Below are 57,671 nucleotides of genomic sequence, written 5' to 3' on the forward strand. Positions count from 1 at the left end.
GCTGAACTTCCCGACGGCGGGCATCTACGCCGACCCGACCAACCCCATCGCGTTCTGGCAGATCGACCTGACGCTGGTGGATACGCCGACGAGCCCCGTGTTCCTGTCCGCCACGACCGAGACGACCCGCTTCGACGTCTACATCGACATGGGCTCCGCCATGAGCGTGTCGCGGCTGGACGACCTGCAGGAGGCCGACATCCTCGTCGCGCTGCTGCCCTCGCCGGGGACGGCCGCGATGCTGGGCCTCGGCGGGCTGCTCGCCTGCCGGCGGCGACGCTAGCCGCACCAACGAACGAGAAGTGAGGGAGTGGCCCTCGGACGCCCACGTGCGCCCGAGGGCCCTTGTCGGATGCCGGCGGCTAGATCGATCCCTGTCGCTCCGTAGCGGCCTTCGGCCGCACACTCGCTCGCCGAACCCGCGCAGGAGTGAATCCTGCGGGGTTCGGACCGCTCGAACCGGTCCAGAGTTGCTACGAACTTGCTGAGTCTGCTCTAGCAGCCCGCATCGAAGAGGTTCTGGAACGCCAGGAAGTCGAACAGCGTGAGCGCGCCGTCGCCATCGACGTCGGCTCTCGGATCGCCCGCGTCGAAGAGGTTCTGGAAGGCGAGGAAGTCGAACAGCGTCAGCGCACCGTCGCCATCGATGTCGGCCGGGCAGTCCGCGGCTACGACCTCGCCAACGACGCGAACGACGCGGACGGGCTCGTCGGGGTCGTTCGACAGGATCCGCAGCTCGGCATCGAAGGGACCGAGGGCGGCCGAATCGATGGCGATGGCCTGCAGGTCGAGCGTGCCGCCGGCGGGATCGGCGAATTCGCCGGCGGGCGGTTGCAGCGGCGCGTCGGCCTGGAACGAGTAGACCAGGTCCTGGATGCCGGCGGCCGACCAGCGGGCGACGTCGCCCGCGTTGCCGACGGGCAGGTCGACCGAGGCGGCGGCGCCCCGCTCGATCTCGCCGGCGTCGAGGCTCGTGAGCGAGCCGATCTTCGCGGGCACCCGCAGATCGAGGAACACGGGAAGGTGCCCGAGCGAGCCACCCGGCGCCAGGAAGAGGGCGCGGGCGATGGTGCGGCCGACCATGGCGTTATCGCGGGCCATCGGCTCGTCGAGGGTCGTGCCGTCGTTACCCCAGGTGCGGAAGCTGTGGTCGGGGTCGGCGAACGTGGTCCGGCTGATGCGCTTTGTGGCGTCGCCCAGGTAGTCGAGTCCGTCGCCGTCGATGAGATCGTCGTTGACGAGGATCTGGTCGAAGCGGTCGTCCATCGCGTCGACGGGGTCCTGGGTGTGCAGGAAGCGGAACAGCGAGCTATCCCGCCAGGTGCCGGGGCTCACGATGGGATCGAACAGCCGCCCGTTGTTGCTCGCGCGCGACTCGACCAGTTCGCGGTAGGCGAACTCGTCCGAGCCCCGCATGTTGAGGTCCCCCGCGAGCAGGAAGTGCGTGCCGGCGGGCAGCCCGCGGGCGTCGGCGCGGAGGGCGAGCGCCTCGGCAAGCCTTCGGTCACGATCGGTGGACGACGTGCCCGCCTTCATGTGCGTGCCGTAGATCACCAGCCTGGGCTCGTCGTAGCCGAAGACGGCGAGGTCGTACCGCATCAGGTGCCGGGGGTGCGCCGGGGCCGCGCCGCCGGGCGAGACGACGCTCGTATCGCGGAGCGACGCACGGCTCGCGCGGTAGAAGAGCACGGTGTCGGTCGTCGGGCCGTCGATGTAGGGCGCCGCGACCCAATCGCCGCCCCCGCGGGCATCGCTGTTCAAGATGCCGAGAAACCGGTCTGCGGCCGAGGCCGAGCCCATCTCCTGCACGACGAGCACGTCGGGGCGGAACGATCGGCCCTCGAACTCGTCGAAGAGCGCGACGCGGAAGTGCTCGTCGCGGCCGGGCTCGCCGCGGTAGTCGGTCAGGTTCCAGGTGCCCACGCGGAGCTGGCCTATCGATGGTGCGGCCGCCGCCAGAACGATCGCCCCCGCCAGCCGTGCCGCGTGCCGCGCCGATGCCATGCCCCATCCTCCCCGCCGCCGCTCCCTCCGCGGCGCCGCAGATGATACGGAGCCGGCCTACCGCACGGTCAGCTTCTCGAAGTAGCTGCGGCGTTGGGCCTCGGCGGCGGCGAGGTCCCGCTGGGCCTGCTCGATGTCGTCCCGCAGCGTGCCGAGTTGGTCCTCCTGCTCGTTGAGCGTGCCGAGATAGCGGCGGTAGAGGTCGGTGCCGCTATCGATGGCCTGCATGTTGCTGCGGATGCGGGACTGGTCGGCGGTGATGGCCTGCACACGGGCCTGCAGCACGCGGACCCGCTCCTCCAGGTCGGCGACGCGGCGGTTGAGGCGGCCGCCCTCGCGGAGGGCCTCGAGGAGATCCGCGTCGGGCGAGCCGTTCCGCTCGATGCGTTCGATGAGCGAGCCGATGTCGGCATCGACCAGCGCGTAGCGAGTGCGATCGGTGGTGCTCTCGCGGACCTCGAAGCGCAGCTCCTTGCCACGGGCGACGGACCGCTCGAAGCGGAGATTGCCGTCGTCGGTCGTGGCGCCGTCGCCGGGCGTGTCGATGGTCCAGCCGATCGAGGGGTGCTCCACGATGACGGTGCGATCGCGGCCCGACTCGTTCCGCAGGATGTAGATGGTCGTCTGCGTGCGGCCGTAGGTCTGGATGAGCACGCCGTCGACGATGCGGAAGGTTGATCGCTGCGTGGCGCTGCGGCGCTCGGTGCGGGCCTTGAGCTCGAGGTCGACGGCGTAGGCCAGCAGCCGCTGGGCGTCGGCGGGCACGTAGCCGATCTGGGCGTCGCCGGCGTAGGCGCCGCCGTCGTAGACGCTGACGGGCCCGTCGATGAGCGGCGTGCCCGTGCTGTTGGCCATCTCGACGCCGTGCATGGCCTGCTGCTCGAAGGCGGTGTAGATGCTGACCTTGCGGGCGTCGACGCCCTCGGTGAGCATCGGGATCATCGCGCTCTGCCGGCGGTCGAGCGACACCGGATCGGCGATGCGGAGCTGGATGGACTCGCCGACCTGGGCGGCCGCTGCACGGCCGGCCATGCTGCTCATCGCATCCAAGCGTAGCTGTGGCGTCTCGGCCCGCTCCATGTCTCCGCTGTCCGCGAAGGGCGATTGCCCGCGACCGCGCGACCTTCGGTCCATGGCCGGCGACGGCTGTCGCGCCGCTTCCGGCATCAGTCCGCCAACTCCCGAGTCGCCCGTGTACACCTTGGCCCGCGCCAGCGCCCCCACCGGCACCGGCAGCTGCGGCCGCTGGACGAACAGCGGCGTCTGGAGGTCCATCGTGAAGCCCACGGGCTGGCTGGCGACCAGCGCCAGCTCCACGTCCCGCCAGTCCTCCTCGGTGGTGTTCTCGACGATGGCCCAGGCCTGCAGGATGGGCTCGGCGTCGGAGCCCTCGCCCAGCACCAGCCGATAGGCCGTCTTCCACACGGGCATCTCGTGCACGTAGCTGACGATCATCGAGCGCGGCCCGTCGCCATCGCTGGCGACCTCGACGGTGCGGATGGTCTCGTCGCGCTGCTCGTCGAGGACGGCCAACGCCCGCTGCATGTCCTGCTTGAGGCGCTCGTCGAGGAATTCCAGCCCGACGAGATCGCCCAGGTCGATCCGGGTGAGTCCCGCGCCGGTGAAGATCGAGACGCTGGCCTCCCGCCTCGTGCCGTCGTCGCCCGCGATTGTGCGCTGCTCGACGCCAACGATGGTGCCGGTGGTCGCGCTGTCGGCCGTCTGCGCGGTGACCCGCGTGCCGCGGAGCCGCGAGAGCAGCTCGGCCATCGAGGGGTTGTCCGCCAGGTTGACGCCGAAGCTGGCCAGCCGGCGGGCGACGGGCTCCCGAGAGCCGTAGCTGACGGCCTCGACCTGGCCGCCGCCGAGATCGAGCACGACCAGGCTCTTGAGCAGGTCGTTGAGCTGGGCCTCGTCGACGCGGAGGCGGACGCGGGCGTCGTCCTCGATCGTGCCCCGCCGCTCGAAGGAGCCGACGCCCGAGCGGTAGAGCGTGATGGACGTGACCGGCAGGTCCTGGGCATCCTGGGCGAATGCGGCGGGCGTGGCGGCGACGCCGGCGAACAGGGCGATCGCGGCGGTGCGGGCGGCGGTATGGGCGGCGATGCGGGGCGTCGTCGGCATGGGTCGTCTCCTTCGCGGGGCCGGGTGCGATAACTCGGGCGGCTCGCCGCATGGCCTGTACGGCCGGCACCACACCCGGATCGGTCCGGCGGCCCCATCCGTCCCTGGATCGGCCGATTGTGACCCGGGCGTGACACGCCCCATAAGCATCGGCTCGCGCCGGGGTTGGCGGGCCCCCGCAGCGCAGGTCCGGCGTGTGGACTTGCCGGCACTTGCTTGGGACACTCAGGGGATGGTCCCGCCCGCCCTCTCGCTGCCGCAGCTCGCCCCGGGCGGCCGCGGCGCGATCCCGGCGGCGGCCGCCGACAACCTGCGGAGGTTGCTGCGGGGCGAGGTGCGGACCACGCTGCACGACCGCATGCTCTACGCCACCGATGCGTCGAGCTACCAGGTCGAACCCCTGGCCGTCGTCGTGCCGGCGAACGCGCAAGACGTGGTCGCGGCCGTCCGCTTCGCGCACGACCACGGCCTGCCCATCCTGCCCCGGGGCGGGGGCACGAGCCTCGCGGGCCAGTGCACGAATCGCGCGATCGTGCTCGACGTGTCGGCCCACCTGACCGCGATGCGGAACATCGACACGGATCGCCGCCGCTGCACGGCCGAGGCCGGCCTCACGCTCGACGACCTGAACGCGCAGCTCGCCGCCACGGGTCTGTTCTTCGCGCCCGATCCGTCGACTTCGCGTCAGGCGAACGTCGGGGGGTGCATCGGCAACAACGCCGCGGGAGCGCGCTCGGTGCTCTATGGACGCACCAGCGAGAACGTGGCCGCGATCGACGCCTGCCTGGCCGACGGCACGCCGACGCGCTTCGAGGCGGGCGCGACGGATCCGGCCGCGCGGCGGATCGCATCGGGCGTGCTCGACGTCGCCCGCCGGCACCGCCAGCTCATCCGGGAGCGATTTCCCAGAACGCTCCGCCGCAATGCGGGGTATGCGCTCGACCTCGTGCTCGATGACCTGGAGTGCGCCGAGCGCCAGGGCCGCGACCCGCTCGACGCCGTCAACCTCGCGCGGCTGCTGTGCGGCAGCGAGGGCACGCTCGCGGTGACGCTGGCGGCCGACCTCATCCTGCACGAGAAGCCCCGCGCGACGGGGCTGCTGCTGCTGGGCTTCAACGATCTGGACGCCGCGATCGCCGCCGTCGGCTCGCTGCTGGAGACCCAGCCGTCGGCCATCGAGCTCGTGGACGACGTAGTGATCGACCTGGCGATGGCCAACCGCCAGCACCGGCGATCGGCCGAGGCCATGCCGCCGCCGGCGACCGGCTCGCTCCGCGGCGTGCTCTACGTCGAGTACTTCGCGCAGTCGATCGACGAGCTCGAAGCAAAGCTCGCCGAGGGCGAAGGCGTGGCCCGCGCAAGCGACCCGGCGGTGGGCGCGCAGCGTGTCAGCGATCCGGCTGCGGTCGGCCGCGCCTGGGCCCTCCGCAAGGCGGGCGAGCCCCTCCTGCACGGCGTGCCGAGCGACCGCAAGCCCGTGTCCTTCGTCGAGGACAACGCCGTCCCGGTCGAGCGGCTGGGCGAGTGGGTGCGGCGGTTCCGGGCGATCGTCCGGAAACACGGCACCTACGCATCCTTCTATGCGCACGCCTCGGTGGGCGTGCTGCACGTGCGGCCGATGCTCGATCCGAGGGACCCCGGCGACGAGCGGCGGATGACGGACATCGCCGTCGAGGTCGCCGACCTTGCGCAAGAACTCGGCGGCGTGATGTCGGGCGAGCACGGCGACGGCCGCGTGCGCGGGCCGCTGCTCGAGCGCTTCTACGGCCCCGAGCTGATGCGCGCCTTCGCGGAGGTCAAGGCCATCTTCGATCCTGCGGGCCTGCTGAACCCCGGCAACATCGTCGGCGCGCCGGTCGACATCGGCACGATGCTGGAACGCACACGCATCCGGCCGCGGGAGGACGAGGTCGATGTTGCCGGCGTCGAGACCTACTTCGACTACCAGGACCAGCACGGCTTCCGCGGGGCCGTCGAGATGTGCAACGGCGCTGGCGTCTGCCGCAAGCGCAGCGGCGGCGTCATGTGTCCCAGCTACATGGCCACCCTCGACGAGCGGCACAGCACGCGGGGCCGCGGCAACGCCCTGCGGCTGGCGACCACGGGCCAGCTGACCGGCGGCGACGAGAGCCCCTGGAGCGACCCGGGCACCATCGAGACGCTCAACCTGTGCCTGAGCTGCAAGGCCTGCAAGAGCGAGTGCCCCAGCAACGTCGACATCGCGAGGCTCAAGGCCGAGTACACCGCTCAGCGGTTCCGCGAGCGGGGTCGCCCGAGCCTGCAGGCGCTGGCCTTCGGCAACATCCGCCTGCTGAACCGGATGGGCGCACTGGCCCCGGGCCTCGCGAACACCCTGAGCGGATCCCCGCTGATGCGGTGGCTGCTCGGGGCGCTGCTGCGCGTCGATCGCCGGCGGAGCCTGCCGAGGTTCTCGACCTCGCTTGCGCGGCTGTGGAAGCGGGCGCGTCTCGACGCACCGGCCGAGGGCCCGCGGATCGCGGTCTTCGGCGACTGCTTCACGATGTTCAACGAGCCACGGATCGGCCTCGCGGCGGCGCGGGTGCTGGGGGCCTTCGGCTACCGGCCGGTGCTGATCGACGCCGGCTGCTGCGGCCGTCCCCAGATCAGCATGGGCATGCTCGATGCGGCCCAGGCCACGCTGGCGCGCACGTTCGCGGCGCTCGAGGCCGCCGACGCCGAGGCCATCGTCGTGCTCGAGCCCAGCTGCCTGTCGGCCATCCGCGACGACTGGGTGCAGCTCAGGAGCGCCGTCCCCATCGAACGCCGGCGCTCCCTGGCGTCCCGGTGCCACACGCTGGAGGGCTTCCTGGAGGCCGGGTGGGGTGAGCACCCCCGGCGGCCCGAGTTCGCCGAGTCCTCGGCCGAGATCCTGATGCACGGGCACTGCCACGAGCGGTCGCTGTGGGGCAGCGACGCGGGCCGGGCGCTGCTCGGGCGGCTGGGGGCGGTGCGGACGACCGACGCGACCTGCTGCGGCATGGCCGGCTCCTTCGGCTTCACGACCGACCGCTACGAGCTGTCGATGAAGATCGGCGAGCTGGGGGCGCTGCCCGAGGCCCGGGCCGCCGCCGGCCCGGTCGTCGCCGCGGGCACGAGCTGCCGCCACCAGATGCTCGACGGCGCCGGCGTGCACGCGCTGCATCCGGCCGAGGTCCTTGCCGATGCCCTGGATGGGGCCCGGCACGAGGCCGCGAGCCGCGACGCCCGGGCCGCACCCATGTAGCCGGCCGATACCATCGATGCGGCGGGGCAAAACGCCGAGGGATCGACGGCCGTAGACCTCACGCGGCCACGTGGCCCGCCAAGGGGATGAGACGCATGCACCCGAACACGCTCCTGATCACGCTCGCGGTGGCCACCCTGGCCGGGACGGCGATGGCCCAGGTCCGCTTCTCGGACGTCACGACCGACTGCGGCCTCGACTTCGTGCACGCCCAGGGCGATGCGCCCGTGCCGCCGCTGTTCGAGGGGCAGAACGAGCGGTTCGGCGTCGGCGCGGCCGTGGGCGACTACGACAACGACGGCTTCATGGACGTGTACCTGCCCAACAGCTCGGGCACGGCCAACCAGCTCTACCGCAACAACGGCGACGGCACCTTCACCGACGTGACGGACGCCGCGGGCGTGGGGCACATGGGCTTCAGCAAGCAGGCCCTGTGGCTGGACCTGAACAACGACGGCTTCGACGATCTGGTCGTGCTCAACGATTCGAGCGCGGCGACGGCCGACTTTCCTCGGAGCCAGATCTTCCGCAACGACGGCGACGGCACCTTCACCAACGTGACGGCCGCCAGCGGCTTCGCCCCCACCGACGCGACGCTGGGCGGAGCCACCGCGGGCGACTACGACCGCGACGGCGACCTCGACCTGCTCGTCGTCGGCTGGTACGAATACACCCAGTACCTGTACCGCAACGACGGCAACTTCCGCTTCACCGATGTCACCGCAGAGGTTGGTGGCTTTCCGGCCGACGACCGCTTCCACTGGCAGCCCGTGATGCTCGACATGAACGGCGACGGCTGGGTGGACATCTTTGCCGCCGTCGACTTCTTCCCCGATTACAGCCTGCGGAACAACGGCGACGGCACCTTTACGGACGTGAGCACCGAGTGGAACACGGTGCACGTGGCCAACGACATGGGCGTGGCCGTCGCCGACGTGGACGGCGACCTGGACCTGGACATCTACACCACCAACATGTCCTTCAGCCCCAGCAACACCAACGACGAGCCGGGACCCAACATGCTCTACGTCAACGACGGGAGCGGCGTGATGACGCCGGGCGCGATCCCGGCGGGCATCGACAACACCTTCTTCGCGTGGGGCACGTGGTTCTTCGATGCCGACCTGGACGGCGACAAGGACCTGGCGGCCGTCAACGGCTGGCAGCAGCCCGAGTGGCACACTCGGGCGCAGTTCTTCCTGAACCGCGGCGACGGCCGATTCGACGACGCCGGCCTGGGCAGCGGGCTGGACCACCGCGGCAACTCGCGGGGCCTCACGCCCATCGACCTCGAGAACGACGGCGACATCGACTTCATCATCACCGACGTCTACGGGCCCGCCACGGTCTACCGCAACGAGACCGAGCGCAACGGCAACGCCTGGGTCCGCATCGAGGCACAGGGCACCGTAAGCAACCGCAACGGCGTGGGAAGCAAGGTCTACGTCACCGCGGGCGGCCGCACGCAGTTCATCGAGATCATGGCGGGCGGCAGCTTCTACTCGGCCCCGCCGCTGTCGGCCCACTTCGGCCTGGGCCGCGTCGACGTCATCGATCGGATCCGCGTCGTGTTCCCCAGCGGCCGCGAGGCCACGCTCACCGGCGTGGAGGCCAACCGGGTCGTCACGGTCACCGAGCCCTAGTCGGTGTCCTGGCGTCTGGCGATCGTCGCGGCGGCGGTCGCGTGGTACGCGGGCGTCGGCTGCTGGACCGCGGGCGTGTACGCGATCGACAAGCGGCGGGCGGCCACCGGCGGCCGCCGCGTACCCGAGCGCCGGCTGCGGAAGCTGGAGATCCTGGGCGGGGCCTTCGGCGCGGCGATCGCCCAGCCGATGCTCCGCCACAAGACCCGCAAGCCGGGCTTCCGGGGCCTCACGCTGCTGATCGCCGCGGTGCACGCCGCCGCCATCGCGGGGGCGGGCTGGCTCATTACCAGTCACTAACCTGGCGACGTGAACCGCGGGGCCACCCCGCGTACCCTGCGTGTTCCGCTGCCGGGTGCCCGCACGCCCCGGCCGCGTCATCGCGAGGAGGCCGAATGGCGCAGTCGCTGGGCGCTGCCACCACCGAATTCGAGAAGGCGGACCGCTGCGCCGACCTGCACCACCGCCCCCGCGTGCTGCTGGGCAAGATGGGGCTGGACGGGCACGACCGCGGCGTGAAGGTCATCGCCCGGGCGCTGCGAGATTCGGGCGTGCACGTCATCTACTCGGGGCTGTGGCAGACGCCGCGGAGCCTGGCGATCAGCGCCCGCGACGAGGACGTGGACGTCATCGCCGCCAGCATGATGTCCAACAGCCACCTCACGCTGGGCCCCCGCCTCATCGAGGCGCTCAACGAGGTCGGCCGGCCCGACATCCCCGTGCACATGGGGGGCATCCTGCCCCAGGAGGACCTGCCCGCGCTCAGGGAGGCGGGCGTTGCCGAGTGCTTCACCACCGGCACGGGCTTGCTCGACATCGTGGAAGCCGCCAAGCGCACCGTGAAGCCCTACGCCGAGCGGGTGGTCAGCGGGCACGCCACGGCGCAGCTGAGCCGGGATCTCTCGCTGCTGCACCTCGAGCAGGCCATCCGCGGCGACGCGACGCGGCGGCGGCCAAAGCGCGTCATCGGCGTCACCGGCTCGCCCGGCGCGGGCAAGAGCACGCTGGTGGCGCAGCTCGTGGGCGAGCACGCGCGGCGCGCCGGGGCTAATCCCGCCATGGGCCGCTGCGCGGTGGTCGCCTTCGATCCGATGAGCCCTATCACCGGCGGAGCGCTGCTCGGCGACCGCCTCCGCGTGGACTTCAACCGGCTCGAAGAGAACGTCTACTACCGCAGCCTGGCCATCCGCGGCGAGGACTACCACGCGCTCGACGACATCGTGCACCTCATCGGCGGCGCGCACGACGGCGACGACGCCTTCGATACCGTCTTCGTCGAGACCGTCGGCGCGGGCCAGAACGAGACCCGCATCCGCGACCACGTCGACTCGACGATGGTCGTGCTCACGCCGGGCATGGGCGACGCGGTGCAGATGGACAAGGCCGGCATCCTCGAGATCGCCGACCTGTTCGTGTGCAACAAGGCCGACCACCCGGGCGAGAACGAGCTGGTTCGCGACCTGCGGGACATCAGCGGACGGCGACCCGTGCTCGAGACCATCGCCACGCACGGCACGGGCATCGCCGAGCTCTTGGACGCGCTCTCGACCTGACGACCCGCGGGACGCCTACCTTCGGCAGGAGGAGGTGTTCTTATGTCGCCCAAGGTGATCGTCGTCGTGCTCCTGCTCCTGGCCGCCGCGGGCGGCGGCGTGTACTACTACCAGACGCAGGCCGGCGGGGGAGCGGCCCCGCTGCAGCCGGCGCAGCCCATCGATCCGCCGGCGGGCGCCTACGTGCTCGACAACGACGCCACGCCGCGGTTCGTGTACTCCGAACTGCAGCACATGCAGGGTGGGTCGGCCGACTGGTGGATCGGGCCGGCCGGCTGGGACGGCGAGGTGGCCCGCGTGTGGAAGGAGGCCGACGGCATCGGCTTCCAGATCACCATCGAGGATCCGCGGATCGCCGGCCAGCTGGCCGTCCGCGTGCACGTGCCCGGAGCCTTCGACATCAAGGCCGGCGACGTCGCCCGCGTCCGCGGCCGCGTCACGCACGTCGAATCCAGCCGCAACCCGGTGATGGTGCCCCACATGGTGTACGTGCGGGACGCGACGGTGATCTACCACCGATCGGTGTAGCGGGTCGCGCGAAGAGGTGCGCGGCGGCGCCTACCCGCAGCCCGCACGCAGGGCCGCCTCGAAGGCGAGGAAGTCCAGGGCCGTCAGCGCGCCGTCGAGGTCGAGGTCGGCCCGCAGGTCGCCCGCCTCGAAGGCGTTGAAGAAGGCCAGGGCGTCGAAGAAATCGACCGCGAAGTCGGTGTTGAAGTCGGCCGGGCAGGTTGCGCAGGCGAGATCGAAGAAGTAGGCGGCCCCGCCGATGGTCGGCTGCCGGGGCGGCTTCTCGGCTTCGGCCCCCACCAGCGCGTAGCCGTCGTGCAGGGCAAGGGCGAGTCCGAAGCCCGTGGCGAAGAGCGGCGTCTTCGGGTAGAGCCGGCCGCCGAATCGCCACACGCCGTCGGCGTGCCGCCGGAACACCGCGACGAAGTCGCTCTCGTAGGGAGGATTCTGTTCGTAGTTGGCCAGCAGCACGTCGCCTTCGACCTCGACCCGCATTCCGAGGCGATGGATACGACGCGGATTAGGATGGAGGATCTCCTGACGGAGCACCCATTCGTCACCCACGAGCTTGTACGCGAAAACCGCGCCCTGAGCCTGCTCGACGCGGTCGAAGCTGTGCGCCCCGATGGCGAGCGTCTCGCCGTCGAAGTCCATGGCGTAGCCGAATGAGGCGTCGATGCTGCCGGTTGGCGGCACGAGCTTCTGGACGAGTTCCAGCCCGGTCGGCCCGTCGCGGTACACGAAGACCGAGCCGCCCTGGGGCGAGCCCGGCGAGTCGTCGCGGATGGCCCCGATGAAGACCCAATCCTCGTAGATCTCGACGGCGCTGCCGAAGATGGCCCGGTCACTGGTGCCGTCGGGGATGCGCACCCATTGGTCGAAGGCCCACTCCCCGGAGGCCGGGTCGCGGCGGTAGGCCATCACGCCGTCGGCGGCGTCGAGGATGGCCAGGTCGCCGTGCAGGCCGGCCCGCAACGGGAAGACTGACAACGCGGCGGGATCGACCTCGCCCTCGGGCGGCCGCAGCCGGCCGACCTCGACCCACTCCTCGCCGTCGTGCTCGTAGATGAACGCGCCGCCGCGGGTCGAGAGGCCCGGCCAGATCGTAAAGGCCGCAGCTACAAGCATGCGGTTGCCGTCGATCTCGACGCGAACACCGAATCGATCCTGAAACCCGATATCGGCGGGGACGAGAGACTGTCGCAGGACCAACCGGCCGTCGACCATTTCGTAGGAGTGCACCATGCCGGAGGTGCAGCCGTCGGGGCAGGCGGTGCTGGCGGCCGAATCGGCGATGATCCAGTGCGTGCCGTTGGTCGCCACCCGCACGCCGAAGGCCCGCGGTGCTGGTGTTGCCGGCGCGAGCATCCGCTGCCCATCGCAGTGCTGCGGTAGCTGGGCCAGGGCGGGGGCGGCCAGGCAGCCGGTCGCAAGGGCGGCGAGGGTGAACCGGGGCATGCCAGCAGTATGGACCATCATCGTGCGGCACACAAGCGAAACGCGAGATCGCGGACCGACCGCCGGCCCGCTTACCTACCCTCCATCGTGCGTGTCTCCTGGATCCTGCTCCGGCACGTGTCGCTCGAGCTGTGGCGGCATCTGCTGCTGACCACGGTCATCCTCGTGCTGGTCACGGCCTTCGGCGTGACGGTGCAGCACTACGCCCGCGGCAAGCTGAGCGCCTTCGACACGCTCACCTTCATGGGCCTGGCCAGCGTGCCCATGCTCGCCTACGCGCTGCCCTTCGCCGGGTGCTTCGCGGCCACGCTGGCCTACCACCGGCTGGTGCAGGAGCGGGAGCTGATGGCCGCCCACGCCGGGGGCATGAGCCTGCCGGCGCTGCTCGCGCCCGCGGCGGCGACGGGGCTGGCGCTGTCGGTGGCGCTGAGCGGGCTCAACGAGCAGGTGATCCCACGCTTCCTGCACCAGATGGCCGAGGTCATCTCGACGCAGGCGGCGAGCCTCATCTCGCGGGCCATCGGCCAGGGCGAGGCGGTGCAGGCCCAGGGCTTCATGATCTACGCCGACGAGGCCATCCGGCTGCCCAAGGGCGACGGCGGGGCGCAGGCGCGGCTTCGGCTCTTCGGGCCGCACGTGCTGCAGCTCAACGAGGACGGCAGCGTCAAGAACTGGGGCGCCGGCGCCACCGCCGTCGTGTGGATCATGCCCCCCCGCGAGGGCGACCTGCCGGGGCTCCGCGTCAGCGAGGTGATCTACAGCGTCGAGGAGGCCGTGGGGGACGCGGGCCCGGTAGCCGACGGCCGCGTCGGCTCGCTCAGCGGCGCGCTGCAGATGCCCGGCGGCGTGAGCGACGACCCCAAGTTCCTCACCTTCGGCGAGCTGCGGGAGGCCCGCCGCAATCCCGATCCGCTGAGCCTGGTGGATACGCCGCGGCGGGACCTGGCCTTCCATCTGGCGCAGCGCCGCGTGATGGACCGGCTGGTCTCCGAGATCCGCGCGCGGGGGTCGGCCCAGCTCCGCGGGCCCGACGGCGAGCGGCTGATCGTGCGGACCGGCGGCATCGCCTGGAGCGACGAACCGCCCGGCTGGCGGCTGGAGCCCCGGCGCACCGGGCTCGACGCGGGCACCATCGAGATCGAACGCTACCGGCCCGGTGCGAGCGGCACCCGCGCCGTCGAACGCTTCGAGGCCGCCGGCGCCCGCGTCTCCGCGGCGCTCACGGGCGATCCGGGCGACCGCGGGCTGGCGCTCACGATCGTCGCCCGCGAGGTCCGCACCGCGCTGGCCCAGCCCGAGGCCGGCCGCGAACGCCTGGGCGGCATGCGGCAGCAGGCCACATTCGGACCGCTGCAGATCGAGGACGACCCCGTGGCCGAGTGCCTCGCGATGTCCAGCGGCACGCTGCTGGCCGAGATCGAGGCCCGCAACGACAGGCTGGGGTACGAGGACCGCTTCCTCGCGCCGCCGGCCGAGGTGCTGCGGGATCGGCTCTCCGACCTCGACCGCGAGATCCTCAGCAAGCAGCACGAGCGGATGGCGCTGAGCGTCGCGACGCTGGTGATGGTGATCGGCGGCGCGCTCGCCGCGGTCCGCTTCCAGAACACGCCGCCGCTGGTGGTCTTCCTGTGGAGCTTCTTCCCGGCGCTCGGCACGGTGCTGGCGATCTCCGGCGGCCAGCAGATGACCCACGACTTCGGCGTGCCCGGGCTGGCGATGCTGTGGGGCGGCGTCGCCGCGCTCGCGCTCGCCGCCGCCGGAACCTTCGTGCTGGCGGCGCGGCACTGATGGATGCACCCGACCCGCGGACGCCGTCGCTCGCGTCCATGCTGCCCGCGGCGTTGCTGATCCTGGGCGTGACCGCCGCGCGGATCGCCTACCTCATCTGGCTCTGCCCCTATGCGCTCATCGAGGACGAGGCCCACTACTGGGAGTGGTCCCGCCATCTCGACTGGTCGTACTACAGCAAGGGCCCGGGCGTGGCGTGGACGATCTACGCGTCGACGGCGCTCTTCGGCGTGGCCGAGTGGTCGATCCGCCTGCCCGCCGCGCTCGCGATGGGTCTTGCGGCGTGGTGGATCGCGCGGCTGGCGCAGCGGATGTTCGGCGACGCCCGCGCAGGCTTCTTCGCCGCCGCGCTGGTGCTGCTGGTGCCCATCCTGCAGATGCTCGGCCTGTTGATGACCATCGACGGACCCTACCTGGCGTGCTGGGCGCTGGCGTGCCTGGCCGCCCACGCGGCGCTGCGCAACCGGGCCCGATGGGCGTGGGCCACGCTGGGCGTGGCGGTCGGCGTGGGCTTCCTGTTCAAGTACACCATCCTGCTGCTGCTGCCGGGACTGGCGCTCACGGTGCTCGCGCTGCGATGGAGATCCGTGAGCGGCCTGCGGCTGGCACCCCGCTGGCCGGCGTGGGCGGCGATCGGCACCCTCGCCGGCGCAGCCGCAACGACGCCGGTGTGGATCTTCAATGCCCGCGAGGGCTGGCCCACCGTCCGCCACTTGCTGGGTCACGTGAATGCGCCCGGCGGCGATACCACGGCCGCCACCGCGTGGTCGTACGACCCGGGCTGGACGCTCGAGTTCGTCGGCGTGCAGATCGCGCTCGTCGGGCCGGCGCTCTTCCTGATGGCCTACTGCGCGTGGACGCTGTACCGGCGGCCCCGGACGTCCGGCGATCGGGCGGCGGCGGCCTTCGCGGCCGCGGTGGCGCTGCCGGTGCTGGCCTTCTACCTCCTGCTCACGCTCATCACGCGCGTCGAGGGCAACTGGCCCGTGGCGGGCTACGTGTCGCTGCTGGCGCTCGCGGGCGGCGGCGTGCGGCTGGCCTTCGAGGAACGCCGCGTGCAGCGCGCGGAATGGAAGTCCTTCGGCGACGACGGCAGGCCGCCGCTGCGCGCGCGGATCTGGCCCTGGGCCCGAAAGCCCAACCTGCACCGCGTCGAGGCCTTCAAGCTCGCCATCGCATTCGGGCTGCTCGCGGGCCTGCTCGGCCCCAGGCTCGACCTGCTCAAGCCGATCCCCGTGCTGGGCAGCAGCTACACGCTGCCCTGGGACGAGCAGCAGACCGTGCGGCGGCCGATCGTGCCGGTGCAGCGGCTGATGGGCATCCGCGACGTGGCGGCCCGCGTGGACGGCCTGCGGACCGCCCTGCGCGACCGCACGGCCAAGGAGCCGTTCGTGATCGCCCAGCACTACGGCCGCGCGAGCCTGCTTGCGTTCTACCTCGAGGGTCGGCCCACGACCTATTGCTCGAGCGCGCTCATGGGCGGCCGCCGCACCCAGTACGACCACATCCCCGAGACCGATCTGCTGGATCCGGGCACGCATTCGCGCTTGCTCGGGCGGCCGGCGATCGCGCTGGGCGCGACCCACGAGCAATGGATGCACGGCTTCCCGGTCGTCGAGCGGCTGGGCGTCCTCCAGGGCGAGACCAAGCCCGACCGCGAGAGCTTCCGTGCGCTGCGCTACCGTGGCTTCCCCGAGGCGCGGCGGGCGCTGGAGGAGAGCGACACCGCGGGAGGCGAGCCCTGACCTGGCGGTCCCCCTACGAGCGACGCGAACGCACCGTACGAGCCCTGCGCTGGACCGTGGCGGGCGTGCTGGTGTTCACCGTCCTGACATTGCTCGACGGCGTGCTCTTCCGCGCCAGCGGCACCGGTCCGTATGAGTTGGGCGACGACCACATGCTCGCGCGCAGCCTGGGCCATCTGCCCGCGTGGATGCTGCTGGCCGCCGTGCTCACGCTGGTCGAGGTCGCCCGGCTGCGGTGGCTGGCCGCCACGCGGACTCGCTGGCTGGGCTGGCTGCCGCTGGTCGGCGCCGTCGTGCTCGGCGGGATCGCGTGGAAGGCCGAGGGTGGCATGACGGCGATCGCGGTGCTGGGCGTGGGGCTGTCGCTCGTGACGCTGTGGAATGCGCCGCGGCCCTCGGGCTGGACGCCCGCCCGCCGGGCGTGGGCCATGTTCGCCTCCGCCGCCATCTCGGGCATCATCGCCGAGGTCTTCAAGAGGATCGTGGGCCGCGAACGGCCCTTCCTGGATACCGAGGACCGCAGCGACTTCCACCAGACCACGCTGGAGCACGTCGGGGCGTTCTGGGTCCGGCTGGGCGAGGCCCGCGCCGCCGACGCGCCGACCGACCAGGAGTTGCCCGCCGCCGGCACCTACGTGTGGAAGGAGGGGCCCTTCGTCGGCGGCTGGATGGACGACTACAACCTGGGCTTCCCGAGCAGCCACACCGCCGTCGCCGCCGGGGCGCTCTTTCTGCTGGTGCGGTTCTTCCCGACGCTCTGGCCCGTCGCGATCCCGCTGGTGCTGCTGACGGGCTGGCAGCGGATGGACTCGAACGCCCACTTCGCCACCGACGTCTTCGGCGGGCTGGTCATCGGCCTGCTCGTGTCCCGCGTGGTCGCCGGCATGCTGCCCGACCGACCGGCGTCGGCCACGCCGGACTAGCCTTCGCCCGGAGGTCCCGTGCGCCTGCTCGACCGCAGCATCGCTTTGCAGTTCGCGATGAACGTGTTCGTGCTGCTCATCATCCTGGGCAGCTTCGTGGTCGCCGTCGACGCCTCGCTCAACCTGGACAACTACTCGAAGGCCGCCGGTCGGGACGGCGGGTTCATCGGCAGGGCGATCGGCACGCTGGGCGTGGTCTGGTCGCTGTGGTGGCCCCGGCTGCTGCAGCTATTCAACGTCACGCTGGGCTTCGTGCTCGTGGCGGCGCTGGGCTTCACGTGCGCACAGCTGGTCGTGCGGCGGGAGTTCGTCGCGATGCTCTCCAGCGGCATCAGCCTGCGGCGGGCGATGGCGCCCGTGGCCGCGGTGTCGGCGGGGTTCTTCGCGGTCGCCATCGCCAACCAGGAGTTCGTGATCCCCAGGATCGCACCCGCCCTCGTCGCCGACGGGCTCAGCGGCGTGGGGTCCTCGGGCGGCCTGGGTGTGACGCAGGTGCCGACCACGCCCGATGCGCGGGGGCGGCTGTACTACGCGCGGGAGTTCGACCCCGACGAGGGCGTGCTCCGCAACCTGCAGGTCTGGGAGCGGGACGAGCGGGGCGTGCCCGTCGCGATGATCGCCGCCCGCGAGGCGGCCTGGGACGGCACGGCCTGGGTGCTCACCGACGGCCGGATGCAGCCGGTGGGCCGGCCCGGCGCGGCGACGCCCATCGAGCGGCTGGAGACCGAGCTCGACCCCGCGGCGATGGCGGTCCGGCGATTCTCGGGCCTGGGCCAGAACCTGGGCTTCTTCGAGTTGGGCGAGATGCTCGACCAGGAGGGGGCGCTCACGCCCGACCTGCGACGCAGGCTGCAGAGGGACCGCTGGGGCCGGGTGGGCTCGTGGCTGGCGACGGCGCTGTCCCTCGTGCTGGCGGTGCCCTTCCTGGTGACCCGAGAGCCGAGGAACATGGCCATCCAGGCGGCCAAGTGCGCGCCGCTGGTGCTAGCGGCGCTGGTGCTCTCGGTGCTGGGGGTGTACGCGCCAGTCGCCGGGGTGCCCGCGTGGCTGAGCGTCTTCCTGCCGGCGCTGGTGCTGGCCCCCGCCGCGGCGGCCGCCGCCAGCAGCATCCAGACCTGACCCGAACGACGCGGCGGCACCCATCCCGCGGCCGCTCCGGGCGGATATCCTGCCGCACCGGCCGATAGCGCCGAGTCGATTGTCCGCCCATGCCCACTCGTCCAGTGCCCCAACCAATCCGCGTCGCGCATCGATGCCGGGTCCCTCGGCGGGGTCGTGCGTTCTCGCTGGTCGAGGTGCTGGTCAGCATGGCGGTCGTCGCGATCCTGCTGGGCCTGCTGCTGCCGACGCTGCGGTACGTGCGGTACTCGGCCAACAGCGCGATCTGCGGGACGAACCTCCGCCAGATCGGCATCGGCTGGCGGCAGTACGTCGACGAGCACCGGAGGCTGCCGTACCGCGGCGCGGACGCCGACTGGCGGTACGGCGGCGCGGCCTTCGTCGGCTCGGAGCGCCGCGCGGTGCTGGCGAGCGATCGGCCGGTCAATGCGTACATCGTCGCCGATGCGGCGACCGACAACGACCGCATCGCGCAGCTGTTCCGCTCGCCGCTGGATCGCGGCTTTGCCTGGACCGATGCCGCGGGTCCGCGGGCGGGCCAGCCGGTGTATCCCGAGGCCACGGCGTTCGAGCGCTTCGGCACGAGCTACCGGGCCAATCCGCTGCTGCTGGACGCGTGCCGTCTTGATCCGGCGAGGCCGCCCGAGCCGCTGGGCGAGCACGAGATCGTGACGTCGCCCTCGCGGATGCTGCTCGTCGCCGTGCCGCAGTGGCAGATCGCCGTCGACGGCGAGCCGCGGATCGACGCGTCGTGGCACCCCGAGCCGGATGTCGGCAACATGCTGCTGCTCGACGGCTCGGTACGGGTCAGCAACTTCCGCATCGAGAAGGGCCGTGGCTTCGACTATGTGCCGGCGCCGATCGACGGCCCACGGCCGATCGTGGGCACGCCCGCACTGCCGCCGGCGTTCTGAATCGGCGACGGGCCCGGATCTCACTAACCGCCCGCCAGGATCTCGAGCAGCCGGGCGCGGATGGCCTTGGGGTCTCCCGAGCCGCCCGCCGACTTCATCGCCTGGCCGATCAGCCGGCCGATTGCCTGCGGCTTGCCGCCGCGGACCTCGTCGGCGGCCTGCGGATGCGCATCGATCGCGGCGCGGCACCAGGCATCGATCGCGGCGTCATCGCGCACCAGCAGGATGCCCAGCTCGCGGGCGAGCCCCTCGGCGTCGAGCCCCGCGTCATCCCTTTCGACGAGCTCCGCGAACAGGTCGGCCGCGCCCTGGTTGCTGAGCGCGCCATCTAGCCGCAGGCGGACGACGCCGGCCAGCTGGGCGGCCGTGATGGCCAGGCGTCCGAGCGCGACCCCCCGCTCCCGGGAGAGCCGAGCGGCGGTCTGCGTGATGGCGTTGGCGAGGCCGCCCGCCGCGGCCGCACGATCGACGCCCGCGTCTGCGAGCGCATCGAGCGCACCATCGAAGAGCGCGCCCACGTCCGAGTCCGACAGCACGAGCGCCGCATCGGCCACGCCGACGTCGAGCTCTCCGTGCAGCGCGTGGAGACGCGCCAGCCATGGCGTGCCCACGCGAGACCTTGCCGCCGCCAGCATCGTCTCGGTCACGCGCACGGGCGGCAGGTCCGGATCCGGGAAGTACCGATAGTCCTGGGCGTCTTCCTTCTCGCGCTGCGGCACGGTGCGGAGGGTGGCGTCGTCCCAGCCGAAGGTCCGCTTGGCGCCGGGGCCCATCTCGCGGCCATCCTCCCTCCAACGCTCGGGCTGGGCGCGGATCTCGTGCTCGATGGCGCCCCGCACCGCGCGGTACGAGTTGAGGTTCTTGACCTCGACGATGGGCGTGCGGACCACCGAGCCGTCCTCCAACGCCAGCTCGCAGTTGATGTTGGGCTCGAAGCGCATCTGGCCCGCTTGCAGCACGCACGCACTGGCACCCATCAGGCGGATCGTGCTCCGCAGCAGCCGGCAGAACGCGACGGCCTGCTCGGCGGTCTCGAAGTCGGGCTCGGTCACGATCTCGAGCAGCGGCGTGCCCGCGCGATCCAGGTCGACGATCGAGTGGTCGATCGCGCCGCCACCCGGCGCCTCGTGCAGCAGCTTGCCGGCGTCCTCCTCCAGATGGGCCCGCGTGATTCGGACGCGGTGCGCCGGCCCGTCGAGCACGGGCTCGCCCCGGTCGTTGAAGGCCGGCACGTCGACGGCGCCGCCCGCGCACAGCGGCTCGTCGTACTGGCTGATCTGGTAGGCCTTGGGCAGGTCGGGATAGAAGTAGCTCTTGCGATCGAAGCGGGTGATCCGCGCTATCGAGCAGCCGAGCGCGAGCCCGACGGCGATCGAGAGCTCGATGGCCCGTGCGTTGGCGACGGGCAGCGCGCCGGGGAGTGCCAGCACCATCGGATCGATGCGGGCGTTGGGCTCGTCGGAGGCGTCGATCGCGCCCAGCGGATCGGCCGCCGGGTTGCGCGCCCGGGTGAACATCTTGCTCGCCGTCCCGAGCTCGACATGCACCTCCATGCCGATGATCGGACGCACGCCGCGGATGGCCGGGCGGTGCTGTTCCTGGTCCTCGATGGCGTGCGCGTCGGCGGTCACCGCGGGATGGTACTCGCCCGGCCGCGGGCCGCGGCGATGGCAGCGCGGGTCGCACGCCGCACGTCCCGGCCGATCCAGGGTCGCGCGATGCCGAAGCGTTCGGCCAGGTGTCGCAGGGTCGCGGGCGGCTCGCCGAAGCCGAAGCGGGCCTCGAGCAGCGCCCGCTCGGAGGCCTCGAGGGCGACCAGGCCGACACGCACGCGGGCGTCGGGCTCCAGGAAGGCCTGCCACGGCGAGACGTTGCGGGTCCAATCGGGGATGCGGACGCCCGCGAACGTCCGCCGCGCGCCGCCGCCGCGCGCCGATGCGGGGCGCTCCTGCGCGACGGCCCGGTCGACGGCAAGCAGCACCGCGGCGCTCAGTCGGCCGCCGTGCGTCGGATCGAATCGGGCCGCCTCGGCGCCCGCCGCCGCCAGCCCGGCGTGGAGCAGCGCCGCCGCGTCGCGCGCCGGCAGCGATTCGATGGGAGCATCGAGCCGGCCCTCTAGCCCACGCAGCACGACGGGCAGCACGCCGCGCAGCGCCTCGGCCCGGTAGCGGCTTGCCCCGAGCAACTCGGCCTCGGCCTCGTCGAGCACCTCGCCCCGGATCCTCGCCGCCGAAAGCCCCGCGATGCGATCCGCGGCCGACGCCACGAGCAGCGCGGCGTGGGCCGTCGCCTCACGCTCGATCGCGGCGTCGGCCGCGCCGGCCGAGCGCATCTCCGCGACCAAGTCCGCCAGCAGCCGCGGACCGGGCGCACCCACCGGAATCCGCGGCCGCGGCGCGGCCGGCACCCGCGCAGCGGATAGGTCCAGTTGCTGGAGCCGCCGCAGCCGGCCGGCGTCGATCATGCGGCGCACGGCGATGGACGGACGGCCCAGGCGATCCGCGATGGCGGCGGGCTCGGCGACGCGGTCGTGGCACCGCAGCACGAAACGCCGCTCGCGGTCGCTCCACGCGTTCGTGCCAACGCCGGCGTCGGGTGATTGCTCTAGCAGCGCACGGCGGACGCCCTCGTGGCTGCGGCCCAGCTCGGCCGCGATCGTCCGCGCGGCACGGCTCGCGCCCGTGCGGCGTTCGTCCGCGAGTTCGGCGGCGCGTCGTCGGATGTGGACGCGCTCGTCGTCGCTCATGCGGCGGAAGCGGCCGCCCCGCGCCAGCCGGTCGGCGTGCATCGACTCGAACGCCACCACGACCGGGGCCGCGAAGACCAGCCGCCAGCCCCGCGGGTGCCGGACGGCCCGCGGCACCAACCCGAGATCGCGGTACCGCAGCACGCTTCGGGCCGACATGCCCCACCGCCGGGCGAGCGACTGCACATCGGCGGCGCCCTCGCCGGCGTCCTCGGCGGCCAGCCCCGCCTGCCGGCACAGGTGCTCGACGACCGGGGCAACGTCGGCCCGCAGCGCCTCGCCGGGCGTCTTGCCGTCCGCGCCGCCATCGTGGCCCGTAGCCGTCCGCAGCATCCAGCTCGCTTCGTGCAGCATCTCGGGATCGACGCCGAGCGCGGCGATCTCCAGCCGCTCGATGGCGCGGAGCAGGATCTTCCGGGGCGCGACGCGCAGCTCGCGGAGCACGAGGCGGCCGGCCTCCGTACGCGGCTCGCGGGGCGGCATCGATCAGGCCCCGGCCGGAGCCCGCGGCGCGGGCAGCGCCGCCCAGGAGGCCCGGACCGAATCGAGCAGGCGCCGGCGGTGCCCCAGCTCAAAGAACCGCTCGACGGCCCGCCGCGCGTCGCCATCGACCTCGTAGCGCAGCAGCTCTCCCACGTACTCCTTCGCGAGGTCGAGCGGCCAGCGGGCTCGGGGCGCCCACTGCGCGATCAGCCAGTCCAGCCGCGTCGCGTTGTGCCGTCGCTGGCGATCGAGCAGGTCGGCCACGAGGCGTATCCGCGCGGCCGACTCGGGTTCGTCCAGGTCGTCGGTGCGGCACATCCAGGTGGCGTAGACGAAGGGCAGCCCGGTCCACTCCCGCCAGGCTGCGCCCAGGTCGAGCTGGTGGGGATAACGGATCGCCGGCGGGCTATGGGTCACGACCTTGTCGCCGATGACCAGCAGCGACGCGGGCCAGCCTTCGTCCTCCGCGGACGCGCCGCCGGCGGCGACGCGCTCGCGGACGTCGAAGGGCACGACCGACGGCTCGGCGCCGTACAGCTCGGCCAGAAGCAGCCGCGCGAGCACCACCGAGGTGTGGCTGTCGGCATCGACGTGCAGCTCGGCGATCTCCGAGGGCGGCGCCGCGCTGAACAGCCGGACCGTGAGCGTGCGGCCGTGGCATCCGATCATGCCGCAGTCCAGCAGGCTCAACGCGGGGGATTCGCCGCTCGTCGCATCGACCACCGAGGCAAGGCCCACGTCGGCCTCGTCCCGCCGGAGCATGCCGGCGATGTCTGCGGGCACGGCGGGGATGAGCGTCAGGCCCTCGAGGGTGTCGAGTCCCTCCACCAGCGGGGCGGTGTTGAGGTACTGCACGCAAGCGACGCGGATGGGCTGCATGGGCGATCCTATTGATCCACCGCCGGGCCCATCCGCCGCACGCGGTAGAGCGTGAACTCGAAGATGTGGACGGCTCCGCCCGCGATCGGCTCGATGCGATCGGCGAGGCCCGCGCGCTCGAACGCGTCGATCTCCCGAGAGCCCACGGCGCCATCGGTGCGGATCGCGACGTATCCGCCCGGTTCGGGCAGCCCGGGCGCCCCGTCGAACGGGTAGGCCCAGACGACGTGGCAGTTCGCGGCGCGACGCAGCGCGTGCAGCACCTCGGGACGCGCCTCGACGAGCTCGTGCGCGTACACCACCGCGTCCTCGGGCACGAACTCGGCCAGGGCGAGGCCGGCGCGCTCGCCGCTGCGTGCGTCGCGGGCGGGCTCGATCGCCCAGATGTAGACCTGGGCCCCCACCATCAGCGCGATGAGCCAGGCCACGCCCTGCCGCACGAGCACGCGGCCGTAGATGCGCGCCCGCCGCGCCTCGCCGGGCGGTAACGGACGGCCGGCGGCGAACTCGCGGTAGCGGACCGCCGCGTACCCGGCGAGCGGCGGCAGCAGCACGAAGGCGGGCATGGCGTACCGCGGGTTGCTCACGCCGACCAACGCCAGCAGCACGACGCCGCCCAGGCACCCCAGCACGAGCGACAGCGCGATGCGGTCCCGCCGGTCCTCGGGCGACGGCGGCACCGCGGGCATCAGCAGCGCCATCGGCAGCGCCGACGCCAGGGCCACGAAGGGCATCGCGAGGATCTGCGGGATCTTGCCGGGCTCGAATAGGAAGGCGGATGGAGCTTGGGTGACTGCCTGATCCACCGTCATCAGCCTGTTTGCGATGAATACCAGACCCAGGATCGCAAATCCCCAGATGGCACCCCAGATCCAGCCCCACTCTCGGTCCCACGCACGCGCTTCTTCGCGGCTCGATCGCTGGACCAGCAGGCGGGTGGCGAGCAAGATCGCGATCAATACCGTGGCCGATGCGGGCCCCTTCATAAGGAAGACCATCGCGATCGCAAGCAGCATCGCAAATGGCACGATCGCAAAGACGATGCCGCGGGGTCGCGCACACGCCGCCGCGACGCACGCAAAGCACGCCACCTGCGTCGCCAGGTTGTTGGCTGCCTCGATCTCCGCGGCCCGACCGCTCTGCCAGAACAAGGGCATTAGCGCCTGCGCGCAGCCCGCCCAGATGGCCGCGGCCGACCCGAACCAGGCCCACGCCGCGATCGCCGCCACGCCGGCGGCCAGGATCATCGCCATCGCCGACACGAAGCGCGCCGACCAGGCGCTCTCGCCGAACGCCTGGGCGCTGAGCGCCATCAGCCACGGCACGCCCGGCGGCTTGCGGAGGTAGGGCGTCTCGAAGAGCGTGGTGACGAGCAGATCGTTGTCGCCGGCGGTCACGCGGTCCCGCAGTTCCCAGCCCGTGACGGCGCGGTGGCCCTCGCTATCGACCAGGCCATCGGCGCCCAGCCGCGGCAGGTACACGGTGCAGGCCACGAGCATCGCCAGCGCGACGCCGATGAGCCCGCGGCGCCGCCCGGCGGGGTCGGGCGTGCTCATCCGTCCGGCTCGGCGGCGTCGGCCGACTCGACCGCGAAGGCCCGCGGCTCGGGCAGATCGAGCCGCTCGAAGGGCCCGACGCGGTCGCCGTTGGTTTCGCCCCGGCCCGCGCCGCCGATGCCGTCGGCCACCCGATCGAACTCGACGACGCCGCCCGCGAAGTACGCCTCGCGAACGCCATCCGCCCACCGCTCGAGCATGGCCCGCAGGTGCGGGTTCTTGCGCGTGCGGTGATCGAATCGCGTGGTCTCCGCGTACGCCGCATCGAGGTCCTCGCCGTCGTTCACGATGCGGTGCATCGCGACCAGGCAGCCCGTCCGCTCCGAGCCCGCGGCGCAGTGCACCCACACGGGCTGGTGCGCCGGGTCGTTCATGATGCGCAGCGCCAGCACGTAGTCGTTGGGATCGCCCGTCGCATCGCCGATGAGGCCGAAGCGATACCGCGTCACGCCCAGGGCATCCGCGGTCCGCTGGGCGAGGCGTTCCTCGGGCGTGTCGAGGGTGTGGGCGCCCAGGTCGATGATGGTTTTTATGCCGTACTCGCGGACGACCGCCTCGGTTGCGCCGGGCGTGGGCTCGCCGCTGCGGTAGATCGCGCCCTCCTGGACGACGCCGAAGCGCTTGGGCCAGACCTGCTCGTCGACGCCCGCGAACCACGCGATGGTGCCGACGGCGACCACCAGCACCACCATGTGCCACCACCGCAGCGCAATGCCCGGACCGCCGATCGCCATGCACGAAGGGTAGAACGGCTAGCATCGCGCGATGGCCGAGGGCCCCGCACCCAATCCCCCGCCCCAGCGAGCCGGATCGGCCGGCCGCGGCGGCTACCCCGAGAGCGTCGAGCGGGTCATCGCCGAATTGGCCCGGCTGCCGGGCATCGGCCGGCGGACGGCCGAGCGGCTGGCGTTCTTCTTGCTCAAGGCGCCCCGCGACGACGCCACGGGGCTGGCGCGCGCGATCACGGCCATGCGCGACCAGGTCGGCCAGTGCGGCATCTGCGGCAACCTCACCGACGCCTCGCCCTGCGACATCTGCGGCGCCGCGACGGCCGGCGAGGCCGGCCGTGACGGCTCGGTCGTGCTCGTGATCGAGCAGCCCAAGGACCTGATTGCCGTCGAGCAGAGCGGCGCCTTCCGCGGCGTGTACCACGTGCTGATGGGCCGCCTCAGCCCGCTCGACGGCGTGGGCCCGGCCGACATCAACATCGCCGACCTGCTGGCCCGCGTCGACGAGCCCGCCCGCAACGCCGGCGGCGTGCGCGTGGCCGAGGTCGTGCTCGGGCTCAACCCCACGCTGGAGGGCGACGGCACGGCGATGTACCTCGCCCGCGAACTGGAAACCCGCGGCGTGAAGGTCAGCCGGCTCGCCCGCGGCCTGCCCACGGGCAGCCAGCTCGAGTGGGTCAGCAAGGCCGTGCTCGCCGACGCCATCGAGGGACGGCACGCGTTCTAGCGAGCCCGGATCTGCTTGCGGCGTCCGCGAGTTCCTGTAGAATGAGAGCGGGCGGTGCGACGGCCTCCCGCCCGCTTGAAGGAGCACCAAGTTGCGATCTACACTCATCGTGGCGGCTCTGGGGACCGCCGCGGGCGCGCTCGCCGACAGCGATCCGCGGTACATCATCCACGTCGTGGTCGATCGGCCGGTGCTCGAGCCGGGCGAGACGGCGACGATCGAGCTGCGAGCCGGATTCGATTCGGCTTCGGACTGGGCGATGAGCGACGTGTTCCTCGACCTGCTCCTCGACACCGGCGGCGACGCGTTCGACGACTTCGGCGTGCTGCGACCCATGGACGCCGTCGGCTCGGATCCAGGCGTACCCACGGGACGGGGCATCGAGGGCATCATCGCCGGGCAGCTCCAGTTCCACAACATCTTCGCCGACCCGACCGACCCGATGGCGTTCTGGCGGGGCACCTACGTCGCGCCGAGCGAGCCGGGCGTCGAGAACGTCCACACCAGCACGACGCAGTTCCAGGTCTATCCATGCCGGGATTGCGTCCGCCCGCTCTCGCGGATGGACGTCCTCATCGAGGAGGCCTCCGTTCTTCGAATCGTCTCCTGCCGCGCCGACCTCGATGAGGACGGCTCGCTCACGCTGTTCGATTTCCTGGCGTTTGCCAACGCCTTCGAGTCGGGCGATGCGCTCGCCGACTTCGACTTCGACGGCGAGTTGACGCTGCTGGACTTCCTGGAGTTCCAGAACCGCTTCGACCTGGGCTGCCCGCCCTGAGCGACCGCCAGGGGCCGCCCTATGGACCGCTCTCGGGGCTGATGCCCCCGGGCGGATCCGGCGGGCTTGACTCGGGCTTCGATGGAACCAATACTTGCACGATGGCGTCAATAACCCAATCTGGGATCGGCTCCCGGCCCAGGCCGGCCGCTTCGCCCAAGCAGGCGGCCCGGCGGCGGTCGGGCGTCGATCGCCACCTGGATACCGACCTGTTCAAGGCCCTGGCCGACCCCACGCGGGCGCTGCTGCTGCGGTGCCTGATCAAGTGCGGGCGGCCGTGCTCGGTGAGCGAAGTCTCCGAGTGCTGCTCTGTGGACTTCTCGGTGGTTGCGCGGCATCTCACCACGCTCGCGCGGGCCGGCGCGGTCGACGCCGAGAAGCAAGGCCGCACGGTCTGGTACCGCGCCCGGTGTGTCGAGCTGTCGGCCCGGCTGCGGACGCTGGCCGACGCCATCGACGAGTGGTGCCCCGACGGCTGCTGCGACGACGGTGATGCGTGCCGCGGCGGCCGCTGCGGATGCGAAGCGAGCTAGATCCTCCCAACGTCCATGCCCACCTATCCGGAGAACGATGCGATGATCCAACGACCCCATTGCCGCGGAGCGTGCTGGTGTCGCGTTGCGCTGCTGTGCGGCGTGCTCGCCGCCGCGGTGCTCGTCCCGCCCTCGGTCCTCGCCCAGGAGTCCGCACGCATGCACGCCGACGCTGCGCAGGCCAGCCTGTACCCCGAGCTGCGGCGCTTCCTCGCCGATCGCCGCGGCGAGTTCGACCGCATCCCCGCCGAACGCAAGGAGCTGCTCGAGGAACTCGGCGCCTTCGTGCGGCGGCACCACGAGGCCGACAAGCCGGTGGACCTCATCTTCGTCTGCACGCACAACAGCCGCCGGAGCCACATGAGCCAGCTGTGGGCGCAGGCGGCGGCCGACATGCTTGGCCTCCGCGTGACCACCTACTCGGGCGGCACCGAGGACACCGCCTTCAATCCGCGGGCCGTGGCGGCCATCGAGCGGGCGGGCTTCCGCGTCGAGAAGACCACCGAGGCTCGCAATCCGATCTACCACGTCCGCATGGCCGACGATCGGCCGGCGATGACGTGCTTCTCGAAGGCCTACGACGCACCGCCCAACCCCGATGGGGGCTTCGGCGCGGTGATGGTCTGCGACGACGCCGACGAGGCCTGCCCGGTCGTCGATGGCGCCGCCGGCCGCTTCGCGATCCCCTTTGTCGATCCCAAGGTGTCCGACAACACGCCCGCCGAGGCCGCCACCTACGACGAGCGGTGCGCGCAGATCGCTCGCGAGATGCTCTACGCCATGACCCGGGCCCGCGGCTAGCAGCCCGGCATCCGGTTTCCGTTTCTTGCTCGCACCACCAACCTCCGGGGAGCACGGGAGCACCGATGCAGAAGAACCCACGCGACACCGGCGATGACATGCGCGATCAAGTCCGCCGGGGCTACGCCGCCATCGCGACCGCGACCGAGGCCGAACCGTGCTGCGCCGGCGGCTGCTGCGGCGGTGATGCGCAGGCGCCCGAACAGATCGCGGCTGCCGTGGGCTACGACGCCGACGACGTCCGCGGCCTGCCCGATGGGGCCAACATGGGGCTGTCCTGCGGCAACCCGCACGTCATCGCCTCTCTGCGAGAGGGCGAGACCGTCCTCGATCTCGGCAGCGGCGGCGGGTTCGACTGCTTCCTGGCCGGCCCCAAGGTCGGTGCCGCCGGCCGGGTCATCGGCGTCGACATGACGCCCGAGATGCTCGCGAAGGCCCGCCGCGGCCTGGACGCCTACCGCCGATCGACCGGGCTCGGCAACGTCGAGTTCCGGCTGGGCGAGATCGAGCACCTGCCGGTGGGCGACGCGTCGGTCGACGCGGTGATCTCCAACTGCGTGCTCAACCTCGTGCCCGACAAGCCGCGGGCGTGGCGGGAGATCGCCCGGGTGCTGGCGCCGGGCGGCCGCGTGGCGATCTCGGATCTCGCGCTGCTGCGCCCGCTGCCCGCCGACCTGCAGAATGACGCGGAGGCCCTCGTCGGCTGCATCGCCGGGGCGGTCGAGGTGGACGCCATCCGCCGCGATGCCGAGGCCGCCGGCCTGGTCGACGTGCGCATCGAGGCCCGGACGGACTACGTCGACGCGATGTCGACCTGGCAAGATCCGCTGTACGCCCGCCTAGCGGGCGGCCTGCCGGAGGGCGCCACGCTAGCCGACTTCATCACGAGCGCGGCCATCTCGGCCCGCAAGCCCTAGCCGCCTTCGATCACGGCCAACGAGAACCCCGGAAGCCGCGGGCCGCTGCGCGAGTGCGTGGCGGCCCGCGGTCGCTGGCCGGTCGCGCAACCGAGTGCGCGCCGGTTGCACGCGTGATGCCGATCGTGCCGGGCGAGCCGGCCGGTCCGCCCGCGCCATCCACCGGTCCTCCCCGCATGGATGGACCGGCGACCGCTCGCCGACCGACTAGACTCGTACGGATGCGTTTCGATACCAGCCAGCACATGCGGCTCGGGCAGCAGATGAAGCTGTCGCCCCGGGTGATCCAATCGATGGAGATCCTGCAGATGCCGCTGGCCGATCTGGAGCAGCGCATCGAGGAGGAACTCGAGAGCAACATGGCGCTCGAGGTGGTCGAGAAGACCACCGACGGCCGCGACCGACGCGATGCCGACCAGACCGATCGCCCCGATCGCGAGCTTGCGATCAGCGACAACAACGGGTCGGCCGACGACTTCGCGCGGCTCGATAGCTTCCAGGCCGACCAGCCCGACGCCGCCGACAACGCCTTCGAGGGCACGGCCGACGGCGCCACGCTGCCCCGCGACGCCGGCCTTGGCACGCGGGACCTCGCCAGCCGCCGGCTGAGCGGCGAGCGCGACGGCAAGATGGACGCGATGGCCGCCGCCCCGGCGCGGCAGGCATCCGTATCCGAACAGCTCCAGGAGCAGTGGTCGCTGGCGGAGATGGACGGCGAACTGCGGACCCTCGGCGAGTACCTCATCTCGTTCATCGACGAGGACGGCTACGTCCGTACGCCGCTTGACGAGATCGCCGAGCGTGCGCCCGAGCCCGTCGCGGAACTCACCGGCGGCCGCGTCAAACTGCTCGAACAATTGCCGTGGGTCCTGGAGGAAGTCCAGCTCGTGCTCGAGCCCGCCGGCGTGGCGGCGCGGGACGCCCGCGAGTGCCTGCTGCTCCAGCTCGACGCCGTCCAGAACGACCCGGACTTCAACGAGGACGACCAGACCGACGACGCGATCGAGGCGGCCCGCTGGCTGGTGGCCGACCACCTCGACGACCTCATGAACAATCGGCTGCCGCGGATCGCCGACAAGACCACGCTGACGATGGACGAGATCAAGGGCGGCGTGCAGCTGCTCCGCCGGCTGAGCCTCGCGCCGGGCAAGCGGCTGGCACCCGACCGCCGCGAGCCGATCATCCCCGACGCCATCGTGGAGTTCGACGAGGACAACGACCGCTACATCGCCTACCTCAACGACCGCAGCACGATGAACCTGCGGATCAACCGCGAGTACGCCGAGATGGTCCGCACCCGCGAGCTCGACAAGCAAGGCCGCGACTTCGTCCGCAAGAACCTCAGCAATGCACAGTGGCTCGTCGACGCCATCGGCCAGCGGCGGGACACCCTGCTCCGTGTCATCCACGCCGTGCTCGATGCCCAGCGGGACTACTTCGATTACGGCCCGGAGAGCCTGAAGCCCCTGCCAATGACGCAGGTGGCCGAGCAGCTGGGCATCCACGTCGCCACCGTCTCGCGCGCGGTGTCGGACAAGCACCTGCAGACGCCCCGGGGCGTCGTGCCCCTCCGCCGCTTCTTCACCGGCGGCACGCAGAACGACCAGGGCGACGACGTGAGCTGGGACGCCATCAAGGCCGCCCTCTCCGACGTCGTCGAGAAGGAAGACAAGGCCAAGCCGCTGAGCGACGAGGCCATCGTCCGCGAACTCAAGAAGCGCGGCGTCGAGATCGCGAGGCGGACCGTCGCGAAGTACCGCGACCAGCTGGGCATCCCGTCGGCGCGGCTGCGGAAGACGTACTGATCTAGTACCCCACCGCCTGGCCGTCCGCACGCAGGTCGCTCGCGGCGACGTAGCCATCCTCCAGGCGGTAGATGATCTGGCCCCGCCCGAACGTGGCGCTGCGGCCGCGGCGGGGCGCCAGCCGGTGGCCCATCGATTCCAGCTGCTCGTACACCGCGTCGTCGAAGCCCGGCTCGATGAGCACGCGGTTCTGGCGGTCGACCTGCCAGCGGGGCGCGTCGAGCACGGCCTGGGGGTTCTGCCCGTGGTCGACCATCCGCACGACGACCTGGGCGTGCCCCTGGGGCTGCATGAAGCCGCCCATGACGCCGAAGGCCATGCTCGGCTCACTGTTCATGGTGACGAAGCCCGGGATGATGGTGTGGTATGGCCGCTTGCCGGGGCCGATCTCATTGGGATGGCCCGGCTCGAGCGTGAAGTTGCCACCGCGGTTGTGCAGCGCGATGCCGTACTCGGGAACGACCATGCCCGAGCCGAAGCCCGTGTAGTTGCTCTGGATGAAGCTGACCATGTTGCCGTCGGCGTCGGCGGTCGTCAGCAGCACGGTGCCGCCGGGCTTGGGCTCGCCGTAGTCGAACAGCGTCGCCTTGCTGGGATCGACACGCTTGGCGCGCTGCTCGAGATAGCCCGCGTCGAGCAGCGACGCCACATCGACGTCCATGTGCGCCGGATCGGCGATGTAGCGGTGCGCATCGGCGAAGGCCAGCTTCATCGCCTCGATCTGCAGGTGCAGCCACGCGGCGCTGTCGACGTCCATGCCCGCCAGGTCGAAGTGCCGTGCGATGCCGAGCGCGAGCAGCGCCGTCAGGCCCTGGCCGTTCGGCGGGATCTCGTGCAAGCGCCAGCCGCGATAGTCGATCGCGATGGGGTCGACCCAGTCGGCCTGATGGTCCGCGAGGTCCTGCGCTCGTAACGCACCGCCGTGCTCGCGGGCGGCCGCCTCGATCGCCTGCGCGATCTCGCCCTCGTAGAAGGCTCGGCCCTTGGTGCTGGCGATGAGTTCGAGCGCACGGGCGTGCCCCGGCAGCGTGGCGAGCTGGCCGGGCCTGGGGGCGCGGCCGCCGGGGGCGAAGGTCTGCTGCCAGCCCCCGAACTTCGCCGCGCCGCGGTACCGCCGCGCCGAGGAACCCCACCCCGCGGCGACGCCGGGCGAGACGAGATAGCCCTCCCTCGCGTAGCGGATGGCCGGCTCGAGCACACGCTCGAGCGGGAGCGCGCCGAACCTGTCATTCACGGCCACCCAGCCCGAGACGGCGCCGGGCGTGGTCACCGCCTCCCAGCCGTAGAGCGGGATGCTCTCCAGACCCTCGTAGTCCGATCGCTTCAGCCCCTTCGGTGCGCGGCCCGAGGCATTGAGGCCGTGCAGCCTGGCGTTGCCGTTGCCGTCCTTCATCCACAGGAGCGCGAAGTTGTCGCCGCCGATGCCGTTGGCCGTGGGCTCGACGACGGTGAGAGCGGCCGCGGTTGCCACGGCGGCGTCCGCGGCGTTGCCCCCGATGCGGAGCATCTCGAGGCCGGCCTGCGCCGCCAGCGGCTGGCTGGTCGCCACGCAATTGCGCGCCAGCACGGGCATCCGCTGGCTGGTGTAGGGCAGGCGATAGTCGAACGGCGGATCGTCCACGCCGGCATCGTTGCCCGCCCGCGAGGCCTGCTGCCCGGCACCGCCGGCCAACGCCCGGCCGCTGCCGGCTGCCGCCAGCGCGGCGCCGGCTCCGAGCAGGAACCCGCGCCGCGATACGCCACCATCCGTCCGCTCGTTCATGGCCGTGCTCCCTTGCGTCCGCCGACTCTAGCCGGACCCCGGAACCACGCACGATAGAATGTGTTCGCGATCTGGGAGGGCTCGACTTGAGGACGCACGAGGCTTCGATCCGCGGCATGCACTGCGGCGGCTGCGCGACGAGGATCCGCGACGCCGTCGAGACGCTACCGGGCGTCCGGAGCGTGCGGGTGGACCCCGAGGCCGGCAGCGCGGTCATCGTGGCGGACGATGCGCTCGAGCGCGATGCGGTCGACCGGGCCGTCGCTGGGGCCGGTGCGTACGCAATCACCGAGCTGCGGGAGGTCGATGAACCCCGCGAGCCATCGGCGGCCGGCGACCAAGCCGCGGCCGCCGAGCCGGCCGAGAGCCTGTACCCGCTCTTCCTGATCGTCGGCTACATCGCTGGCGCCACCGTGCTCATCGCCGGCGCCACCGGTGCGTGGTCGATCGAGGCGATGATGCGGCACTTCATGGCGGGCTTCTTCCTGGTGTTCTCGTTCTTCAAGCTGCTCGATCTGCGCGGCTTCGCGTCCGCCTACCGGCGGTACGACATACCGGCGACGTACGTGCCCGCGTGGGCATACGCGTATCCGTTCGTCGAGCTGGGGCTCGGCATCGCCTACCTGCTGGCGTTCGCGCCGGTCGCGACCAACATCGCCACGCTCGTGCTGATGCTTGTGGGCGCGGCCGGCGTGCTGCGGGCGCTGCGGGGCGGCCGCCGCATCCGCTGCGCGTGCCTCGGCACGGCGCTCAACCTGCCGATGACCACGGTGACGCTCATCGAGGACCTGACCATGGCGGCCATGGCGGCGGCGATGCTCGCCCTGGCGTAGCCGCCGGATTGGTCGCGGTCCGGGACGGTCGCGCGGCAACCGATCCACAAAAGGCCTTGCGAGGATCCGCCGGCTGCATTAGCGTACAGCGATATGCCGAAGGAGATGCCCATGCGCACCCCGCTTCTCTCGATGCTGCTTTCCACTCTGCTCCTGCCACTGGCTTGTTATGCATCCCCCGCGACGGACGCCCAGGCGTCCGACCCCGTGGTGCGGGCGCTGACGGCCAACGGCGCGACCCTCTCGACCGCCATCGGCACCCTCGAGGACCTCGCCGACGCCGACCCGGGCCGGGCGCGGCTCGCGCTGGGCATGGCCCGCTTCTTCCGCGGCGGCGAGCGGGTGGTGCAGACGCTGCACCGCTACGGCGCGGGCGAGCCGCTGCGGACCGCCTCCTTCCTGTTCGCGCGGCAGGTGATGCAGATCGCGCAGAACCCCGAGCCGGAGCGCATCTCGGCGGACGACGTGCGGGCGATGATCCAGCGATGGATCGACGACCTGCGGGCCGCCGACGCGGACCTCGCCACGGTCGATCTCGACGGCGACCCGAAGCTGACTATCGATCTTGCGCAGCTGCCGATGGATCTCAACGGCGACGGCGTGTGCTCGCCCCGCGAGGAGCCCGCCAGCGCCTTCGCGGCGCTGTTCCGGGGAGGCGTGCGCCTGCCGGAGGGGCAGGACAGCTTCGTGCTGGGCATCGATGCGGCCGACGTGCACTGGATGCGGGCCTATTGCCACGTGATGATGGCGGCCGGCGAGATGCTGCTGGCCTACGACAACCGCGACATGTTCCACCGCTGCGGGCACCTCTTCTTCCCGAACGTCGCATCGGACTACCCCTTCCTGCAGCAAAAGCGGCCTCTCGACTTCACGGGCACGCAGGTCGACTTCGGCGACGTGGCGGCCTTCGTCGGCAGCCTGCGATTCCCGCTGGCCGAGGGCGACGGCGCCGCCCGAACGCGCCGGGCCCGGACGCACCTGCTCGAGGCCATCGGGCACAGCCGCGCGATGTGGGCGGCCGCCAAGGCCGAGACCGACAACGACCGCGAGTGGCTGCCCGCCCCGCACCAGTCGTCGGCGCTGTCGCAGGTCCGCATCACCGAGCAGCGCGTCGCGATGTGGCTCGACCTGCTCGACGAGCTCGAGGCGGTGCTCGAGGGGCGGGCGCTCGTGCGCTTCTGGCGAGGCGACGGCACGCGTGGCATCAACCTGCGGCGGGCGCTCGACGAGCCCCGCGATTTCGACCTGTTCTACTGGGTCCAGGGGTCGGCCGCCGCCCCCTACCTGGAAGACGCCACGCCCGAGACGCCCTTCACTCGCGAGAGGCTGTGGGCGGACATGGAGCGGGCCTTCGGTGACGACCTGATCTGGAGCCTGTTCTACATCAACTGATCTCTCTATCGACCGGTCCTCGTCCGCGGGCCGCACGCTTGGCCATCGAAGCGGGCGAAGAAGGGCCGCCGCACCAGGCCGGAATCCCGAGTATGGTCCACGATGTGCCCAGGGCCTTGTGGTGGACCCGCCGGAGGGAGTCCCGGCATCGCCGGAGCGAACTCTCGAAGCGGCCCCGCGGCCGCCGCGACTTGCGTGGCGCGGACGAGCAGATCGCCTCCGGCGGCTATACTCGCTCCCTCCGGCATCGCGACCGGACATGGGGCGGTAGCTCAGCTGGTAGAGCGCATCGTTCGCAATGATGAGGTCGTCGGTTCGAATCCGGTCCGCTCCACTTCCCGCCAGCCGGTGATGGCACAGCCCGACACCGAGACACGCCAGGAGACGCCGACGCCCCGCACGGGTGCCGCGTTGTGGGCGGTGCGCCCGCCGCTGGCGGTATCTCGAGAACTCGGCGTCGGGATCGGCCAGGCCCGCGGGCTCGTGCGGGTGGTCCGCCGCCGGCATCCCGCGGCCATCGCGATGGTCATCGCCGTCCAGATCGCCGCCACGCTGGGGTGGATGCTGCTCGTCACGTCCATCACGCGTGTCTACGAGACCACGACGACGTTCCACCCCGACGGCAGCGTCCAGAGCGAGGAGACGCTCGGGCCCTTCGGCGTCACGGTGGCTCCGATGGTGATCGGCCTCGCCTTCGGCCCCGGGCTGGCGCTGGTGCTGGGCGCCGCAGCCGGGTTTACGGTCGACTTCCTGCTCATCGGCCGCGAGACGCGGCGCTGCGTCCGCCGGCCGGCGTGCTTCGGCTGCGGCTACGACCTGGCCGCCATCACGGCGGGCGTGTGCCCCGAGTGCGGCGACGCACGGCCCGCGGCCCACGCCGATGCGGGCCGGCCGCGTACCGTCGAGCCATGAACTTCTTCCGCCACAGCGGGTACATCTGGCGGACGGCGATCGCGGACGTGCGGCACCGCTACGCGGGCGCGGGGGCCGGCGCCCTGTGGAACCTGCTGGATCCGCTGAGCCGCATCGCGATCTACTCGGTCGTGTTCTCGCAGATCATGTCCCGCGAGCTGCGCGACGAGGCGCCCTACGCCATCTTCCTGTGCAGCGCACTGCTGCCCTGGCTGGCCTTCGGCGAGTGCATCAGCCGCGGCACGCGGGCGCTCATCAGCAACGCGCAGTACCTCCGCAAGATGCCCATCCCCGAGAGCGTGTTCGTCGCGCAGGTCGTCGTCGCGGCGGCCATCGGGCTGGTGATCAGCTACGCGCTGCTCGCCATCGTGGCGACCATCATCGGGTTCACGCCCACCTGGCACTGGCTGCTGCTGCCGCTGCCCTTCGCCATGCTGCTGCTGCTGGGCTTCGGCTGTGCGCTCATCACCGCGTCGATCTTCCCGTTCATCCGCGACGTCGGCGAGATCGTCAACGTGCTGCTCATGGTGGGCTTCTGGTCCTACCCGATCATCTACGTCCGCGACATCCTGCCCGAGGGCCTCCAGGGGGTGCTGCCCTTCAACCCGGTGTATCCGGCGCTCGAGGCGACGCGGCAGCTGGTCATCCAGCACAAGATGCCCGACCCGTGGCTCTGGGCCGCGGGGCTGGGCTGGGGCCTAGCGGCGACGCTCCTTGGCCTGGCGGTCATGCGGGGCGTACGGGCCGAGATCCGCGACGTGATCTAGCTCCGAAGAGCTCCCGTGAGGACACGGGAACGCCGCTAGGCCTCCATGGGCCAGGACCGCAGCCGCGGCTGGACCACGAAGGGTGCGAGCACGCCGTCCACGCGGATGAGCAGCGCGCCGCCCTCGGTCGCGTGGGCCGTGCGGACCTTGGCGAAGCAGATCGGCCGCGCCCCGAGCATCGGGCTGACGGTCGAGCTGGTCACGGTGCCCACGGGCTTGCCGTCCGGCTCGTCGGGCCGCAGCACCTCGGCGCCCTCGATGGGCAGGTGCGGCTCGGCGCCGGGCTCGGGGTGCAGCGCGACGAGCAGTTGCTTGGGCTTGCCGAGGGCGTCCATGCGGGCGACGACTTCCTGCCCCAGGTAGCAGCCCTTGGTGAACGAGACCCGGTCGCGGAGCACGGCGGTCTCGGCGGGCAGCGACTCGGTATCGAAGTCGATCTGGAAGAGCGGCCAGCCGGCCTCGATGCGGGCGATGTTGTACGCCATCCAGCCCGCGGGGCGGAGGCCGAAGGCGTGGTCGTTGCGTGCATCGTCGGCGGTGGCGGGGTCGAAGCCGGAGGCCGCCTGCTCGAAGCCCCCGCCGCCGGCCTCGAAGAGGTGGCGGTAGACGACGGCGGCATCGTCGGCCGGCACGGTGAGCACGAAGCCCGGCTCGCCGGTGGCGTCCTCGCGCTCGACCAGCACCCGCACGCCCCGGATGGCCAGGTCGATCGCCACGCCATCGGGCATCGCGACGGCCTGATCGGTATCGGCGGCGGCCTCCAGCAATGCCGAGGCCCGGGGGCCGTGCAGCGCCATCCGGTGCAGGTGGTCGCTGGCGTCCTCGATAGCCACGTCCTCGGCGAAGACGAATTCGCCCAGGCTCGCCGATGTGTCGGATGCAACGAGCGCGTCGACGTCGACGAGCATGCGGTCGCCCAGCTCGCAGAGCCGCAGGTCGGCGTCGATGCGGCCCTTGCGGTTGAGCCAGAAGGACCGCGTGGTCGCGTAGGGCTGCAGGCCCTTGAGCTCCTGGGTGACCACGTTGTTGAGGAAGTCGATGCGGTCGCCGCCGGTGATCGAGAGCGTGCCGTGATGGGGCAGATCGACCACGACGCAGCCGCGACGCAGCGCGGCGTACTCCAGCTCGACCTCGCCGAAGGCCATCGGCACGAGCAGCCCGCGCTCCGCCGATCCGTAGGGCTGGAGGGTGGCGGCGACCCGCTCGTAGAGATCGGCCATGGGCGTGCGGGCGGCCATGGCGGAGTCTACGACCGCCCCCTCCGGCCGACCGGCGGCTTGGGTCGCCCCCGTACACTGCCGCCCCGACCCACCACCGAGAGGAGCCCGGCGTGAAGGACGACCTGAACATCGATCTGCTGAAGCGGCTGTGCGAGACCCCGGGCGTGCCCGGGCGGGAGGAGCGGGTCCGTGCGGTCATCGAGGATGAGATCGACGGGCTCTTCGACGAGACCCGCGTGGATGCGCTTGGCTCGCTGATCTGCACTCGCAACCCGCGACCCAAGGGCGGCAGCAAGAAGAAGACGACCAAGAAGAAGGCCGTCGCGGGCCGGGTGGGCGGCACGCGGCGGGTCATGCTGCTCTCGCACATGGACGAGATCGGCTTCTACGTCAGCCACATCGACGACAAGGGCTTCCTCCGCCTGAACCCCGCGGGCGGCTTCGATACGCGGAACCTCTTCAGCCGCCGGGTGCTGGTATGCACGGGCTCGGGCGACCTCAAGGCCGTGATGAACCCCGGCGGGCGGCCCGTGCACATCGCGTCGGCCGAGGACCGCAACAAGGTGCCCGAGGTCAAGGAGTTCTTCGTCGATACCGGCATGCCCGCCGACGAGGTGAAGGCCAAGGTCCGCATCGGCGACTACGTGGTGATGGACGAGCCGCTGATCGAGATCGGCACCAAGGTCGTCAGCAAGGCGCTGGACAACCGCTTTGCGTGCTGGCTTGGCATCGAGGCCGTCCGCAAGCTGCACAAGAGCGGCTCTGGGCACGGCTGCGAGATCGTGGTCGCGTTTACGACGCAGGAGGAGGTCGGCCTGCGGGGCGCCAAGACGGCGTCGTACGCGGTGCAGCCCGATATCGGCCTGGGCATCGACGTCAGCCTGTCGTGCGACACGCCGGGCGTACCCGAACCCGAGGCCGTGAACACCCAGGGCAAGGGCTTCGGCTTGCACCTGCAGGACAGCAGCTTCATCGCCGACCACGAGCTGGCCGAGGCCATCGAGGGCATCGCCAAGAAGAAGCGGATCCCCTACCAGCGGACGATCCTGGCGCGGGGCGGGCAGGACGGCGCCGCGGCGCAGCAGGCGGCCGCCGGCGCCAAGGCCATCGGCATCGTGTGCGGGACGCGGTACATCCACACGGTGACCGAGATGATCGATCGGCGGGACCTAGCCGCCGCGCGGGACGTCGCCGCCGCCGCCCTCGCGGCGCTCTAGGCCACCACCCCTAGGCAGCGACGCTGGCGACCGACTCGATCGCCCGCAGCGCCTCGCGGGCGGGGAAGGGCTTCTTGAGGAAGCCGTCGAAGCCCTGGTTCTGGAGGGCCTGGGCCTGACCATCGGTCAGCTTGCCGCTCATGGCGACGACGCGGGTCATCGCGAGCTGGTCGTTGCCGCGGACCATGCCCAGCAGCTGCTGGGCGTCGCCGTCGCCCAGGTGCAGATCAACGAGCAGGACGTGCGGGCGGTTCTTCTCGCAGAGCATGCCGGCCTCGAAGCTCGACTGGGCGGCCAGGACCTCGTAGTCGGTTTGCTCGGAGAGGATCTGGCCCAGCGCGTCGAGCACGGCGGGGTCGCCGTCGACGATGAGCACGCGGGTGCTGCCGGTCTGCAGGCCGTCGAGGGGCATGCGGTGGCGTCGCATGAAGTCGATGAGCGAGGCCAGGGGGATGCGGCGGTCCTTGGAGCCCGGAATCCGATAACCGGGCAGGGCCCCGGAATCGAACCACTTGGACACGGTCCTTGGGGCGACCTTGCAGATCGCCGCCACCTCGCCGGTCGTGAGCACGTCCTTATCGATCGGCATCGAGCACCTCGCATCCCTCCGGGCGCCACGGGCACCCGTCTCCATCCGGTGCAAGGCGGATCGGCCGCGCCGAGCGGGCGCTTGATCCGTTGGTTGGGAACACGCCGTAAGTTCAAGCTTCAATGAGGGTTAACCGGACGCATCCGCCCTTATCAGCAGCACTATCTGGACACACGGGGTGTTGTGGGACGTGGGGCGAGCCCGCGCCCGGGGGCCCGGAACCACTGCGCGGGAGCGATGCCTACGCGCCACCTGGGCGTCGCCCGAGCGGGGCCTAGCCGTCCGCCGGGGGCCGCCTGATGCATCCCCGCGGCGTCTCGGACGTAGGGTTTGCCACGCCCGCCTCGGTGGTGGCGGGCGTGCTGTCGGTCGGGCCCGCGTCGGGCTATCCTGCCGGCCGCGTCCCGCCGGTCGTCGCCATCTCGGGCGGCGTGCGGGGTGCGTGCCGACTCGTGCGCCCCGCGTGCGGCCAAAAAAGTGGACCGCCGCAACCTGCCTGAGGAGTGCCGCTCGTGCCCCAGCTCTCGCGATCCATCCTGCCCGTGCTCGTCGGCGGCCTCGTGCTGGCGTTCGCCTCCCCCACGCTGGCCCAGGACGACCCCACGCGGCTGACCGACCGCCAGGTGCTCGAGGAGTTCATCCACTTCACCTTTATTGATCGCGACGACGTGGCGGCCGACTACGGCCAGCAGTTGCTGGAGCGGGGCGTGGACCCGCAGGCCTTCGTCGACCTGATCGAGACCGCGGGGCTGGCCGACCGCTTCGACCGCGCGGTGGGCGAGGCCATCCGCTCGGGCGTGGCCGAGACCGTGGCGGCCGACCTGCGGCGGCTGTTCGAGGAGGGCAAGCTGCAGCGGGTCCGCGATCCGCAGCAGATCGCCGAGAGCATCGCGCTGCTGACCGGCCCGCTCCGCGGGCGGCTGATCGCCAAGGAGCGGCTGCTGGCGGCGGGCGAGTACGCCGTGCCGCAGCTGCTCCGCGTGATCGAGGACGGCCAGGACTCCGCCCTGGTGCGGGAGGTTCGGGCGGTGCTGGTCGACATGCGGCAGCAGGCGGTGCTGCCCCTGAGCGTGGCGCTCCGCGAGGCGGCGCCCCGATCGCAGCGGGTCATCGCCGACCTGCTCGGGCAGATCGGCTTCGATACCGCGGTCCCGTTCCTGGCCGAGGTGCAGCGGGCCAGCGACAACGAGGACGTTCGCGCCGCAGCGGCCCGCGCGATCGACGCCATCACCGGCGAGCAGTCGGCGACGGCCCACGAGTGGTACGTGCGGGTCGCCGAGAACTACTCCCGCGAGGACGCCGGCGTCACGAGCTTCCCGGGCGAGCCCAACCAGTTGGTCTGGAGCTACCAGCCCGAGGTCGGCGGCCTGGTCTTCGATGCGGTGCCGTCGCAGGTCTTCCACGAGCTGATGGCGATGCGGCTGAGCGAGGACTCGCTCGAGCTGGTCCGCGAGCCCAACCGCACCGCGCTGGCGCTGTGGGTCGCGTCGTACCTGCGGCTGGACATCGAGCGGGCGGACGGCGACGCGATGGACCTCGGCCTGCGCGAGCCCATGTACTACGCGGTGGCGTCGGGCTCGACCATCGCCCAGAGCGTGCTGGGCCGGGCGCTGCGGACCAGCAACACGCAGCTTGCCCGCCGATCGATCGAGGCCGTCTCCCGCACGGCGGGCGGCAGCGACCTGTGGGCGGGCAGCGCCGGGTCGGCCCAGCCGATGGTGGAGGCGCTGACCTATCCCAACCGGCGGGTGCAGTACGAAGCGGCGCTGGCGTTCGCCTCGGCGCAGCCGCGGACGCCCTTCGAGCGGGCCGATGTGATCGCGCCGACGCTGGCGTCCTCGGTCCGCGGCGCAACGACGCGGTACGCCCTGGTGGTGGCCGCCGACGAGGAGGTCTATCGAGGTCTGGCCCGCATGCTGGACGGCATGGGCTACGACGTGGCGCCCTTCGCCGGCTCGCTGGATGCGCTCAGCCAGGAGTATTCGGCCGCCCCGAGCGTCGACCTGGTGGTCTCGAGCCTTCCGCTCGACCAGACCGTGGGCCTGGTCACCCAGCTGCGGTCGACGACGCGGCTGATGGCCGCCCCGCTGCTGGTGCTCTCGGACGCGGGCGACGAGACCGAACTGCGGCGGCGATACGGCGCCGACCGGACCATCGCGTTGCGGCCGGCGGGCATCCGCAGCGACGAGATGCAGGCGAGCATCGACGATCTCGTCGAGCGGACGCTGGGCGGGCCGATCTCGGCCGAGGAGGCATCCATCTATGCGTCGCGCTCCATTGCGGCGCTGCTGGAGCTGGCGATCTCCGATAACGGGGTGATCGTGGCGGAGGACGCCGCGAGCCAGCTGATCCGCGCGTTGCAGGAGGACTCGGGCGAGTTCGAGCTGCCGCTGGCGGAGCTGCTGTCCTGGTTCGATAACGCCGACGCGCAGCGGGCGATCTTCGATCGGGCGCTGCAGGCGCAGGGCGCGCAGCGGATCGCGCTGCTCGGGCACGCGGCCGACTCGGCGCGTCGGTTCGATAACCAGTTGCTCGATCGGCAGGTGCAGCGTCTGCTGCAGATCGCCCGCACCGGCGCGGACGCCGAGGCGATCGCCGCCGCCAGCCTGCTGGGCGCCCTGGGCGTGCCGACGGGCGACCTAGCGGGCCTGATCCTCGACGCCCGCGGCTAGCGGAACGCCCATAACCGCCGCATCCCCGCTTCGGGGCGGCGGCCGGGCCTCCCCCAGCACACACATCCGCTACAGCCCCCCCGCGGGGCTGTTGTCTTTTGTGGTTGCACGCCGAACCTCGTCGGGTGGATCCGATGCTCTCGGCACGGGCTTGCCGTTGTGGCAACCCGGTTTCGAGGAGGTCGCCCGCGCGAGCGTGACGACGTGCTGCCGAGCAGGTTCGGCTGCAACGCGGGCGGCGGGTACCCGAGGAGGGCACGCATGATGCGCGCACGAGTTCGCAAGGCGTTTACGCTGGTCGAGATCCTGATCGTTGTGGTGATCCTGGGCATCCTGGCCGCGATCGTTATTCCGCAGTTCACCAACGCCAGCGAGGAGGCGCAGTCCAGCAGCGCCGCCAGCCAGCTGTCGACGGTGCGCAACCAGATCGAGCTGTTCCGCGTGCGGAACAACGGCACGGCTCCGGCCATCGCCGACATCTTCGTCGAGGAGGTCGCCGGTGACGAGCCGTGGGACGGCGTTGTCAACCCGGACTACCTCCGGGCCGCTCCGGTCAACCCCCGCACCGGCACGTCGACGCTCGCCGCCGGCACCGCCGCTCCGACCAGCTCGGTCGCCGCGGGTGACGATGGCTGGATCTACGACGCCGCCACCGGCTCCATCTGGATGAACGGCTTCGACGAGGTCAACCAGGAATGGATCCCGTAATCGCGTCTTGAACATTCGCCCGGCCTGGGTGGAAGCCCCGGCCGGGCTTTCTTCGTGTGTGCGGGACCGCCCGGAGGGAGCACGCAGCCATGGCAGCCATCCGCCCCAGAGCATTCACGCTCGTCGAGATCCTCATCGTGGTGGTGATCCTCGGAATACTGGCCGCGATCATCGTGCCGCAGATGGTCGGCGCGCAGACCGAATCGCAGATCAGCGCGACGCTCTACGACCTGGGCAAGATCCGGCGGCACGTGGTGGCCTACGAGGCGCGCAATGATGCCTTCCCCGAGGTTCAGGCCGGCGACGGCACGTGGGGCCAGATCGTCGGCACCAGCGGCGACTACCTGATGTCGGCGCCCATTAATGCCTACGTCGGCGGCGGCAACCGCGGCGTGATCATCCTGCGGGACTCGGCCGACACGGCCTTCCAGACCGACCACGGCTGGATCTTCGACGCGGCGGTGGGCGAGGTGTGGGCCGGCGGCTTCAGCGCTCAGGACGCCCCGCTGCCCAAGTAGCCCACGCGGGCGCACACGATCGGAGGACGCGATGCGTCGCCAACGCTCTGCCTACACGCTGGTCGAGGTGCTCGTCGTCGTGACGGTGCTCGGCATCGCCGCGGCCCTGGTGGTTCCGGCGATGGGATCGGCGGGCAACCTGCGGGTGCAGTCGGCGGTCCGCGAGGTCGTGGCCGACATCACCTTTGCGCAGTCCGACGCGGTGGCCTACCAGGCGCGGCGGGCCGTCGTCTTCTTCGAGGGCGAGGGCCGCTACGTGGTCTGCGAGGTCCGCGGGGCGACGATCGACCCCGAGACCGACGCGCTCTTCGACCGCACCCGGCCCGACGAACGCTACGACGTGATCTGGGACAACCAGCAGACCAACGGGGCGGCGATCATCGACGTCGACTTCGACGGCGACAACGTCCTGATCTTCGACGAGCTGGGTGGCCCGGTCGAGACCGCCGCGGGCGATCGGCCCGGTGCGGGCGGCGAGATCCGCATCCGCGACGCCTCGGGCCAGACCTTCGTGATCATGGTCGAGCCCTACACCGGCCGCGTCACCGTCGAGCGCGAATAGGCCCTCACGCCCCCCCACCGGCGATGCCGACATAGAGACCGGGAGGCGTCGACGCACGCATGCGGAGCACTCGGGCACGGCAGCAGCGGAGCACCTTCTCGGTCGTCTTCGGCCGGGGCGGGTTCTCGATCGCGCTGGCGCTGCTGCTGTTCACGGCCCTCATCTGGCTGCGGCTCCGCATCGTGACCGATGTGCCCCGGATGGCCTACGCCGAGCCCGAGAACGCGGCCGCCGAGCGCACCGATGGCGCGTCCGATGCGCCGGAGGCGCGTGATCCGGACGCGGCGGCCCCCGGCGGCCGCTAGCGGCGGCGCCGCACCCTCACAGCCCGCACGCCCCGACCAGGCGCTCGGCCTTGCCCGGCCGTCGTAGGGCGACCGCATTGCGCGGATCGCGCAGCCAACGAGCGAGATGGCGGATTGACGGGCCGAGGAATACCGCGGGATGCCTCGTTGGGCGCGCCGGTGGTCGGCCGCCATCGAGCCTCTCGCGGGGCACCGCGGACAGAGGGATTACAACAATGACCGCTCGCAGCACGAAGCCGAACGCGCTCGCCTCGAACCTGTCGCTGACGACGGCTTCGGCCGCCGCCCTTGGCGCAGCGGGGCATACTCCGGTGACGCTGGCCCAGGCCGGCGACGCCTTCTCGATCGAGAAGACCCCGCAGATGACGGCGGTCGGCACCGAGGCCACACCTAGCGACGAGGCCGCGTTGCCCAACAACGGTGAGATCACCGTCGACGAGCACCTGATCGTCGACCTGCACGTCGTCGACGAGGACCTGGCCGACGTGCTCCAGCTGCTCTCGATCCAGAGCCAGCGGAACATCGTCGCCAGCAACAGTGTGTCGGCCACCGTGACGGCCACGCTCTACGGCGTGACCTTCTACGAGGCACTCGACGCCATCCTGCACGTCAACGGCTTCGGCTACATCGAGGAAGGCAACTTCATCTATGTGTACACGGCCGAGGAGATCCAGCGGATCATCGATACGAGCCGCAAGCGCTCGTCGGCGGTCATCCCGCTGGATTACCTCAACCCGACCGACGCCGCCGAGTTCGCCCAGGCGCTGCTGAGCGAGTCGGGCCAGATCAAGGCCCCGGGGCGGACGGCTCCGTTCCAGATCCCCGATAACGCGCCGGTGGGCGCCGACGACCTGGCAACCGAGTCGTTCATCGTGGTGGTCGACTTCGACAGCAACATCGAGGAGATCCGCAACCTCCTCACGCAGATCGACACCAAGCCCAGCCAGGTGCTGGTCGAGGCCACCATCCTGCAGGCGGCCCTCAACGAGGCCAACGCCTTCGGTGTGGACTTCTCGATCATCGGCAGCCTGAACTTCGGCGACTTCCTGGGCGGCCCGCTGGACGCCGTCGACACGCTGATCTCGGGCCGCAGCGAGGACGAGTTCGGCACGCCCATCCTGGTGCCGGGCGAGGCCAACCAGCCCGGCGGCGCCATCACGAGCACCGCGGGCCAGACCAGCAAGGGCGGCACGCTGAAGCTCGGCTACGTCGATGGCGACTTCGCCGCCTTCCTCCGCGTGCTGGACGAGGTCACCGATACGACCATCATCGCGCGGCCCAAGGTGCTGACGCTCAACCGCCAGCCCGCCCGCGTGCTGGTCGGCGAGCGCGTCGGCTACCTGAGCAGCACGACGACCGAGACGGGCACGACGCAGACCGTCGAGTTCCTGGATACCGGTACCCAGCTGTACTTCCGCCCGTTCGTCTCGCGCGACGGGCTGATCCGCATGGAGCTCAAGCCCCAGGTCTCCGAGGCCGTCATCCGCGACGCCACCGATACCGGCGGCTCGACGGTGACCATCCCCGACGAGACGACCAACGAGCTGACCGCCAACGTCATGGTCCGCGACGGGCAGACCATCGTGCTGGGCGGCCTGTTCCGCGAGCGGACGCAGTACACCCGCCGGCAGGTGCCCTACATCGGCGACCTGCCGTTCATCGGGGCAGCCTTCCGCGGACAGGAGGACGCGGTCGACCGCGCGGAGATCATCTTCATGATCACGCCGTCGATCATCAACGACCAGGTCATCTCCGAGTCGGCCGAGCGCGCCAAGGCGCTCATCGAGGGCGCCGTGACCGGCACCCGCGAGGGGCTGCTGCCCTTCAGCCGCGACAAGCAGGCCTCGCGTCTGCTCGTCGAGGCGCAGCAGCACGCCGCCGATGGCAACACCGACAAGGCGATCTACTGCGTGCGGCGTTCGCTCTCGCTGAGCCCCAACCAGCCGCAGGCCCGGGTGCTGCTCGAGCGTCTCAGCAACGACGTGCGGACGTGGCCCGAACGGAGCATGCTCCAGGACGTCTTCGAGATGGAGCTGACCGAGTCGACCGACGAGATCACCGAGGATATCGAGGGTGACGAGGTCGACACCGAGGTTGCTCTTGCCGACGGCGAGATCACCGAGAGCGAGGAGGCCGCGGACGACGGCGACGCGCTCCAGGTGTCGACCCCGCCGCTGGGGCTGACCGAGATCCCCGACGCCGACGAGGCCGAAGGCGACACGACCGACGGTGACGAGCCGGCGGACGGCGAGGACATCTCGGACGAGGCTGATGAGGCCGAGGACGGCGACGAGTCGGACGAGGTCGCCTCGGATCCGACCGAGGATGCGACCGAGCTTGAGGACGATTCGCTCGCGGAGGCCGACATCGATCCGGAGGCCGCCGAGGCCGAGGCGCTCGCCGCCGATACCGAGACGCTCGACGAGACCGAACTGGCCGATGCCCGCGAGGGCGCGGACGGCCAGACCGAGAGCGCCGAGGAGGCCTTCGAGGGCGCCGACTGGGTGTCGCAGCTGGCCGACAGCGAGATCGAGAGCGCGGCCGACGCGCTCCCGGTCGAGGGAGCCGACGCGGGCGAGCAGCCCGTGGAGATCGCCGAGGAGGCGATGGCCGAGGCCGAGGAGCCGACCGAGGGCGTCCTCTTCAACGCCGAGGCGCAGACCGTCGACGTGCTGGTGAGCAACACCGACATGCAGGACGTGCTGCGTGACCTGGGTCGCGTGTCGCGGCGGAACATCGTGGCCGATCGCGCGGTGACCGGCAACGTGACGGCAACGCTCTACGACATGGACTTCTACGACGCGCTCGACATCCTGACGGGCATGAACGGCGCGGGCTACGTCGAGGACGGCAAGATCATCTACGTCTACACGCAGGAACAGCTCGACACCATGGCCGCCGCCGAGCGTGCCGAGGCCGAGGCGCTCGCGGCCGCCGAGGCCGAGGCCCTCGCCGAGGCGGCGCGCGACGACGAATCCACCGATCCGGTCGACCAGACCGAAGGCGATGAGCTCGCATCGGCCACTGACACGACGCCCGCGGCGGACGACGCAGCGGACGAGGCGACCCCCGACCTGGCGTCCATCTTCGGCGGCGAGCCGGCTACCGATGGGGCCGACGAGCCGGCCGAGACCGAGACCACGACCGACGGCGGATCGACGCTCATCGACGAGCCGATGACGCTCGACGACGACCCGACCGACTTCGGGCCCGAGGGCTTCGGCGAGGACGACTTTGGCAACGGCGGCTTGGGCGAGGGCGGCTTGGGCAACAACGCCGACGCGGGCGCCAACGGTGATATGCCGGCGTTCTCGGGCGTGTTCGGGGAGGACGGCGAGGTGCTGCCCGAGGCCGAGCCGGTCGAGCGTGAGATCAACGACGCGGCGGCGAAGGCGCTGCTGGGCTCGCTGAGCTTCAGCACGTACGAGTGGTCGCCGAGCACGACGCGGGACGCCTTCATGGAGCCCACGCCGTGGGTCAAGGAGCCGGCGTCGATCGACGATGCGGACGCCGAGGCGCTCATCGACTAGGGACGAGGACTGATAACCCCGCTGGCGGCGGGAGAGTGATGCAGTTGGGCCCGCATCGGGCCGATGCCAGGAGCAACCGAGCGGGCGCCGCGGCACCCGCTCCCAACGGGGACGCCCTCGGGCGGCACAAGGGACGCAGGACGATGCACAACCACCGACGCACGAACACGATGACGCTCGCCGCCCGCGTGCTCTTCGCCGCCGGCCTGGCCGGCAGCGTGGCGCTCACCGGCTGCATGGGCAGCCGCGGCTCGGCCGAGAACCGCAACCTCGCCGAGGCCAGGCTCTCGGGGATGAAGAGCGGCACCGAGTGGGACATGGCACGGCAGGCCTTCCTGTCGGGCGATCCCGATAAGGCCCTCGACCACATCGATCGCTCGCTGGCGCTCAACGACGGCGTCGTGCGGTCGCACGTGCTCCGCGGCCGCATCATGATGGAGCTGGGCAACTTCGAGGAGGCGATGGCGTCGCTGCAGCAGGCCGAGATCCTCGGCCCCGAGGACGTCGACGCCAAGTACTTCCTGGGCGTTGCCAACGAGCGCATTGGCGAGAAGGAGGAGGCGATGGGCCACTACCAGGCCGCCGCCGAGCTGGATAGCTCCAAGGCGATCTACGCCGTCGCGGCCGCCGAGATGCTGATCGACATCGGTCGCATCGACGACGCCGAGGCGTACCTCGTGGACCGCCTCGAGGTGTACCGCCACAGCGCGGGCGTGCGGCAGACGCTCGGACACATCGCGATGATGCGCAATGAGTCCGAGTCCGCCGCCGCGTGGTTCACCGAAGCCCGCTTCCTGGCGCCCGACGAGCCGGGCGTGCAGGAGGACCTGGCCCGCGCGGAGCTGGCCGCCGGCCGCTACGCCGAGGCCGAGTACAACCTGGCCGAGCTGCTGCAGCGCGAGGGCTTCGAGGATCGCCGCGACCTGCAGCACATGCGGGCGCGGTGCCTCGTCGAGGTCGATCGCCCGGTGGAGGCCCGCGAGCTCCTCATCGAGCTGACCGACAGCGCGGGCGGCGAGAAGGACGTGGACGCGTGGATCCAGCTGGGCCACGTGTGCTACACCCTGCGGGACCTGTCGCGGGTCCGCCGGTCGGCCTCCCGCGTGATCGCGCTGGCGCCCACCCGCCCGGAGGGATACCTGCTGCGGGCGCTCCAGCAGCGGAGCACGGGCGACCTGGACGCGGCGCTGGCGAGCCTGGACCTGGCCATCGAGCGGGGCGAGGGCGATCCGTCGCCGCTGATCCTGCGGGGCCTGATCGCCCAGCAGGCCGACATGCCGGGGCTGGCCCGCACCAGCTTCCAGAGGGCCTTCGAGCTGGATCCGGATAACCAGAGCCTCGAGCGGATGATCGCGGCGCTGGACGGCCAGCAGGACGACGCGCTTGCGACCGAGCCCGAGCGGCCCAACGCCGAGCCGGCCGAGGCCTTCACCTCGGTGACCGACAACCCCTAGGACGCCCTACGGGATGAGCCGTGCGTCGGCGATCTCGCCACGCACGGCCGTCGTGCCGCGGAAGGTCTCGACCTTCGGCACCAGCACGGCATCGAGCCGCGACGCGGCGCGGAGTCGCTCGGCGTGGCGGCCCCAGTTCCAGCCGACGAGCCGGACGGCCGCGTCGTCCTGCCCCACCACGATCGAGAGATGCCCGCCACCGGCGCCCATGAGCGTCGGGGGCTGGGCCACGCGCACGCCGCGGACGAGGACCCGCGGGGCCGGGTTGCCCATGCCGAAGGGCGCGAGCCGATCGAGCTGCGCGACCGCATCGACGGTGAGTTCGGGCAGCTGCGCCTCGGCATCGATCGAGAGCGTGGGCATGAGGTCGTCGACCTCGATGTCGCGGTTGGTGGCCGCCGTGAAGGCGTCCGCGAACGCGTCGAGGCGATCGCTGGCCAGCGCGAGCCCCGCGGCGGCATCGTGCCCGCCGAAGCTCAGGAGGTGCTCGCCGCACTCGCCCAGCGCGGCGTGCAGGTTGAACCCCGGGATGGACCGGCCCGAGCCGCGGCAGATATCGCCGTCGCGCTGCAGCAGGATGGTCGGGCGGCCGTAGCGCTCGACGAGCCGCGAGCAGGCGATGCCGATGACGCCGGGGTGCCAGTCCTCGTGGGCGAGCACGATGGCGCGGCGTTCGTCGCGATGCATGCCCGCGTCCTCGGCGAGCCGGGCCGCCTCCTCGACGATCCGCTTCTCGATCGCCTGCCGCTGGCCATTCAGGCGATCCATCTCGGCCAGGATGGGCTCGATGCGGGCGGCGTCGTCGGTGGTGAGCAGTTCGACGGCGGCGGCGGCATCGGCGACGCGGCCCAGCGCGTTGATCCGCGGGCCGAGCCGGAAGCCCAGATCGCTGGCGCGGATGGGCTCGCCGGGCTTCGTGCAGCGTTCGGCCAGCGCGGCGAGGCCGCGGACGCGGGTGCCGCGGAGCATCGCCACCCCGTGCGCCACGATGGCGCGGTTCTCGCCGACGAGCTTCATGACGTCGGCCACGGTGCCCAGGGCGGCCAGCGGCAGCAGGTCGAGCAGCAGCCGGCGCATCTCGGGCATGGCGCGCGCGCCGCCTGCCATCGTTGCCAGACGCCATGCCAGCTTGAATGCGACGCCCGCGCCGCACAGGTGCTCAAAGGGATACTCCGAGTCCGGCCGCCGTGGATGCACGACGGCGTCGGCGGGCGGGAGCTCGTCGAGCCGCGCGGGCGGGTTGTGGTGGTCGGTGATGATGAGCGCGAGACCCAGCTCGCGTGCGCGGCGTGCGGGCTCCCGGGCCGTGATGCCGCAGTCGACGGTGACGACCGTCCGCGCTCCCTCCGAGGCCAGCTCCTCGAGCGCGTGCGCGTGCAGGCCATAGCCCTCGCGGGTGCGATGCGGCACGTAGTGCAGCAGCCGCGCTCCGGGATCGAGGCCCTTCAGGGCGTGGTGCAGGATGGCCGACGCCGTAGCGCCGTCGACGTCGTAGTCGCCATAGATCGCAATCGTGCGGCCCTCGGCAAGATCGGCCAGCAGCATCCCGGCGGCACGATCGAGGTCGGGGATGCCCGAGGGATCGTGCATCGCCGTCAGGCGTGGCTCGAGGTCGCCTTCGCGTAGCGCCGGGCGGGCGGCCAGCACGCGATCGAGCAATCCCGGGGGCCGATTTCCGAGGGAGTTCTCGGGGGGCAGCCGCCAGCGACGCGTCAGGCCCCGTAGGGGGGCGTGCCCGGAATCCGTAGGTGCGTGGGCTGTTGCGTCGTGCAACGGTGCGGCGGACATCGGCGGTAGACTAGCCGGGAGAAACCCGCCGATACCGATGGTGTCCGGCGGCGCCCGCCGCGGACGGGCCGGACCGATTCGTGCCGCACCCGCACGTACCCCGCCGAATCCTGCGGGGCCGGTTCGTGCCGGGAACGGGCTGCTTGGGGGTTGGATGGTCAAGCTCAACAAGATCTACACCCGCTCGGGCGACGGCGGCACGACCGGCCTGGGCGACGGCAGCCGCGTGGCCAAGGCCGACGTCCGCGTCGAGGCCTACGGCACGACCGACGAGGCCAACGCCGCCGTCGGGCTGGCGATCCTGGCCTGCCGGGGCGCCGGCGGTCCCGCCGGTGAGCTGGCGTCGCTGCTGGAGTCGATCCAGCACGACCTCTTCGACTGCGGGGCCGACCTGTGCGTGCCCATCGACGACGCCGAGCGGGCGGGCGACCTCGAGCACCCCAGGCTCCGCGTGCTGGCGAGCCAGACCGAGCGGCTGGAGGGCGCCATCGATCGGCTGAACGCCGACCTCGAACCGCTGCGGAGCTTCGTGCTGCCCGGCGGCACGCCGGCGGCGGCGGCGCTGCACCTGGCGCGGACCATCGTGCGGCGGGCCGAGCGGGGGGCGACCATCGCGGTCGAGCGGCACGCCGACTCGACCAACGCCGAGGTCGTGCGGTACCTCAACCGCCTGAGCGATCTGCTGTTCGTCATGGCGCGGGTGGCCAACCCGGCGGGCGACGTGCTGTGGCAGCCCGGGGCGACGCGGGGCGAGGGAGCCGGATAGACCGCCATGGCCCAGCCCACGTTCACCAGCGAGTTCACCCACGAGTTCGAGGCCGAGACCGGACGGCTGCTGCGCAAGCGGTTCCTGTGGTTCCTCGGCACGATGCTCGCGCTGTGGGTGATCGAGCACTCGGTGGCGCTGATCGGCTGGAAGGCGATCGCGTCGCTGGGAACCTGGATGGTGGCGCTCACGGCGTTGCTGGCCGTCGCCGACTTGGCGGTGTACGGCTGGCTGCTGCAGCGGGTGCGGGGGAGCCGTCCCGAGAAGCCCTCGCTGCTGCGGCTGACGCGGATCCTGCTGATCTACTTCGGGTGCAAGAGCCTGTTCGAGCAGGTGTTCATCCCCATCGACATCGCCTTCCCGGTGGCGATGATCAGCTTCGGCTTCGCGTTCCTGATGGCCGCGGTCTTCCTGCCGTGGTCGCCGCGGGAGGTGTTCCGCACCGTCGCGATCGTGACCGGGCTGCACCTGGTGGTGTTCCTGTGGCAGAACCTGCCGCCCAACTGGAGCTGGCTGTGGATCGCCACCTTCCCGGTGTTCCTCGGCCCGGGCTTCGCGGTGACGGCCGTCAAGCACAGCAGCCGCATGAAGGCCTTCAAAATGCGGTTCCTGGCGCACCGCTACGGCGAGGTCCGCCGCGAGATGACCGACGCCCGGCGCATCCACGAGGACCTGTTCCCCGAGCCGCGGGACGTCGGCGACCTGTGCTTCCGCTACCTGTACCAGCCCATGCGGCAGATTGGCGGCGACTTCCTGTTCTTCCATGAGTCGCCGGGCATCGAGGGGCGGATACCCACCAGCTGCGTGCTGCTGGATGTCACGGGCCACGGCCTCGCGGCGGCGCTGACGGTCAACCGGCTGCACGGCGAGCTGGAACGGATCTTCGCCGAGGAGCCCAACGCCGAACCGGGCCGCGTGCTCACGCAATTGAACCGCTACGTGCATCTGACTCTCGCGCAGCACTCGATCTACGCGTCGGCGGTGTGCATGCGGGTCGATCCGGTGACCAGCGAGCTGACCTACGCCAGCGCGGGCCATCCGCCGGCGTTCCTCCGCGGCGTCGACGGCACGGTCGAGGAGCTCCACAGCACCACCCTGGTGCTGGGCGCGTGCGCACCGGCCGACTTCCTGGCCGAGGCCGAGAGCCGGCCCTTCGGCCCCGGCGACCTGCTGATCGCCTACACCGATGGCGCGATGGAGGCCCGCAACGAGGAGGGCCGCATCATCGGCCGCCAGTGGCTGATGTCCATGGTCGCCGGCGCCGATTGCGGGCCGGGCGAATGGCCCAAGCGGGTCGTCGGCGAGCTCGACGCCCGGCGGCACGGCCCGCCCGAGGACGACACCCTGGTCATCGAGATCCACCGGCTGCTCGAGCGCGACGCGGGATCCCCCGAGGATGCCGAGGCGTCGCACGCCACCCGCTAGAGCATCTTCGAGCGCTCCGTCGCGGCCGTCCGGCCGCGACGCTCGCTCTGGTACGGCCTCGCCGAAGTGAATCCGGCGGGCCTGAACGAACGCACACGCGATACCTGGATCAAGTCTGCGCTAGCGTGGCCTTCCCGCCATCCAGCTCCTCGGCGAGCATGGGGCTGGCGCGGGCACACGACTGGAGGACGGCACATGCGCATCGGCACGCTTGGTACGGGAAACATGGCCCGCGCCGTCGGCGGCTCGCTGGCGGATGCCGGCCACGAGGTGATGCTCGGATCCCGCGACGCCGAGAAGGCACGCGCGATCGCCGACGAGCTGGGCCGGGGCGTGCGAGGCGGCACCAACGACGAGGCGGCCGAGTTCGCCGAGATCATCCTGCACACCGTGCGAGAGGTGCCCAGCTCGTTCCTGCGGAGCACCGAGCCGCTGGCGGGCACGATCATCATCGACCTGAACAACCGCGACTTCCCGCGGGACATCGCCGGCGGGCCGCTGTTCCCCTCCCTGCACGCGCAGAACCAGGCCGACGTGCCGAAGGCGCAGGTCGTCAAGTGCTTCAACACGATGGCGATGCAGATCTTCGCCCACGACGCCGAGACGCTCCGCGGCTTCGGCGTGGCGGCCTACGTCGCCGGCGGCAACGCCGACGCCCGCCGCGTCGTGGCGGATCTGGCGACGCAGATCGGCTTCGAGGCCATCGACATGGGCGGCGCCGACACGGGCCATCCGCAGGCCGCCGACGTGACCGAGATGCACGGGGATTTCATCCGCACGCTGATCTTCGGCCGCCAGGACCCCATGATGACGTCTCAGGCGCGGTCGATCCCCACGCCGGCGTCGATGCCCTACGGCGAGCCGCGGTATTGAGCACGCCTCCGACCTAGTGCTTCACGCCCTCGACGCGGCCGGGATCGGTGTACTTGGCCGTCGCGTCGGCTAGGTCGACGCCGGCGATGTTGGCCAGGGTGCTCAGCCAGGCCAGCACGTCGGCGAACTCCTCGGCCAGGTTGGCCCGCTGGGCGTCGGTCGGATTCTGGCCGGGCTGGCACTCCTGGAGGGCCGTCGCCAGCTCGCCCACCTCCTCGATGAGCCACATGAAGGTGCCCGGCACGCCGCGGGCGTTGTCGGTCTCGAAGTAGCGGTCGCGGATGAGGCGCTGGAAGCCTCGGAGGGTCACGTCGCCGGGGGGTGGCTGGTCGGTCATGGGTGCCACCCTAGACGCGAAGGCGGGGTGGGAGCTACAGTTGCGGCCCGCCGGAGCGTTCGGCCGGGCCCAGACACCTCCGGAATCAGGACACGCACGCCAGCATGCCGACCATCAACCAGCTCTGCCGCAAGCCCCGCCGCACGCCGCAGGTCAAGTCGAAGGTGCGCGACATCGAGGGCTGCCCGCAGCGTCGCGGCGTGTGCCTGAGCGTCAAGACGATGACGCCCAAGAAGCCCAACTCGGCCCTCCGCAAGGTGGCCCGCGTGCGGCTGAGCAACGGCCGCGAGGTGACCGCGTACATCGGTGGCGAGGGCCACAACCTGCAGGAGCACTCGATCGTGCTCGTGCGGGGCGGCCGCGTGCCCGATCTGCCCGGCGTGCGCTACCACGTCGTCCGCGGCTCGCTGGACAGCCTGGGCGTCGACGGCCGCAAGCAGGGCCGCTCGAAGTACGGCACCAAGAAGGGCAAGTAGCAACGAAGACCGGGCTCTGGGCTACGAGCATCGGCGTCCGGATATTGGCAAGTAATCCCGCCCATCGGCCAGATCGGGCGGGGTGAACACACGGCCGGCGACCGCAGCGTTGCCGGCGGATGAGCCGAAAGGAAGAGATCATGGCCGGCCGGATTACCGCGTCCGAGAGTCAGCTTCGCCCCGACCCCAAGTACGACAACCTCGTGCTGGCGAAGTTCATCAACTGCATCATGCAGGACGGCAAGAAGACGCGAGCCACCCGCGTGATGTACGACGCGATGGATCGCATCCGCGGCAAGCTCGACAAGGAAACCGACCCCGAGAAGCCCGAGAACGAGCTCGACCTGTTCATCGCGGCCATCGAGAACGTCAAGCCCTTCGTCGAGGTCCGCTCCAAGCGCATCGGCGGCGCCAACTACCAGGTGCCCCAGCCCGTGCGGGGGCGGCGGCAGCAGTCGCTCGCGTTTCGGTGGATCATCGCCGCCGCCCGCAAGGAGCGGGGCCGCCCGATGGCCCAGCGGCTGGCCGACGAGCTCTACAGCGCCGCCAAGGGCGAGGGCGAGGCGATGCGGAAGCGCGACGAGACGCACCGCATGGCCGACGCGAACAAGGCCTTCGCGCACTTCGCCTAAGTCCGTCCTATCAGGGTGCATGAGCACGCGGCTCGGACGGATGTGCGAATACACTTCGCCGTGGCTGATTCCCGCTACCACCGGCAGATCCTGATCCCCGAGATCGGCGTCGAGGGCCAGCGAAAGCTGGCCGAGGGCCGCGTGCTGCTCGTGGGCTGCGGCGCACTGGGCTGCGCGATCGCCGACCAGCTCGCGCGGGCGGGCGTCGGCTCCATCCGCATCGCCGACCGCGACACCGTCGAGCCCACCAATCTGCAACGCCAGACGCTCTACGCCGAAGCGGACGTTGGCCGCGCGAAGGTCGAGGCCGCCGCCGATCGCCTGCGGGCGATCAACTCGACGATCGAGATCGAACCGGTGGCCGCGGACGTCACGGCCGAGAACGCCGAGGAGCTTGCCGTGGGCGTCGATGCCATCCTCGACGGCACGGACAACTTCGAGACCCGCTTCCTGCTCAACGACCTTGCGGTGAAGCGCGGCGTGCCGTACGCCTACGGCGGGGTGATCGCCGCCCGCGGCATGGCGGCGACCTTCGTGCCGCGTCCGCACGCGCACGCCACGCCGTGCCTGCGGTGCATCATCCCCACGCCGCCTCCCGCGGCCAGCGTGCCGACGTGCGACACCGCGGGCGTGCTCGGGCCGGCGGTGGCGATCGTCGCCGCGCAGCAGGCCGCCGACGCCATCAAGATGCTGCTCGGCCGCTTCGACCTGCTGGGCGGCACGATGCTCGACTTCGACCTGATGGCGAACAGCCGCCGGCGGTACGTGCTCGCGGACCTGGCGCCGGAGGATGGCTGCCGCGCATGCGGCGAGCGCCGCTTCGACTTCCTGGAACGCGAGAGCGGCGGCGACGCCCGCGCGCTCTGCGGCCGCAACGCGGTGCAGGTGACGCCGGGCCGCGTCGAGGACGGCGCACGAGCCATCCCGCTCGACGCACTCGCCGACCGCCTCGGCCTGCACGGCTCGTGCCAGCGCATCGGCCCGCTGCTGAAGGCGAACGTCGAGAGCGACGGCCGCCGCTGGCAGCTGACGATCTTCCCCGATGGCCGCACGATCGTGGCGGGCACCGAGGATCCGGCCGAGGCGCGATCGGTGTACGCGAGGCTCATCGGCGCATAGCCCGTAGACTGCGGCATGCTCCGACGCCACCTTGCCATGCTCGCGTGCTCCCTCGCCGCGGGCTGCGCCGCCTGGGCCCAGGACGCGCCGCCAGCCGACCCGCCGTCGTTCCGTGTCATGACCAAGGCCACGCCGCCCTTCGTGATCGAGGGTGCCGGCGGCGAGTTGAGCGGCCTAAGCGTCGACCTGTGGTCCCGCGTGGCCGCCGACCTGGGCGTGCAGACCGAGTGGGAACTCGCGCCGCTGGAGGACATGCTGGCGGCGGTGGAGGCGGGCGAGGCCGACGCAGCGATCTCGGCGATCACCATCAGCGCCGAGCGCGAGGCCAGCATGGACTTCTCGCACGCCTACTTCAGCTCCGGATTGGGCATCGCCGTGCCCGCCGAATCGTCGGGCATGGCCGGCCTGTGGGGCATCGTCGGGGCGTTCTTCTCGGTGGCATTCCTGCAGGCCGTCGCGGCCCTCGCGTTGGTGCTCTTCGTCAGCGGCGTGCTGATGTGGCTCTTCGAGCGACGCAGGAACGCGGAGCAGTTCGGCGGCGGCGCTGCGGGGGTGGCCAACGGCTTCTGGTGGTCGGCCGTTACGATGACCACGGTGGGCTACGGCGACAAGGCGCCGGTGACCCTGGGCGGGCGGCTGGTCGCGCTGGTCTGGATGTTCGCGAGCATCATCGTGATCGCGGCCTTCACCGGCGGCATCGCCAGCGCCATCACCGTCGGCGCACTCGAGGGCAAGGTGCAGGGGCCCGAGGACCTGCCGGGCGCCCGCGTCGCCGCCCCCGCCGGCACCACGGCAACCGGCTACCTCGCCCGCAACGGCGTGCCCACCACCACCACCGA

Annotated in this window: 49 protein-coding genes and 1 tRNA gene (2 of these 50 only partly in view); 37 read left to right on the forward strand and 13 right to left on the reverse strand. The window is 71.5% G+C overall.

Going from position 1 to position 57,671, the window contains the following annotated elements:
• Positions 1-283 carry the end of a hypothetical protein gene (locus AAFX79_07770; protein MEO1008449.1) on the forward strand. Its footprint begins 299 nt before the window's first position, so 283 of the gene's 582 nt are visible here — the last part of the coding sequence; its start codon lies off the left edge, out of view; it ends in the stop codon at positions 281-283.
• 212 nt (positions 284-495) lie between these two features.
• Here AAFX79_07770 and AAFX79_07775 read toward each other — a convergent pair whose 3' ends face one another.
• Positions 496-2,004, reverse strand: coding sequence for a GC-type dockerin domain-anchored protein (locus AAFX79_07775; GenBank protein ID MEO1008450.1), 1,509 nt, complete (start codon positions 2,002-2,004; stop codon positions 496-498).
• Positions 2,005-2,061: 57 nt separating this feature from the next.
• Complete coding sequence (locus AAFX79_07780) at positions 2,062-4,128, reverse strand: hypothetical protein (protein ID MEO1008451.1); 2,067 nt, start codon at positions 4,126-4,128, stop codon at positions 2,062-2,064.
• A gap of 232 nt (positions 4,129-4,360) precedes the next feature.
• On the opposite strand from AAFX79_07780, the gene AAFX79_07785 reads away from it, so the two are divergent.
• From AAFX79_07785 to AAFX79_07805, 5 genes are all read left to right on the forward strand, one after another.
• On the forward strand, positions 4,361-7,372 hold the full coding sequence (locus tag AAFX79_07785) for an FAD-linked oxidase C-terminal domain-containing protein (protein ID MEO1008452.1): 3,012 nt from the start codon (positions 4,361-4,363) through the stop codon (positions 7,370-7,372).
• A gap of 95 nt (positions 7,373-7,467) precedes the next feature.
• Positions 7,468-9,015 (forward strand): CRTAC1 family protein, encoded by a 1,548-nt coding sequence (locus tag AAFX79_07790; GenBank protein MEO1008453.1) that lies wholly within the window; start codon positions 7,468-7,470, stop codon positions 9,013-9,015.
• A gap of 3 nt (positions 9,016-9,018) precedes the next feature.
• Positions 9,019-9,315, forward strand: a complete 297-nt coding sequence (locus tag AAFX79_07795) for a DUF1294 domain-containing protein (protein ID MEO1008454.1) — start codon at positions 9,019-9,021, stop codon at positions 9,313-9,315.
• A gap of 95 nt (positions 9,316-9,410) precedes the next feature.
• The gene (locus AAFX79_07800) at positions 9,411-10,568 is read left to right on the forward strand and encodes a cobalamin-dependent protein (GenBank protein ID MEO1008455.1); all 1,158 of its coding nucleotides are present in this window, start codon (positions 9,411-9,413) and stop codon (positions 10,566-10,568) included.
• A 42-nt stretch (positions 10,569-10,610) separates the two neighbouring features.
• A complete protein-coding gene (locus AAFX79_07805; GenBank protein MEO1008456.1) occupies positions 10,611-11,096 on the forward strand; it encodes a hypothetical protein in 486 nt (161 codons plus the stop codon).
• Between the two features lie 30 nt (positions 11,097-11,126).
• On the opposite strand, the gene AAFX79_07810 is transcribed toward AAFX79_07805, so the two are convergent.
• A complete protein-coding gene (locus AAFX79_07810) occupies positions 11,127-12,533 on the reverse strand; it encodes a GC-type dockerin domain-anchored protein (GenBank protein ID MEO1008457.1) in 1,407 nt (468 codons plus the stop codon).
• 87 nt (positions 12,534-12,620) lie between these two features.
• On the opposite strand from AAFX79_07810, the gene AAFX79_07815 reads away from it, so the two are divergent.
• From AAFX79_07815 to AAFX79_07835, 5 genes are all read left to right on the forward strand, one after another.
• Positions 12,621-14,321 carry an LptF/LptG family permease gene (locus AAFX79_07815; protein ID MEO1008458.1) on the forward strand — a complete coding sequence of 567 codons (1,701 nt, stop codon included), beginning with the start codon at positions 12,621-12,623 and terminating at the stop codon, positions 14,319-14,321.
• A complete protein-coding gene (locus tag AAFX79_07820; GenBank protein MEO1008459.1) occupies positions 14,321-16,066 on the forward strand; it encodes a glycosyltransferase family 39 protein in 1,746 nt (581 codons plus the stop codon). Before AAFX79_07815 ends, AAFX79_07820 begins: the two co-directional genes overlap by 1 nt.
• Positions 16,067-16,122: 56 nt before the next feature.
• Positions 16,123-16,989 (forward strand): phosphatase PAP2 family protein, encoded by an 867-nt coding sequence (locus AAFX79_07825; protein MEO1008460.1) that lies wholly within the window; start codon positions 16,123-16,125, stop codon positions 16,987-16,989.
• A gap of 18 nt (positions 16,990-17,007) precedes the next feature.
• Entirely contained in the window at positions 17,008-18,108 is a 1,101-nt protein-coding gene (locus tag AAFX79_07830; protein ID MEO1008461.1) for an LptF/LptG family permease, read from the forward strand.
• 89 nt (positions 18,109-18,197) lie between these two features.
• Positions 18,198-19,022, forward strand: coding sequence for a prepilin-type N-terminal cleavage/methylation domain-containing protein (locus tag AAFX79_07835; protein ID MEO1008462.1), 825 nt, complete (start codon positions 18,198-18,200; stop codon positions 19,020-19,022).
• A 23-nt stretch (positions 19,023-19,045) separates the two neighbouring features.
• Here the strand turns inward: AAFX79_07835 and gatB are convergent, their stop codons facing one another.
• From gatB to AAFX79_07860, 5 genes are read right to left on the reverse strand one after another with little or no spacing between them, the layout of a single operon-like run.
• A complete protein-coding gene (gene gatB / locus AAFX79_07840) occupies positions 19,046-20,653 on the reverse strand; it encodes an Asp-tRNA(Asn)/Glu-tRNA(Gln) amidotransferase subunit GatB (GenBank protein ID MEO1008463.1) in 1,608 nt (535 codons plus the stop codon).
• Positions 20,650-22,251, reverse strand: a complete 1,602-nt coding sequence (locus AAFX79_07845; GenBank protein ID MEO1008464.1) for a hypothetical protein — start codon at positions 22,249-22,251, stop codon at positions 20,650-20,652. The genes gatB and AAFX79_07845 overlap by 4 nt, the downstream gene beginning before the upstream one ends.
• Positions 22,252-22,254: 3 nt before the next feature.
• Positions 22,255-23,130, reverse strand: a complete 876-nt coding sequence (locus AAFX79_07850) for a menaquinone biosynthesis protein (GenBank protein ID MEO1008465.1) — start codon at positions 23,128-23,130, stop codon at positions 22,255-22,257.
• 8 nt (positions 23,131-23,138) lie between these two features.
• A complete protein-coding gene (locus tag AAFX79_07855; protein MEO1008466.1) occupies positions 23,139-24,686 on the reverse strand; it encodes a glycosyltransferase family 39 protein in 1,548 nt (515 codons plus the stop codon).
• Entirely contained in the window at positions 24,683-25,420 is a 738-nt protein-coding gene (locus AAFX79_07860) for a protein-tyrosine phosphatase family protein (GenBank protein ID MEO1008467.1), read from the reverse strand. The genes AAFX79_07855 and AAFX79_07860 overlap by 4 nt, the downstream gene beginning before the upstream one ends.
• A 31-nt stretch (positions 25,421-25,451) precedes the next feature.
• Here AAFX79_07860 and recR point away from each other — a divergent pair, with 31 nt between their 5' ends.
• The 6 genes from recR (at position 25,452) to rpoN (ending at position 30,975) form a co-directional block, all read left to right on the forward strand.
• Positions 25,452-26,141 carry a recombination mediator RecR gene (gene recR, locus AAFX79_07865; protein ID MEO1008468.1) on the forward strand — a complete coding sequence of 230 codons (690 nt, stop codon included), beginning with the start codon at positions 25,452-25,454 and terminating at the stop codon, positions 26,139-26,141.
• A 109-nt stretch (positions 26,142-26,250) separates the two neighbouring features.
• On the forward strand, positions 26,251-26,919 hold the full coding sequence (locus tag AAFX79_07870; GenBank protein ID MEO1008469.1) for a GC-type dockerin domain-anchored protein: 669 nt from the start codon (positions 26,251-26,253) through the stop codon (positions 26,917-26,919).
• 101 nt (positions 26,920-27,020) lie between these two features.
• Entirely contained in the window at positions 27,021-27,452 is a 432-nt protein-coding gene (locus tag AAFX79_07875; protein ID MEO1008470.1) for a metalloregulator ArsR/SmtB family transcription factor, read from the forward strand.
• A gap of 42 nt (positions 27,453-27,494) precedes the next feature.
• Positions 27,495-28,253 carry a protein-tyrosine-phosphatase gene (locus AAFX79_07880; GenBank protein ID MEO1008471.1) on the forward strand — a complete coding sequence of 253 codons (759 nt, stop codon included), beginning with the start codon at positions 27,495-27,497 and terminating at the stop codon, positions 28,251-28,253.
• Positions 28,254-28,318: 65 nt separating this feature from the next.
• On the forward strand, positions 28,319-29,170 hold the full coding sequence (gene arsM, locus AAFX79_07885; GenBank protein MEO1008472.1) for an arsenite methyltransferase: 852 nt from the start codon (positions 28,319-28,321) through the stop codon (positions 29,168-29,170).
• 221 nt (positions 29,171-29,391) lie between these two features.
• On the forward strand, positions 29,392-30,975 hold the full coding sequence (gene rpoN, locus AAFX79_07890; protein MEO1008473.1) for an RNA polymerase factor sigma-54: 1,584 nt from the start codon (positions 29,392-29,394) through the stop codon (positions 30,973-30,975).
• Between the two features lies 1 nt (position 30,976).
• Here rpoN and AAFX79_07895 read toward each other — a convergent pair whose 3' ends face one another.
• A complete protein-coding gene (locus tag AAFX79_07895) occupies positions 30,977-32,548 on the reverse strand; it encodes a gamma-glutamyltransferase family protein (protein ID MEO1008474.1) in 1,572 nt (523 codons plus the stop codon).
• A 275-nt stretch (positions 32,549-32,823) separates the two neighbouring features.
• On the opposite strand from AAFX79_07895, the gene AAFX79_07900 reads away from it, so the two are divergent.
• The 5 genes from AAFX79_07900 to AAFX79_07920 all read left to right on the forward strand — a co-directional run bounded on the left by AAFX79_07900 (position 32,824) and on the right by AAFX79_07920 (position 36,641).
• Positions 32,824-33,570 (forward strand): MauE/DoxX family redox-associated membrane protein, encoded by a 747-nt coding sequence (locus tag AAFX79_07900; protein MEO1008475.1) that lies wholly within the window; start codon positions 32,824-32,826, stop codon positions 33,568-33,570.
• A gap of 111 nt (positions 33,571-33,681) precedes the next feature.
• Complete coding sequence (locus tag AAFX79_07905) at positions 33,682-34,962, forward strand: hypothetical protein (GenBank protein MEO1008476.1); 1,281 nt, start codon at positions 33,682-33,684, stop codon at positions 34,960-34,962.
• A gap of 261 nt (positions 34,963-35,223) precedes the next feature.
• Positions 35,224-35,296: transfer RNA gene (locus AAFX79_07910), tRNA-Ala, on the forward strand.
• Positions 35,297-35,313: 17 nt separating this feature from the next.
• Positions 35,314-35,874: a hypothetical protein gene (locus AAFX79_07915; GenBank protein MEO1008477.1), complete on the forward strand. Its 561-nt coding sequence runs from the start codon at positions 35,314-35,316 to the stop codon at positions 35,872-35,874.
• The gene (locus AAFX79_07920; protein ID MEO1008478.1) at positions 35,871-36,641 is read left to right on the forward strand and encodes an ABC transporter permease; all 771 of its coding nucleotides are present in this window, start codon (positions 35,871-35,873) and stop codon (positions 36,639-36,641) included. The genes AAFX79_07915 and AAFX79_07920 overlap by 4 nt, the downstream gene beginning before the upstream one ends.
• A 35-nt stretch (positions 36,642-36,676) precedes the next feature.
• Here AAFX79_07920 and AAFX79_07925 read toward each other — a convergent pair whose 3' ends face one another.
• Positions 36,677-37,879 (reverse strand): glycine cleavage T C-terminal barrel domain-containing protein, encoded by a 1,203-nt coding sequence (locus AAFX79_07925; protein ID MEO1008479.1) that lies wholly within the window; start codon positions 37,877-37,879, stop codon positions 36,677-36,679.
• Between the two features lie 104 nt (positions 37,880-37,983).
• Between AAFX79_07925 and AAFX79_07930 the strand changes: the two genes are divergently transcribed.
• Complete coding sequence (locus AAFX79_07930) at positions 37,984-39,078, forward strand: M20/M25/M40 family metallo-hydrolase (GenBank protein MEO1008480.1); 1,095 nt, start codon at positions 37,984-37,986, stop codon at positions 39,076-39,078.
• Between the two features lie 10 nt (positions 39,079-39,088).
• Here the strand turns inward: AAFX79_07930 and AAFX79_07935 are convergent, their stop codons facing one another.
• The gene (locus tag AAFX79_07935) at positions 39,089-39,667 is read right to left on the reverse strand and encodes a response regulator (GenBank protein ID MEO1008481.1); all 579 of its coding nucleotides are present in this window, start codon (positions 39,665-39,667) and stop codon (positions 39,089-39,091) included.
• 512 nt (positions 39,668-40,179) lie between these two features.
• Here AAFX79_07935 and AAFX79_07940 point away from each other — a divergent pair.
• The 7 genes from AAFX79_07940 to AAFX79_07970 all read left to right on the forward strand — a co-directional run bounded on the left by AAFX79_07940 (position 40,180) and on the right by AAFX79_07970 (position 49,416).
• The gene (locus tag AAFX79_07940) at positions 40,180-42,339 is read left to right on the forward strand and encodes a hypothetical protein (protein ID MEO1008482.1); all 2,160 of its coding nucleotides are present in this window, start codon (positions 40,180-40,182) and stop codon (positions 42,337-42,339) included.
• A 261-nt stretch (positions 42,340-42,600) separates the two neighbouring features.
• Positions 42,601-43,047, forward strand: a complete 447-nt coding sequence (locus tag AAFX79_07945) for a prepilin-type N-terminal cleavage/methylation domain-containing protein (GenBank protein ID MEO1008483.1) — start codon at positions 42,601-42,603, stop codon at positions 43,045-43,047.
• A gap of 89 nt (positions 43,048-43,136) precedes the next feature.
• Positions 43,137-43,565 carry a prepilin-type N-terminal cleavage/methylation domain-containing protein gene (locus AAFX79_07950; protein MEO1008484.1) on the forward strand — a complete coding sequence of 143 codons (429 nt, stop codon included), beginning with the start codon at positions 43,137-43,139 and terminating at the stop codon, positions 43,563-43,565.
• A gap of 31 nt (positions 43,566-43,596) precedes the next feature.
• Positions 43,597-44,127: a GspH/FimT family protein gene (locus AAFX79_07955; protein ID MEO1008485.1), complete on the forward strand. Its 531-nt coding sequence runs from the start codon at positions 43,597-43,599 to the stop codon at positions 44,125-44,127.
• A 59-nt stretch (positions 44,128-44,186) separates the two neighbouring features.
• Positions 44,187-44,432, forward strand: coding sequence for a hypothetical protein (locus AAFX79_07960; GenBank protein MEO1008486.1), 246 nt, complete (start codon positions 44,187-44,189; stop codon positions 44,430-44,432).
• 215 nt (positions 44,433-44,647) lie between these two features.
• On the forward strand, positions 44,648-47,962 hold the full coding sequence (locus AAFX79_07965) for a hypothetical protein (GenBank protein ID MEO1008487.1): 3,315 nt from the start codon (positions 44,648-44,650) through the stop codon (positions 47,960-47,962).
• Between the two features lie 143 nt (positions 47,963-48,105).
• On the forward strand, positions 48,106-49,416 hold the full coding sequence (locus AAFX79_07970; GenBank protein MEO1008488.1) for a tetratricopeptide repeat protein: 1,311 nt from the start codon (positions 48,106-48,108) through the stop codon (positions 49,414-49,416).
• Between the two features lie 6 nt (positions 49,417-49,422).
• Here the strand turns inward: AAFX79_07970 and recJ are convergent, their stop codons facing one another.
• Positions 49,423-51,063 carry a single-stranded-DNA-specific exonuclease RecJ gene (gene recJ / locus AAFX79_07975; protein ID MEO1008489.1) on the reverse strand — a complete coding sequence of 547 codons (1,641 nt, stop codon included), beginning with the start codon at positions 51,061-51,063 and terminating at the stop codon, positions 49,423-49,425.
• 295 nt (positions 51,064-51,358) lie between these two features.
• On the opposite strand from recJ, the gene AAFX79_07980 reads away from it, so the two are divergent.
• The 3 genes from AAFX79_07980 to AAFX79_07990 all read left to right on the forward strand — a co-directional run bounded on the left by AAFX79_07980 (position 51,359) and on the right by AAFX79_07990 (position 54,268).
• A complete protein-coding gene (locus AAFX79_07980) occupies positions 51,359-51,970 on the forward strand; it encodes a cob(I)yrinic acid a,c-diamide adenosyltransferase (protein ID MEO1008490.1) in 612 nt (203 codons plus the stop codon).
• A gap of 6 nt (positions 51,971-51,976) precedes the next feature.
• Positions 51,977-53,395 carry a PP2C family protein-serine/threonine phosphatase gene (locus AAFX79_07985; GenBank protein MEO1008491.1) on the forward strand — a complete coding sequence of 473 codons (1,419 nt, stop codon included), beginning with the start codon at positions 51,977-51,979 and terminating at the stop codon, positions 53,393-53,395.
• Between the two features lie 195 nt (positions 53,396-53,590).
• A complete protein-coding gene (locus AAFX79_07990) occupies positions 53,591-54,268 on the forward strand; it encodes an NAD(P)-binding domain-containing protein (protein MEO1008492.1) in 678 nt (225 codons plus the stop codon).
• A gap of 13 nt (positions 54,269-54,281) precedes the next feature.
• On the opposite strand, the gene AAFX79_07995 is transcribed toward AAFX79_07990, so the two are convergent.
• A complete protein-coding gene (locus AAFX79_07995) occupies positions 54,282-54,605 on the reverse strand; it encodes a MazG nucleotide pyrophosphohydrolase domain-containing protein (GenBank protein ID MEO1008493.1) in 324 nt (107 codons plus the stop codon).
• A gap of 104 nt (positions 54,606-54,709) precedes the next feature.
• On the opposite strand from AAFX79_07995, the gene rpsL reads away from it, so the two are divergent.
• The 4 genes from rpsL to AAFX79_08015 form a co-directional block, all read left to right on the forward strand.
• The gene (gene rpsL / locus AAFX79_08000; protein MEO1008494.1) at positions 54,710-55,081 is read left to right on the forward strand and encodes a 30S ribosomal protein S12; all 372 of its coding nucleotides are present in this window, start codon (positions 54,710-54,712) and stop codon (positions 55,079-55,081) included.
• Positions 55,082-55,200: 119 nt separating this feature from the next.
• A complete protein-coding gene (rpsG, locus tag AAFX79_08005) occupies positions 55,201-55,713 on the forward strand; it encodes a 30S ribosomal protein S7 (protein ID MEO1008495.1) in 513 nt (170 codons plus the stop codon).
• Positions 55,714-55,773: 60 nt separating this feature from the next.
• Positions 55,774-56,832 (forward strand): ThiF family adenylyltransferase, encoded by a 1,059-nt coding sequence (locus AAFX79_08010; GenBank protein ID MEO1008496.1) that lies wholly within the window; start codon positions 55,774-55,776, stop codon positions 56,830-56,832.
• Between the two features lie 15 nt (positions 56,833-56,847).
• On the forward strand, positions 56,848-57,671 hold the 5' portion of the coding sequence (locus AAFX79_08015) for a transporter substrate-binding domain-containing protein (GenBank protein MEO1008497.1). 259 nt of this gene lie beyond the right edge of the window; 824 of the gene's 1,083 nt are visible here — the first part of the coding sequence; it begins with the start codon at positions 56,848-56,850; its stop codon lies off the right edge, out of view.

This window comes from Planctomycetota bacterium (assembly GCA_039819165.1).
GTDB lineage: Bacteria > Planctomycetota > Phycisphaerae > Phycisphaerales > UBA1924 > JAHCJI01.

What these genes read in the sequence shown, in the direction of transcription:
- AAFX79_07785 (MEO1008452.1), top strand. Translation starts at nt 4,361, where the DNA reads ATGGTCCCGCCCGCCCTCTCGCTGCCGCAGCTCGCCCCGGGCGGCCGC.
- AAFX79_07945 (MEO1008483.1), top strand. Translation starts at nt 42,601, where the DNA reads ATGATGCGCGCACGAGTTCGCAAGGCGTTTACGCTGGTCGAGATCCTG.
- AAFX79_07860 (MEO1008467.1), bottom strand. Translation starts at nt 25,420, where the DNA reads ATGGCGATCGGCGGTCCGGGCATTGCGCTGCGGTGGTGGCACATGGTG.
- AAFX79_07970 (MEO1008488.1), top strand. Translation starts at nt 48,106, where the DNA reads ATGCACAACCACCGACGCACGAACACGATGACGCTCGCCGCCCGCGTG.
- AAFX79_07955 (MEO1008485.1), top strand. Translation starts at nt 43,597, where the DNA reads ATGCGTCGCCAACGCTCTGCCTACACGCTGGTCGAGGTGCTCGTCGTC.
- AAFX79_07780 (MEO1008451.1), bottom strand. Translation starts at nt 4,128, where the DNA reads ATGCCGACGACGCCCCGCATCGCCGCCCATACCGCCGCCCGCACCGCC.
- AAFX79_07790 (MEO1008453.1), top strand. Translation starts at nt 7,468, where the DNA reads ATGCACCCGAACACGCTCCTGATCACGCTCGCGGTGGCCACCCTGGCC.
- rpsG (MEO1008495.1), top strand. Translation starts at nt 55,201, where the DNA reads ATGAGCCGAAAGGAAGAGATCATGGCCGGCCGGATTACCGCGTCCGAG.
- AAFX79_07935 (MEO1008481.1), bottom strand. Translation starts at nt 39,667, where the DNA reads ATGCCGATCGATAAGGACGTGCTCACGACCGGCGAGGTGGCGGCGATC.
- recR (MEO1008468.1), top strand. Translation starts at nt 25,452, where the DNA reads ATGGCCGAGGGCCCCGCACCCAATCCCCCGCCCCAGCGAGCCGGATCG.
- AAFX79_07805 (MEO1008456.1), top strand. Translation starts at nt 10,611, where the DNA reads ATGTCGCCCAAGGTGATCGTCGTCGTGCTCCTGCTCCTGGCCGCCGCG.
- AAFX79_07855 (MEO1008466.1), bottom strand. Translation starts at nt 24,686, where the DNA reads ATGAGCACGCCCGACCCCGCCGGGCGGCGCCGCGGGCTCATCGGCGTC.
- AAFX79_07835 (MEO1008462.1), top strand. Translation starts at nt 18,198, where the DNA reads ATGCCCACTCGTCCAGTGCCCCAACCAATCCGCGTCGCGCATCGATGC.
- AAFX79_07965 (MEO1008487.1), top strand. Translation starts at nt 44,648, where the DNA reads ATGACCGCTCGCAGCACGAAGCCGAACGCGCTCGCCTCGAACCTGTCG.
- AAFX79_07875 (MEO1008470.1), top strand. Translation starts at nt 27,021, where the DNA reads ATGGCGTCAATAACCCAATCTGGGATCGGCTCCCGGCCCAGGCCGGCC.
- AAFX79_07950 (MEO1008484.1), top strand. Translation starts at nt 43,137, where the DNA reads ATGGCAGCCATCCGCCCCAGAGCATTCACGCTCGTCGAGATCCTCATC.
- AAFX79_07810 (MEO1008457.1), bottom strand. Translation starts at nt 12,533, where the DNA reads ATGCCCCGGTTCACCCTCGCCGCCCTTGCGACCGGCTGCCTGGCCGCC.
- AAFX79_07800 (MEO1008455.1), top strand. Translation starts at nt 9,411, where the DNA reads ATGGCGCAGTCGCTGGGCGCTGCCACCACCGAATTCGAGAAGGCGGAC.
- AAFX79_07980 (MEO1008490.1), top strand. Translation starts at nt 51,359, where the DNA reads ATGGTCAAGCTCAACAAGATCTACACCCGCTCGGGCGACGGCGGCACG.
- rpoN (MEO1008473.1), top strand. Translation starts at nt 29,392, where the DNA reads ATGCGTTTCGATACCAGCCAGCACATGCGGCTCGGGCAGCAGATGAAG.
- AAFX79_07990 (MEO1008492.1), top strand. Translation starts at nt 53,591, where the DNA reads ATGCGCATCGGCACGCTTGGTACGGGAAACATGGCCCGCGCCGTCGGC.
- rpsL (MEO1008494.1), top strand. Translation starts at nt 54,710, where the DNA reads ATGCCGACCATCAACCAGCTCTGCCGCAAGCCCCGCCGCACGCCGCAG.
- AAFX79_07775 (MEO1008450.1), bottom strand. Translation starts at nt 2,004, where the DNA reads ATGGCATCGGCGCGGCACGCGGCACGGCTGGCGGGGGCGATCGTTCTG.
- AAFX79_07920 (MEO1008478.1), top strand. Translation starts at nt 35,871, where the DNA reads ATGAACTTCTTCCGCCACAGCGGGTACATCTGGCGGACGGCGATCGCG.
- AAFX79_07820 (MEO1008459.1), top strand. Translation starts at nt 14,321, where the DNA reads ATGGATGCACCCGACCCGCGGACGCCGTCGCTCGCGTCCATGCTGCCC.
- AAFX79_07915 (MEO1008477.1), top strand. Translation starts at nt 35,314, where the DNA reads ATGGCACAGCCCGACACCGAGACACGCCAGGAGACGCCGACGCCCCGC.
- AAFX79_07925 (MEO1008479.1), bottom strand. Translation starts at nt 37,879, where the DNA reads ATGGCCGCCCGCACGCCCATGGCCGATCTCTACGAGCGGGTCGCCGCC.
- AAFX79_07985 (MEO1008491.1), top strand. Translation starts at nt 51,977, where the DNA reads ATGGCCCAGCCCACGTTCACCAGCGAGTTCACCCACGAGTTCGAGGCC.
- AAFX79_07960 (MEO1008486.1), top strand. Translation starts at nt 44,187, where the DNA reads ATGCGGAGCACTCGGGCACGGCAGCAGCGGAGCACCTTCTCGGTCGTC.
- AAFX79_07850 (MEO1008465.1), bottom strand. Translation starts at nt 23,130, where the DNA reads ATGCAGCCCATCCGCGTCGCTTGCGTGCAGTACCTCAACACCGCCCCG.
- AAFX79_07905 (MEO1008476.1), top strand. Translation starts at nt 33,682, where the DNA reads ATGCGCACCCCGCTTCTCTCGATGCTGCTTTCCACTCTGCTCCTGCCA.
- AAFX79_07880 (MEO1008471.1), top strand. Translation starts at nt 27,495, where the DNA reads ATGATCCAACGACCCCATTGCCGCGGAGCGTGCTGGTGTCGCGTTGCG.
- AAFX79_07845 (MEO1008464.1), bottom strand. Translation starts at nt 22,251, where the DNA reads ATGCCGCCCCGCGAGCCGCGTACGGAGGCCGGCCGCCTCGTGCTCCGC.
- arsM (MEO1008472.1), top strand. Translation starts at nt 28,319, where the DNA reads ATGCAGAAGAACCCACGCGACACCGGCGATGACATGCGCGATCAAGTC.
- AAFX79_07995 (MEO1008493.1), bottom strand. Translation starts at nt 54,605, where the DNA reads ATGACCGACCAGCCACCCCCCGGCGACGTGACCCTCCGAGGCTTCCAG.
- AAFX79_07895 (MEO1008474.1), bottom strand. Translation starts at nt 32,548, where the DNA reads ATGCCCGTGCTGGCGCGCAATTGCGTGGCGACCAGCCAGCCGCTGGCG.